A 46,050-nucleotide genomic window follows, 5' to 3' on the forward strand; every position below is an offset into this window, starting at 1 on the left:
CCCCGCCCTGACATCGGGCTGTCCTACGACAGGGTCGCCGTCACCGTCTCCATTCTCGATGAGCGCCTCGCCGATGAGTCCCCCGCTGGCGACTGGTCACTTGCCCGGCTTGTAGCGCCGCTCGATATGGCCCTCGAGATCTTCGGGATAGAAATAGACGGGCCGGAGGTTGCCGCTCGCGTAGCGTTCGGCCTGGTCTTTGAAGTGCGGCGAGTCGGGATGCCCGCTCTCGCCCCCCTCCCTTACCGCCCAGGCGCGCAGCCTCGGCCCAAACTCCACGATTGCCACAAAGGTGTTGCCGCTGGTGCCGTAGAAGCGCTTCGTTCCCGGCCGGCGCGCCGCTCCGAACGAGGCGAGGGAACCCCATGTCGCAGAGGTGAATGGCACCGGAGTGCTCGGCTTCGCGTCGTCGAACGTCTGAGAGATCGCGCCGTCGTTGCGCTGGAATCGGTTGATCTCGCCCCAGGGCACCTGCCAGCTGCCGAAATCTTCCGTCAGCCGGTCCACCGCCGCCTCGAGCGACGCGAGCCGCTGCACGTCGGTGGCGCGCGGCCCCGCACCCCAGAACACGGCCAGCGAAGTCGCAGTCGAATCTGCGCCCCAGCGATAGTCCCAGTCGCGCAGCAGGCCGATCGGGCCGGCGAGTTTCACCTTCTGCTGGTCACCCTCAGGCAGCCGGTCCCACGCCGCGACCAACTCCGGCACGAGCCGGGCGAAGGCGGGAAGGTAGGAATCGAAGGCGGCATCGCGCAACGTCTGCGGAGTGAAGTCGTTCCGCGCGGTCAACAGCTGGACGGCATGCGGCCCGCGCTCGTTCTCGCCGGCCCGGTCGAAATAGCGCGGATAGTCGGCGGCGTTGGGGCTGTCCGGGCCAGCGCAAGTCCAGGGCCAGTTGTTCGAGTTGTACGCCCAGCCACTCTGCGGATTCACTGCCTGCGGCATGCTCTCGAGGCTGTGCAGCCCTTGCCAGTCGGTCGCCGGATCGCTGCCGTCGACGGGTTGGCGATAGTCGAAGCGATTGTCACGGATCGGCATGAACTGGGGCATCAGGAAGGCGATCTCGCCCTTCGAGTCGGCGAACAGCGTGTTGTTCGAGCTGTTGGCCTTGAAGCCCGCCACCTCGATGTAATCCGCATAGTCCCGCGTCTTGGTACGCAGGAAGCTCTGTTGCAGCGCCTCGACGGGGGTGTTCATCAGCGCGAACGCGATCCACTTGCCGTCTGCCGCGCGCACGACTGGGCCGTGGTGCGTGGCGAAGGTGGTGAAGCTGCGCTGCGCCTGCCCGCCGTCGGCGGTGCGATAGGACAACGTAATCGTCTTCGTCGTCACCGGCCGCAGCGCGGCGCCGTAGCGGTAGGAGCGGCTGCCGTCCGCCCCGGCTACGATCGTTTCGGCAAACTCATCGACGTTGTCGACGCCACTCGATGTGTGCATCCAGCCGGTGTTCGCGTTGAAGCCCTGGTAGATGAAGAACTGCCCCCAGGTGGCGGCGCCGTAGGCATTGAGGCCTTCGCTGCTCGTCATATGCAGCTCGGAGCGGAAGAAGAAGCTGGTATGCGGGTTGATCAGCAGCAGCGCGTGGCCGTCCCGGGTGTGGCTTGGCGCGATCGCGATGCCGTTCGAGCCGGTGGGCTCGCGGAACAGCGGCTCGGGCTCCTCATCGGCCATCGCCACCCCGCTGTTGTCGTAGAAGGCCCTGAGCTGGGTGAGCGACACCCGCTCGATGTCGCCGCCGATGCTGCCTTCGGAGAAGCTCAGCGCCATCCACGGCTCGAACCGATCGATCACTTGTGGATGGACGTCGGGGTGGGTCGCGAGGTAGTAGTTCAGGCCGTCCGCCCAGGCCTGCATCAGCGTGCGCAGCCAGGCCGGGCTCCTTGCATAGTCCTGCTTCAGCGCATCGGGATCGATGTATAGCCGCTGGCGTAGGTCCTGCCAAATCGCGCTTTCGCCCTCGGCCTCGGCGAGGCGGCCGAGGCTCACCAGATAGTTGCGTTCGATCCGGTTGAAGTCGTCCTCAGCCTGGGCGTAAATCATCCCGAACACCGCATCGGCATCGGTCTTGCCCACCACGTGCGCGACGCCCCAGTCATCACGGGTGATCGTCACGTGCGCCGCGTGCCATTGCCAGCGGGCGGTGTCAGGCGCGTTCTTCGCCGCAGCGGCGGACGCGCCGCCGGATGGCAGCCCCGCCGCGACGGCCGCGACTCCAGCGGCCAGTCCGGCTGCTCCGCCCAGGACGCGGCGGCGGCTCACCCCTTCGTTCTGCGCGTGGTTCATGAGTTGGTCCACCTTTCTCGGGGATTCAACGGATCGTGCGGGGGCTTACGCGCTCTGCGGAGTGAGCGGGTCGCAGGGCCCGCACCGTTCGCTGGCGCTTGCGACGCGCATCGTCGTCTCCCGAACCGCTTGGTGATCAACCTGGTCTTAACTGCCTACCACTCGCTCTGCCGGGCTGCAATAGAGATCAACGGATATTTAGCGTGCGAGAGCGCGATTGCGGCCGAGAAAGGCCTGCCATAGCGGCTCCCTCCGGTTCCGGACGCAGTAGATCTGCGGCAGCGTCCGCCGACGGGCGTACACCACCGCGAAAGAGATCTTGTCCAGAACCGTAAACCGCCATTCACCGGGATGACTATCTACAATAGTCGTGGTTTTCCGTCCGTGGCTCGAACCACTGTCGCAACGAACCGGCGCTCCGGTCCTCCGCAAACGATTCGTGTCGGGGCGCACCATTGGCAGATCAGTGGTGGGCCGGCGCTTGCCGGCCCACCACTGATTCCTATTGTGGTGACGGTGCGCTACAGGGCGGTGCAGTCACCGCCCTTGGCACCGTTCACCGTGTTCGGCGCGCCGAAGTCCGTGACCGCCGCGCTGTTGCCAGCGCAGCTCAGCGGTCCGTTGACCCGGCTACCGACCAGGACGGGCCCGTAGGCGCCGGCCAGTCGGCTGAACCGGTCGTTGGCGGTCACCTGAACGTTGTCCGACAGGACCAGCGAGCCGTTGAAGGTGCTGCCGGCAATCGTCACGTCCCGGGAGGTTCCGGTGATCCGGGCGAGGCCGTTCACCGTGCTGCCGAACAACTGCACCGCCTGGGCTCCGGTCGCCGCCAACTCGCCGTCGATCGAGCTGTCACTGACCACCAGCGAAGCGCCGGGGCGCACCGATACCCCACCGGTCACCTGGGCGCCCTTGAGACAGGTCACCCCCTCGCTGACCACGACCCGCGGCTGCTGCCCGGTCAGCGTCCTCGTGCAGTCGGGCGAGGCGCCCGGCAGCACGGTGGCGCGGTAGGCGCTCGGCTCGCCGACGTTGCCGGCCGCGTCGATGGCGCGGTGCTCGACCAGGTGCGTGCCGAAGCCCGGCACGAACCCGCCGCCCGGGTGGTCGTCGGGCAGGGTCTGCTCGAACGCCGCCTTCGACAGGCCGCCGGTGCCGAGGTTGCCGTACGTCAGCGCCTTGATGTCCGTGCCCGAGTGGCGGAACTGGAACGGCGACTCGGGCATCGGCTGTTCGGGGAAGCCGAAGTAGTTGAACCAGCCGTCCTTGTCCAGCCGGAGCTGGCCGACGACGTAGCGGTCCTCGGCATAGCCGGTGCGGTCGTCCTGCGGGTCCAGCCACATGTCCCAACCGTTGAAGTACACCGGGTGCTCCATGCCGTCGGCGAGCCGGGTCAGCGGCTCCGACAGGGTGCGCGGCGCCGTCGGCAGCGCGTTGTCGACGGTCCAGTCGATCCGGTCGGAGACGCCACCCGGGTCGGCCGGGTCGGTCACCGTCGCGGCCAGCTTGTAGGTGCCCGTCGCCAGGTTCAGCGCGCCGAGGTCGAGGTTACGGCTGTTGTGCGGGTTCGGCAGTGTCCTGCCGTCGAGCGACCAGGTCACGTCGAGGATCCGGTCGTTCGGGTGGTTGGTCCGTACGTAGACCACCTCGTCGCCGGCGACCGGCTGGTTATTCGGCGTGGAGCCGGTGATGGTCGCGGCTGGCGACGACGGTGCCACCTTGGTGTCACCCACCGTCCACTGCCGGGTCTGCACGAACCGGGCTCCGTTGTAGCCCGAGTTGGTGGCCGTGTTGCCGGTCGACGGGTTGCGGACCCAGTCGATGCCGTCCGGCCCCACCGGGTCACGCACCTCGACATGAACCACGGTCCCGGCGGGCAGGTCCAACGCGCCGAGGTCGAGGTCGCGGCTGTTGTGCGTGTCGAGCACGGTGCCGTTCGGGCCACCGATCCGCCAGGTCACCTGCAGCTCGTGGTAACGCGGCTGCCCGGTCTCGACCCACAGCACGCTGTCGGACGCCACCGTGTCCAGCGGGGTGTGCCGGACGTTCATCTGCCCGGAGTTACGCATCCCGGTCACCCGGGCGACCATGTGCTCAAGGCCGATCTGGTCGAAGTCGAACCCGATCCAACGCATCATCGAGTGCTGGCTGGGCCGGCGCTGGCCGCACGGATACGTGCCGCCGCCCTCGTGCACCCCGATCGTGCCGCCGGACAGGCTCTCCTCGCCGATCCAGCGCCACCACTTCTGCTGGTCCTCGACCATCTTCTGCGGATCGCTGTAGGTGGTGTGGTGGAAGCTGCTGGGCTCACCGCCGGTGTAACAGGGCCGCACCACGTCACGCGAGGAGTACGGGTACTCGTCCGCCAGCGTGCCGAGGGAGTGGCCGATCTCGTGCAACGAGATCAGCGGGCCCTGCGGGGAGCCGCCGGAGGTCGTCGCGTTGCTGCCGCCGATCCCGCCGTACGTGAACGTGTTGAAGATCGCCAACGTCTGCACGTTCTGCGCGGTGCGGGGGATGCCCAGCACCGGCGCCACGTACGTGTCGATGATCCGGTTTTGCGCCTGCGTGCCGGTCTCGCAGGGGTTGACCCCGGCCGGGTAGTAGGCGGCGTAGTCCGCACAGTTCATCGGCGCCCCGCCGTAGACGGTGCCGCGCGACAATGGGTCGCTGCAGCCGTTCTGGAAGATCATTCGCAGCGCGGTGTTCTTGGCGTTGATCGGACCCTCACGCTGGCCGGTGTCCCGGATCGTGCCGTCCGGGTGGCGTACCCGGCCGTCCGGGTCACACCTGACGCCGTAGTCGATCGAGGCGATCTCCACCGCGTACACGTTGATGTAGTCGCGGTAGGTACGGAACGGTTCCGTAGCCCACATGACGGCCAGGTTGCGGTCCACGTCCTTGAGGAAGAGCTCCTGCTGGTCCCACTGGTAGCCGTCACCGAGAATGATCAGATTCAGCCGCTCGGCCGCCGGGCCGGTGACCTGAATCGGATGCACCTTCGGGCTGGGCAACGGCATCGGCGGGCCGGCCGCCGGAGCGCCGCTCGCCGGACCGGTGCCGCTGAGCAAGCCGGCCACCAAGGCGAGCGCCGCGACGGTCGCGACCTTGAGTCTCACTGGCTGTCCACCTCACCTTCATCCATCGGCATTCCCTCCCATCACGGAAGCCAGTTCCGGCACCAGGCGGAAACCACCGGACACCTGGCGGAACCCCCGTGGGCGGCGGCCGCCCACCGTCGCGACGAACGGCGCCCACGGAAGCTCCCCTGCCACTTCGTCACCTGCCGACTCGCGATCTGGCAGCCGCCGACACAATGGACCCACGCTGTGCCGACGTGAGCACTCCAGCCGCCACCAGTTGGTCCGCCACCGTGTCGACGTGCGTCACGAACTCGCCGTGGTTCGACCAGTGCTCCCCGTCGAGGATGTGGTCGTTGATCGTGCAGTTGCCGGCCAGCGGCTGGTTGGGCACGCCGCTGTCGACGCCGCCGACCACCACCGTCGACCGGGTGTCGGTGGACGCGCAGATCGGCATGGCCAGGGGCCCGCCGACCACGGGCAGCCGCAGAGCCGCCGCGGCGAGGTCGACCTTGAGCACGGTGCCCGGAGCGGGGTGCAGGGTGAACTCGTGGTCGGTGGAGAAGACCATCAGGCCGATCCGGTAGCCGGCCGGGATGACCTGGTCGTCCGGCTGTAGCGGCACGGTCACGTCGACGAACTCTCCGGGCACCAGCGGCTCGCTGCGGGTGAGCGAGTGGCGGTTCCGCGGATCCGCCCAGCCACGGGTGATGATGCTCGTCGTGGTGCCCCGCGTGCTCGACTCGCAGCCCGATCCGCCGGTCCACGGCAGCCGCACCAGCGCCACCGACAGGTTGGCCGCAGGCTTGCTCGCGCTCATCCGGAGCGTCACCTCCGCCGTACCGGAGATGTGTACGGGCGCGGTAAGCTCCGGCGTCACGTAGAGCAGCCGATGCTCGGACACGGTGGTGGCCAGGGTGCCGGCGCTGCACGCGGTGTTGCCGGCATCGACCAGTGACTCGACGCCATTGCCGGGCCGCGCCAGCGAGGTCAGTTCACCGGTGGTGTTACCGCCGGGCTTCAGCACCATGGTGACCGGCGACGCGGCCGGGTTGGGGTAGTCGGCGTACGGGGTGAGCTGGCTGGCCCCGCTCTCGTTACGCACCACCCAGGCCCGCGCGTCGTTCTCGACACCGTTCTGCACCCCGTACAGATAGCGGGTGAACCACCGGTTGCGCATGTCCAGTGGCGGGGCGCCCCCGTGCCCGCCCTGGTGGTAGTACGCCTGCACCGGCGTGCCCTGCGCCTTCAGCGCCTCGAGGATCCGCACGCTGTGCTCCGGCACCACGTTCCAGTCGTTGAACCCGTGCGCCATCAGGGTGGCGGCCTTGACGTTACCGACCGCGTGCAGATAGTCCCGACCGGCCCAGAAATCGTTGTAGTCGCCGTTCGCCCGATCCTGGTAGCGGTTCATCTCACCGACCCGGATCGTGTCGATGCAGTACGTCCGGCGACCCGGATAGCCGCTGTTGATGTAGTCGAACAGGTAATCTATGTCCTCACCGACCCAGCCGCCGGGATTCCGCACCAGGCCGTTGGAGCGGTAGTAGTGGTAGTACGAGGTGTTGGGCGCGATCGGGATGATCGCCTCAAGGCCGTCGACCCCGGTGGTCGCGGCGGCGAGCGGCAGGGTGCCGTTGTACGACGTACCGGTCATGCCGACCTTGCCGGTCGCCCAACTGGTCGCCGGGACCTCCTGATCCCCGTTGACGCTGGTGTAGCCCTTCGCGCGACCATTCAGCCAGTCGATCACCGCCTTCGGCGCCAGCGACTCGTTGGGCCCGCCGACCGTCGGACAGCCCTGCGACAGTCCGGTGCCTGGGGAGTCGGAGTGCACCACGGCGAATCCGCGCGGCACCCAGGTGCTGACCTCGCTCGTGGACACCGAGGTACGGCCCGGCTGGTGGACGATCGGTGGTGGCGAGACCCGAGCCGGCGGCTGCTCACCGAGTTCGTGTCGCACGTTCCAGAAGTACTGCGCCTGGCTGGAAGCCGTGCCCGCGTAGTAGGGGCTGGTCTCGTAGATGACCGGCACCTTCAACCCCTGGGCGGTCTGCCCGGGGCGGGTGACGTCCACGTGCATGCGGTCGACGTTGCCATCGCCGTCGGAGTCGAACTCGGTTTCCACCCACAACTGCTGCCGGATCCAGCCGCTGGAGTTCGCGAACTCCGGGACGATCTGGGCCTGGCCGTCCACAAAGATCGGCCCCACCTCGTCCGGGCTGGCCACCGCCGGGCTGGCGAACCCTAGAGTAAGAGCCAGCGCCGCCGCGCAGGACGCAGCCGTGAGGCCGGCAGTCCGCTGGCGCACCTTTCGTCGCACCATCGCAAGTCCCTTTCCGTTTTCGGCCGGCGGCCCCAAATGGCAGCACACCGCCGGCCACGGTCGGCGATGCAACCGGCTCGTGCCGTTCCCTTGCCGGGACCTCCGCTCCGGCATCGCCGGAACCGAAGGCCGTCTGCCGGCAGGCGGTCATCTCAGCCGGCCTCATTCACCGATGTCTCTGTCGGCCACCTGACCGTAGCGGCCGACTCGGAGGGTGAGCACCAGACACCTGACGGAACTTCGATGGTGTTCCGGCCACCCAACGTCGCAACGCACCGTCGAGCCGGCCGGCACCTGCCCGGTGCCAGCCAGTCCCGGCGTGATGCCCGCCGCCCACCTGTGGCGTTGCGAGGATCAGTTGGCCCGCGCAGGCCCCCCACCAGATGGTGGGGAGTCGCTCGCCTTAGCGGCGATGATCCACAACGGCGCCTCGGAAACCCGGTGAACGTTAGTGGACACCGCACTGTTCACGGACGTATCTCCCGCACATACTGCTGATAGAGCCGCCGCACGGGTTCCGGTGACACAGGGAGGCACCCATACCGGCAGGCGCAGTGCTGGCCATCGCCGCCGGAGCGGATGCACCGTTCATCGTCCCCGGCGGATGAGATCGGAACACCGCGGACCGGTCACCGTCGACTGATCGTCGGGTCCCGTCAGGCGCACCGGGATCGGTGCGGGCTACGCGGAGGTGATCATGTATTCAGCGGCGAAGGTCCGCATCGTTCTGGTGGCCGGGGCTCTCGGCCTTGCCATGGTCGCCTGTCAGTCCTCGCACGCCCCCACGCCCGGGCCGTCCGCCCCTGATGCGGCACGCTCAATCTGGTCTGCGCCCGCTGGGTCGGGTAGCGGACGGGTGGCATCGCCGTCCACATGGACCGCGCCGCCGCCCACGGAGGCCCCGGGCACGTCACCCGCTCCGGTACCGTCCGTGCCGGCGCCGACCAGGTCGGCCGGCCTGACCAGGCGGCAACTGGCCGGGCAGCGGATCATCTACTCCTACCCCGGGTTGACACCGCCGGCGAGCCTGTTGCGGATCATCCGCGCCGGTGAGGCCGCCGGGGTGATCTTCTTCGGGGAAAACATCGCCGGCACCGCCCAGATCAGCTCGGTGATCGCCCAGTTGCGGCGAGCCCAGGCGCAAAGCCCGGTCCACGTGCCGCTGCTGCTGATGGTCGACCAGGAGGGTGGCCTGATCCGGCGGCTGCCGGGGGCGCCCGCGCTGTCGGAGAAGCGGATCGGCCAGTCCGCCGATCCGGTGGCCGCGGCGGCCGCGGCGGGCACCGGCGCCGGCCGCACCCTCGCCGCAGTGGGCATGAACGTCAACCTCGCCCCGGTTCTCGACGTCTACTCCACTGCGGGCAACTTCATCGACCAGTACCAGCGCTCCTACAGCGCGAACCCCGACACCGTCGCGTCTTTGGGGCGCGCGTTCATCACCGCCCAGCAGCGCACCGGCGTGGCCGCCACCGCCAAGCACTTCCCCGGACTGGGATCGGCGGCAACGGCCCAGAACACAGACACCCGGCCGGTCGCCCTGTCCCAGTCGCTGGCCACGTTGCGCGGCACCGACGAGTTCCCGTACTCAGTCGCCGTCGCCATCGGCGTCGACCTCGTCATGGTGTCCTGGGCCATCTACCCGGCGCTGGACCCGGACCGCCCAGCCGGCCTGTCGCCGACAGTGGTCAAGCAGGAACTGCGCGGCCGCATCGGGTTCACCGGGGTGACCGTCACCGACGCCCTGGAAGCCGGTGCGCTGGCTCACTACGGCAGCACCGGCCAGCGCGCGGTCGCCGCCGCAACCGCCGGAATGGACCTCATCCTGTGCTCCGCCCGTGACGTCAGCCAAGGCGAAGCCGCCACCGCCGCCCTGGTCAACGCCCAGACCTGGGGCCAGCTCGATGCCGCCGGCTTCATCGCCGCGGCGGATCGGATCGCCGATCTGCGGGCCCGTCTCCACTGACCGTCTAGTGAGGCAGCCGTCCGACGCGGCTCCACCCGCCCGAACCGGCCCGCGAACGATCCGAGCACCCCAAGTCAGACGTCGCAGGGCCAGCCCAAGGCGGCGGACCGACCATCATCACCCAGGACGTCGCCGACGCCCTCGGCACCGACCTCGGGCAGGCGGTCGCCAATGCCGCCACCCAAAACCTGCTCAAGCAGGCGCCGTAGGCCATCGACGCCATCGGCGAGGCCTTCCGGTTCACCGCCGGCGAACGGTGGCTGATGCTCGCGGCACGGGTCGGCGCCGGGCTGCTGTAGGCATCGGCGAGCCCGACGACATCGCCGAGGCGGTGCTGTTCCTGGCATCCGACGCTTCGTCCTGGATCACCGGCGTCACCCTCGACGTGACCGGCGGGCGGGTGATCGCATGACCACCACTAACGCAACCCAGCGCCGCCGCCACCAAAGCGGGCCACCGCTCGGCGTCCTCGCCGTCGTGTTCACGGCCCTGTTCATCGCCAGCCTCGTCCTCGGCACCCTGCTCGCCAGCGGCAAGCCCTACCCGTCGCCGTTCGGCCCCGCAGCCGACATCCTGGCGTACTTCCGCGATCATCAGCGCGCGGTGCAGGTCAGCGCGGCGCTGCAGTTCGCCGCCGCCATCCCGCTGGCCATCTACACCGCGACCGCGTCCGCGCGCCTGCACCAACTCGGCGTCCGGGCACCCGGCGCGACCATCGCGCTCATCGGCGGGACTCTCTCCGCCGGCTTCCTCGCCCTCTGCGGCCTGCTCGGCTGGGTCACCTCCCAACCCGAGGTGCTCGACGAACCGGCCCTCGTGCGCGCTCTGCAATACCTCACCTTCGCCACCGGCGGCGTCGGGCACGTGGTGCCGCTGGGTCTGCTGATCGCCGGCGTGGCCGTGCCCGGCCTGCTCGCCCGGCTACTGCCACGCTGGCTTGCCTGGTCAGGCCTGATCATCGCCGCCGTCGCCGAAATCGCCACCCTGAGCCTGCTCATCGACAACGCAGCCATCCTCCTACCGATCGCCCGCTTCACCGGCCTCGCCTGGCTGATAACCGCAGGCTTCCGACTACCCCGGCAACGACCATCCAGAGCCGAGAACGTCAGAAACTGAAACGTGCCGGATTTTGGAAAGGCCCGGCGGCGGCCAGCCTGGCCGCCGCCGGGCCCGTCCTCGCCTTGGCCTTCGGCAATGCCCGCAGGGCAGCATCCTGGCCGCGGCAGATGGTTCCGACGGGCGGATGGGTGCGAGGGCCAAGTCAGCCCTGGCGAGAGTGGTCTCCTGGCGGGAACGGGACCGTCGACATCGAACCTCACCGGTTCCCACATTGCGCGATGTCAATTCGTGATCAACAATCGGACGTCAATGAAGATCCGCTCGTGTGCGGCCGCCGCCTCCGGATCAGTCAGATCCGTGCCCTGAATGAACCACCCGTGCAGCAAGCCAGGTTCGCAGCGATACCCCACGCGTACGGCGGCATCAGCCAGACGGCGGGCGTAGCTGGCACCCTCGTCGCATAGCCAGTCGTGTTCGGCGGCCACCACGAGAGCGGCCGGCAGGCCGGCCAGGTCGGGGTGATGCAAAGGGCTCGCCGCGCGACGATCAATCGGATCAGGCACCCACTGGGCAACGAACCAACTCAGCATTTCGGCGTCCAGCCCATAGCCGATGCCCTTCTCGGACACGCTGGGCCGGGACAGCAGGAGATCGGTGTTGGGGCAGATCAGGATCTGCACCGCGGGCAGCGGATCCCCTTGATCCCGCAGCCGCATACAGGCCATGGCGGCGAGGTAACCACCCGGGCTGTCCCCCGCTACCGCCGTGGGCCTGGCCCAGCGCACCACGTCGACGAACCAGCCAGCCCGGTTCGCCCGGTCACAGCGTTCAGCGTCCGCCCGCAGCGCGCCGGCGGAGCGCCAACACCAGGCCGAAGATCGCGGCGAGGACCACCAGGGCGGCTCCCACCGGCGGAACCCACTGCCGGGCGCCCTTGCCGGTCTTCGGGGCAGACTGCCGTACTGTCCCGTCGGGCTGGGTGCTGTTCTGCGTCCCGGCCGGGTCACCGCTCACCGCCACGGCCGGAGAATCGGCAGCGTTCGTTGTCGGCTTCTTGACCGCCACGTCAACGGTGGATTTCGCCGTGGTGGGCTCGGTAGCCGAAACAGTGACCTTCCACTGTCCGGGGGTCAGTCGAAGATCGGCGTGGTAGAAGCCGATGCCTTCGGCGGCGGACATGATTCGGGTGGGGCCGAGCTTCTGCCCGCCGGGCCCGACCGCTACTGCGGTCATCGCGACGCTCTGCGCCACCGGGTGGTTGTCCTTCCTCCAGGTGACCACGACATCGATTCCACCCGCACCGTCACCAGCGACCTCCAGCCGGATGCCTCCGCCGTGGGCGAACGCCCCGACGGGGGGCAGCAGGATGAGTGCGAGGGCAGCCGCGCAAGCCAGTAGTAGTGCACGTCCCGACCTGGCCGCGGCGGTTCGGTTCCGGGATGCTGTCATCGCTGATGGCTCCCTTCAGGCTCTGGGTCAGCGCTGAACGCCCCGGTGCCAGATCCAGTTGGCAGGAAGACGTGCGCGTGCCCGTAACCGGCATCGATGTTGAGCACGTCAAGTTGGGTGGCCCCCACGGCCCACGCCCGGATCGCGAGGTTGCGCTGCTCTCGCGCGAGGTCGAGCAGCCGGGCCCGGAGGGCACCCTCGGTGCGCAGGGCCGAGTTGTACGCTTCGACGGCCGCCACCAGCTGGTCGAGGGCCATCGCGAAGCTCTCCCGGGCGATGTTGGTCGCGGTCGCGCCCGACGGCGGGTCGTCGTACTCCCGGGCGACCTGCTGCGCCACCTCCCGCCAGCCTGCTGCCGTGCTGGCCGGGGCAAGCGCAGGAGCCTCGTCGGGATTGATCGGGAGAGCGGTGGCCAAACCCTCCAGCACAGGGTTGAGCCGCTGCGCCGACGAGCGGGCCGCCGCGGTCAGTTCGATGATCTGGACGGCGTCTCGCGCCGCGTCAGCGGCGCGCAACTCGTTGACCTTGCGCTGCGACGGGTCTGGGCGGGCGACGAGCACAGCGACGGCGGCTGCCACCAGGGCGCCGAGGGCGAACGCCACCAGGATTCCGACGGTTCGGCTCGTCGTGGATCGAGTGCCGGCTGGGGCCGGGTGGCGGGTCTGTGCGTTCGCCACCCGGCTACGGCCCGTCGCCCCTCCCGGCTTGCGGGAGGGGACAGCGGAGTTCTTTCGTTGCGACATCAGCTACTCAGTCGATCGATCAGGGCCTCGGCGTCGCGCACCAGGATCTTTCGGGTGGGGTCGTCGGCCACCTGCTTCGTCGCGAACGACCTGAACTGCTGGAGTACGGCCTTCGCCTCTGCGGTGTCGCCGGCGTCCTCCTCGGCCTTCGCCTCGTTGAGCTGGGACAGCAGCGCCGCGGCCGTCCCCTTGGAGATGGTGCCCGAGCCGTTGAACCGGTGGATGAGCTGCTTCAGGTCGTCGTACGAGGTGGTGACCTGGAAACGGGTCGTCTCGGTCGTACGGTTCCCGGCGGAGTCGGTGGCCGTAACGATGAGCGTGTGCTCACCGAGCGGTAGCGCCCACAGTGACAGCGTTCCGGCCTCGATCGCCGTGCCGTCGAGGGTTGCCGAGATGGCGGCGACCCCCGAACCCGCGTCGATGGCGGTCCAGCCGATGGTCGGCTGGCCGCTGTCACCGTACGACTGGCCGTTGGCGATTCCGCTGACGCTCACCGACGGCGCAGCGCTGTCGATCTTGAACGTCTTCGTCGCCGCCACCTCGATGTTGCCCGCCGTGTCCGTCGAGCGGTACGCCAGCTCGTGCGTCCCGTCGCCGGTGATGATGACCGGGCCGGTGTAGGCCGTCCACGCGCCGCTGTCGAGCCGGTACTCCGTCGTCGCGGCACCCGACGTGGTGTCGGTGGCCGTCAACGTCACCGCGATGTCGCCGCGGTGCCAACCGGCGGCGTCGGCTGCCTCGTGGGTGGCCGTCGTCGCCGGCGCGGTCGCGTCCCGCTTGATCGTGATGGTGCCGACCGGCGACGTGTTGCCGGCCTTGTCGGTCGCGCGGTACTGGACGGTGTGCTCACCATCGGTTTCGATGGCCACCGCATCGGTCGCTACGGCCCAGTCTGCGTTGTCCAGCTTGTACTCGACCTTGTCGACGCCGGAGCCGCCCTTCTGGTCGACCGCCATGATCTTGATCTTCGGTGAGGAGACGTACCATCCGCTGTTCCCGTCCGGCACGGCGGGCTCCAGGGTGGCCGTCACGGTCGGCGGCGTCCGATCGGTGAGGTGGAAGTAGTCGAACTTCGCCGTCTTGGATGCCTGCTGGTCGGCGCCGAAGGCGAACAGGCCCGCCTTGGCGGAGGCGAGGGCGCCGTTCGGGACACCCGTACCGAGCTCGGTCCAGGTCGTGCCGTTGCTCGAGTAGTAGCCGCGGAAGGTGTTGCCCGCCTTGGTGACCCGCAGCCACCACACGCCGGCGCTGAGGTTGTTGGCGGCCGGTTGCGGTTGCTGCACCATGCCGCCGACCTCACTGCGCAGCTCGATTCGGCGGGCGACGGCCGCGCCGGGCTGGTTGTCGGTGATGTAGTCGAACTTCACGTAGTTGTCGTCGTCCCGGTAGAAGATCAGTCCGGCCTGCTGGTACCGCTCGTTGAGGTCGCTGCCATCGACCTTGGTCTCGATGGTCCAGTCACCGTCTGGGGCGGTCTGCAGGATGAAGTTCTTCGGGCTGGTGTTGGAGGTCCCGTAGATGTCGCCCTTCTCGGTGTCGATCTCGAGGTTGCCGCCCGAGACGCGGTACGTGGACGGGTTCGGCCGGACGACGGCGTCCCACCGGCACGCGTCGAGTTGGCTGCCGCCGAACTCGTCGTTCGGGCTCGGGCGGGTGACCGTGTCATCCGGGGTGAGGTGGAACCAGTCGAACGCCGCGTCGAGCACCGGACGCGAGCCCGTCCCGGACAGCGAGATGAGGCCGATGTGCGGGCTGTTCATGCCCGCCAGCGACTTCGTCTGCGCCATCGCGGTGAAGGTCACGCCGTCCGCGGAGTAGGCAGCGTTGAGGTTGCTGCCGTCACTGGTGAAGCGGACGTAGACGGTGTCGGGGTAGCTGGCGCCGAGGTTGGCGGTGTTGCTCGCCGCGACCTCGTTCGGCTGGCCGTTCTCCTCCCGGATGAACTGGAAGATGCGCGCGTTGGCATCGTCCGTGCTGGTGTTGCGGCCCTCGAGCACCATCTTGGCGTAGTTGTCGTCGTCACCGTAGATCACCAATCCGGCTTGCTGGTACGCCCGCCTGGCCGGCAGGTTCAGCTTCGCGGTCGCGGTGAACGGACCTGACGGGAGCGGCTGCAGCACGATGTTCGGGGTCGTGTTGACGGTGGCGCCGTAGATGTCGGTGTTGCTGGTCGGGATAATCAGCTTGCCGTCGCTGACCCGCAGGTCCTGGTTCTCCCGAACCACCTTTGTCCACCGGCTCCGGTCCAGTTCCGAACCCAGGAAGTCGTCGGAACGGCCGGCGAGGCACAGGCTCAGGGCCGGGTCCACCTTGATGCTCACGGACTTCATCGTTGCCGCGCCGCGCGCGTCCGTCACCGTCACTGTCGCTTTGTAGGTGCCAGGCGCGGTGTAGGTGTAGGTGGCGTTCTGCGTGGTGGGCTTCGGCGCACCCGCCACTCCGAAGTCCCATGCGTAGGTGAGCGGCACGTCCCCATCGGGGTCGGTCGCCGTGGTCGTGAAGCTGACGCTCAGCGGAGCCGTCCCGGACGTGGGCATCGCCGTCACGTCGACCATCGGCCGCTGGTTGTCCGTCACGCCGCGGCCGACGTAGTCGACCCAGTTCACGTTGAGCAGCCCACCGCCGTCCGAACTTCCGGCCGGGCGGCGGATCACGAAGTAGATCGTGCCGGTCTCGGCCGGAACGGCGGACAGCGGCAGCGCGTAGTCCTGATAGGTCTGCCAACCGCCCGTGTTCGGCACTGCCACCGACCCGAGCAGCGGACCGTCGTCGGCGCCCCAACGCGCCTCGACCGTGCCGCCCTGAGCGCTGGCCGCAGCCGCCCGCACATTGAGCGAGGTCACGTTGGTGAGGTTCACCGGATCGAAGGCGAGCCAGTCACCGTCCTCGATGAAGCCGACGTTCTGGTACCCACCCTGGGTGTCACCGGTGTCCTCCACCTGGACACCGGGCGTGCCCCCGCCCTTGCCGTCCGCGGCACGGCCGGTCGCGGTGAAGTACTCCGCCTGCTGGCGCTTGGGGGCGAGAACGATGGTGTCGCGCCCGGTCAGGGCACTGATACCCGGACCGCCCATGTCGGTGTAGGTGGCTTCGATCACCCAGAACAGGTTCGCGTCGGCGCCATGACCACCGTCGACCAGGGTCTGGATCGTGCCCGCGCAGCCGTTCTGCTGGTCAAGTGGGTGCGCGTGCGCGTCGTGGCCCAGCGAGGACTGCACCGTCACCCGCGCACAGTCGATCGCACCGTCCTCCGGATCGGTGACGGTGACGGAGTACTTCACCTGGTCGCCGAACTCGAAGAACCCGCCGTTCGGGGGCAGGTTGATCTTCACCGTCGGCGCGGTGTTACCCACGGTGAGCTGCACGTTGGCGACCCCGGTCTTGCCGTTCGGGTTGGTCACCGTGAGCTTGGCGGTGTAGTCACCGTTGGCGGTGTACGTGTGCTCGGGGTTCGCCTCGGTGGACTGGCCGCCGTCACCGAACTCCCAGGCGTAGGTCAGCGCACCCCCGTCCGGGTCGCGCGTACCGTCGCTGGAGAACTGCACGGTCAGCGGTGCATGCCCCGAGATCGGTGTGGCCGAGGCACGGGCGATCGGTGACCGGGTTCCCTTGAGGTAGTCGATCCGGTAGATGCCCGAGTCGGCATTGTCGCCGCCGAAGCCCGAACCCCACTCGACCAGGTACATGGCCCCATCCGGACCGAAGGTCAAGTCCATCGGCCGTTTGAAGCCCATGCCGACCAGCAACTGGTTGATGTCGACCAGCTTGCCGTCGCTGTCCAGTTGCATGGTGAACATCTTGTTCGAGTTCCACTCGCCGAACAGCGCCTTCCCGTCGAAGTACGCGGGCCACTTGCGCTCGGAGGACAGGTCGGGGTTGTAGTGGTAGACCGGGCCGGCCATGGGTGCCCCACCCCCGCCGATCTCAGGGAACGCCGGGTCTCCGGCGTAGTGGTAGTACACGTCCGCGGCGATCGCCGCGGGCAGGTTGGTCAGGCCCGTGTTGTTCGGTGAGCTGTTGACCGGCGCGGCGCAGTCGAAGGCCGGCCCGGACACGCCGGTCGCGAAGTCGTAGTCCTTGTACGGCTTGTTGTTGCCGATGCAGTACGGCCAGCCGTAGTTGCCGGCCTGCTTGAGGACGTTCCACTCGACCGTGTTCTCGGGACCGCGGTTCGGGTTCGCCGATCCCGCGTCCGGCCCGTAGTCCGCGACGAGCACCCGTCCCGTGGCCCGGTCGACGTCGATCCGGAACGGGTTGCGGAAGCCCATGGCGTAGATCTCGGGCTTCGTCTTGTCGGTGCCCGCCGCGAAGAGGTTCCCCGCCGGGATGGTGTACGTCCCGTCGGTCTCCGGGTGGATGCGCAGAATCTTGCCGCGCAGGTCGTTGGTGTTGCCCGACGTCCGCTGCGCGTCCCAGGACGACCGGCCGGTACGCTCGTCGATCGGTGCGTATCCGTCCGAGGCGAACGGGTTCGTGTTGTCGCCGGTGGAGATGACGAGGTTACCGGCGCCGTCGAAGACCAGGTCCCCGCCATGATGGCAGCACTCGGCGCGCTGGACGGGCACGTCCAGGACCTTCTTCTCGGTCGTCGGGTCGAGGATGTCGCCGTTGATGGTGAAGCGGCTCAGCCGGTCGACGTTCTCCCCGCTCGGCGAATAGTAGAGGTACACCCAGTTGTTCTCGTCGAACTTCGGGTCGAGGGCCAGGCCGAGCAGCCCGCTCTCGTTGGCGGTGAACACGTCGAGGTGGCCGGACCGCACGGTCTGCCGGGTGTCCGGCTTGATGACCTTCACGTCACCGAGCCGGTCGTTGTAGAAGACCCGGCCGTCCTTGGCGACATTGAGGGACATCGGGTTCGACGTGTTGTCGTCGAGCGTGACCTTCTCGAAGCTCGAGGTCAGCGTGGCCGAGCAGTCCGCTTTGACTGCGCCGGCCGCGGTCTGCAGACCCCCGAGGAGCAGCTTGAGGAACTCCGGTTCGGTGTAGGACTGCTCGGTGTGGCCGAGGCCGGTGTACCACGAGCGTCCGCCGTCGTAGTCCTGGCACCACGTGATCGGGTGCTCGGCGCCCATCGCCCCCGCCCCCGGGCTGTACGACTTCTCGTCCATCGAGGTGAGAACGTGAACCTTGCCGCGCGGGTTGGTGCGGTAGTTGTACCACTCGTCGTACCGCGTCCACCGCAGCGGCAGTTCCTTCGTCGACGGGTGGGCCGGATCCTCCACCTTGACGGTGGCGTCCTGTTGGGCGGGGTGGGAGTTGAAGTAGGCCCCGACGAGGTTGCCGTACCACGCCCAGTCGTACTCGGTGTCGGACGCGGCGTGGACACCGGCGTAGCCGCCACCGGCCTGCACGTAGCGTTCGAACGCCGCCTGCTGGTCGGCATTGAGCACGTCGCCGGTCGTCGACAGCCAGACGACGACGTCGTAGTTGGCGAGGTTCTCATCGGTGAACTGGGTCGAGTCCTCGGTGGTGTCGACGGCGAAGTTGTTCTCCTGCCCCAGTTTCTGGATCGCCGCGATGCCGTTCGGGATGGAACTGTGCCGGAAGCCAGCGGTCTTCGAGAAGACGAGGGCCCGGAAAGCCGGCTCCGCCGTCGCGGTGCTGCTGCCTGCCGCAGCGGCCGGGCCGGCCAACACGGCCCAGCTGGTGGGGACGGCCAGCACCGTAGCCAGGACGGCCGCCCGGAGACGGCGCCATGATCGTGCCACGAGTACTCCTTCGGTCGCGCCGCGCCGTTCGCGGCTAGGGGTGCCGGTTCGTACGAGTGGTGCCGCCGGGCCAGGGCCGGCCCGACGGCGACCGCGCGAAACTGCCGTCGACAACAGGTACGAGCAAACGGGCGTCTTGACCTCCGACGCGGTCGAGCGGTCTCCGGTCGAAGAGATTGTTCTCGATGCCAAGGAATTATGTCAACGGACTCGACAGAAGTGGCCGGAGTTGATGGTCAGTACGGCCTGTCCGTCCACACTGGGCTGCACGGCCGCTGATTGCGCGGCCAGGGCCGTTCGGTGATGGTTTCGGCGTTTCGGATGGGAATGGCGTTGACCTTGACCAGCGCCGGCCTCGTCGGCGGGCGCCATCTGGTCGAACCCGCAGCCGGCTGGCATGTCCGAAAGATCGCTCCCCGCGCGGGCCACCAAAGCCGACAAGGGTGAGGCATTGGGTCTTTCCGTCTCGTCGCCAGGCTGGATCCCGCCCAAGACATCGGGCAGAGTCCACCTCTTTACGTCAAGAGCCCGAACATAAATACCTCCTCAGGGTTGATGAGGGTGGTGATACGACAAATTGGCTTCTGCCACAGGCCGTTGCCGGCGGATTCCTCGGGCCGCATGGTCGCCGGGTTCACTGCCCACATCCAAGCGGTCCGGCAAGTGCCGCGTTTGCCACGCACCTCGCACAAGCCTCGGTGGCGTCGCCGAGACGTGACGCTCCCCTACTCGGCGTTGAGATCGTGGAGCGGCGCGTACTCGTCGAGCGCCACCAGCGCCACCCCGACGGCGGCCGCGCCGTGGGCAATCCGGGCGGTGTCGACTTCCAGCCGCCGGTCGCGGATGGACAGCTTCTGCCGGGCCAGGGCCGCGCGAGCCGGCCCGAGCAGATACTCGCCCAGATCGGCAAGCTCGCCACCGATGACGATCCGCCGCGGGTCGAGCAGGGGCACCACCATCCCGAGTGCCCGGCCGAGCAGTTCCCCACTCCAGTTCACCACCGCGATGGCGGCGGAATCCCGCCGGTCCAGCGCCGAGACGAGGCTGCCCACGTCGACCACGTCCGGGGCGACGGCACGGGCGCGGGCCAGCATCGCATTGACGGTGAGATACTGCTCAAGACAGCCTTGGCCGCCGCACCAGCAGGGTGGACCGATCGGATCAACGCTGACGTGCCCGATCTCGCCGGCGGTGCCCGAGGCACCGCGAGCGAGCGCGCCGTTGATCACCACGCCGCCGCCAACACGGTGGGACAGGGCGACGTACACCAAATCGGCACGGGCTGACAGCTCGACCGCACGCAGCTCCGCCACGGCGGCGAGCCGGATGTTGTGGTCCCAGATCACGGGTACGCCGAGCGCCGCCCGCAGACGATCGACGACACCGGCGACAACCGAATCACCAGCCGGGTCTCCGGAGTCGATCTCCGGATCGGGGTGGTGCCCCCAGAGCCCAAGCCCCGCCGCCGCAAGCCCGTCGAGTTCCAGCTTGTGTGCGGCTGTGACGCTCTGGAGCAGTGCGAGAGCGGTGTCCATCCGTGCCGGCAGTCCACGGTCGGCCACGACCGGTTCGGTGACATGGGCGAGCACGGAACGCCCGATGTCGGCCACCGCGACGCTGATGTGACCACGACCCAGCTCAACCCCGACCGCCGACGCGGCACGCGGGTTGAGCCGGATGAGCGTGGTCGGCCGTCCCCGATTCGACGCCGGTCGCTGGGCGTCGTCGACCACGGCACGACGCCGGACAAGATCGGCGACGATGGCCGACATCGTGGTCCGGGAGAGTCCGGTGGCATCCTCCAGCTCTCGCCGAGAGCAGGGGCCGCGCTCGACCAGGATGGTCAGCACCCGCAGTTCGTGCTTCCGCCGCAGTTTGCGGAGCACCCCGTCGTTGCTCACCGAGCCGATCCCCCGTCTCCAGGCTGACTTGGTCATTCCGCCGCTCGGGGGCAGGAGAAGCCGCGCCTGCGCCCGGCCACGACTACACCAGAGCTCGCGGCAAGATTACTCGGCGTCTCGCTACAGGTTCCGGCGAGAACACCATCAGCCCACCTGGCCCTGCCGGTACCGCACGGCTCGCCGCAGTCGACACCATTCCCCAAGATCTTCTGCTCCTGTACCGACGGTGGGATCGACTTGCCCGGCATCGACAACGGCCTCTTCCTGCACACCGCCTCCCACGTAGCGCGCTTCCGCGAGACACGGCAGCTCCGGCACATCCGCGGCCGACGTCACGCAGATGCCCCGAACCCAACCTCAGGGCAAGCACAACGTGGTGAAGAAGATCGAGCGTGCCGCCGGGGTCGACGTGCCGTGAGGAGAAGGGCACATGCCTATGCGCTGTTCTCGACAGTTGAGGGCATTGTGGAGGTCGTGGTAGGCACGGTGGCACGTAGACGGATCTCGCGCCCGTGCCACCTGGAGCGCAGCCACCGGTCGTGGCTGGCGACCACGACGGCGCCGGGGCTGCCGCCGAGGGCGCCCTCCAGCTCGTCGCAGAGTTTGGGCGAGAGGTGGTTGGTGGGCTCGTCGAGCAGCAGCAGATCGGGTGGGTCGGCCACCAACAGGGCCAGGGCGAGCCGGCGTCCCTGGCCGACCGACAGCTCGCCGACCGGCCGACGCGCGTCGTGGGCGGTGAGCAGGCCGAGGTCGTCCAGCGGTACGGCGTCGGCGCGCACATTGCCCAGGACGTCGGCGAAGGTTTCCTCGGCGGTGCGCTCGGGCCGATCGAACACCGTGTCCTGTGCCAGTACGCCGATGCGCAGACCGGGGCGGTGCCGGACGTGATCGCCCAGGTCCAGCCGGCCGGCGAGGACGGCGAGGAGCGTGGATTTGCCCGCACCGTTGGCGCCGGTGACCAGCAGCCGGTCGCTGGCGGTGAGGTCGAGATGGTCGAGGGTGAGTCGGCCGGGTATCCGCACGTGACGCAGGCTGATGAGGGTCCCGTCGGCGGTGGCGGTGGCGAGCGCGGTGGCGCGGAACCGCAGCGGTTCGGGTGGTGCCGGGACGGCGGTGCGTTCGAGGTCGTCGAGCCGGCGGCCGGCGGCGCGTACCCGTCGGGCGATCTGGTTCTGCACCCGGCCGGCGGTGTGGCCGTAGCCCATCTTCTCGTTGTCGCGCCGGTCCCGGCCCGGCGCGACCTCGTGCGCGGTCACCGCGACCTGCCGGCGCAGCTCGGCCAGTTCCTCCTGCTGTTCGGCGTGGCGTCGCTGCCAGCGCTCCCGCTCGTTGCGTTGGTGAGCCAGATAGTCGCGGTAGGTGCCGCCGAAGCGGACCGGGCCGGCGACAGCGGGGTCGAGGTCGATCAGGTCGGTGCACACCGCGTCGAGGAAGGCCCGGTCGTGGCTGGCTACGACGACGGCTCCGGGCAGGTCCCGCAACTGCTGTTCGAGAAAGGCCGCCGCGGCGTCGTCGAGGTGGTTGGTGGGTTCGTCGAGCAGCAGTGCCGAGGGCCGGCGGATGAGCAGGGCGGCGAGCGCGAGCCGGCCGCGCTGGCCGCCGGAGAGCGCGGCGAGCGCCCGTCCCGGTGCCATCTCGCCGAGACCGAGTGCCGCGAGGACCATGTCGGCGCGTCGTTCGGCGTTCCAGGCGTCGATGTCCTCGGCACGGTCGAGCAGATCGCCGTAGGCGGCGAGCAGCCGGTCGTGGTCGGCTGTGTCGTCGGCGGTGCGGGCGAGCTGATCGGCGAGCCGGTCAAGGTCGGTGAGGACGGCACGGGCCTCGCGCAGGGCGTCGTCGCGCACGTCCGCCACGGTCGCGGTCGGGTCGTAGGGGGCTTCCTGGGGCAGGTATCCGAGGTCTGGTGGCCGTACAACGGCACCGGCGTCCGGTTCGTCCGCACCGGCGAGCAGGCGGAGCAGGGTGGATTTGCCGGTGCCGTTCTCGCCGATCAGGCCGATCCGGCGGCCGGGGGCCGCGGTAAGCGACACCCCGTCCAGCACGCGCCGGCTGCCGAGGGTACGGACGAGGTCGTGAGCGAGGAGTGCCTCGGGCATGGAGGGGTCACCTTCGGGGTACCCCGGGCCACCAGCCGGCACGGCCGGTGGCCCGGAGGGGGCGGAGTCGGTGGTCAGGCGCGGTCGGGTGCGGGGATTTCGCGCAGGTGGCCGCCGTCGAGGCGGAGCCACCGCTGCACACCGATGTCGGTGAGGAACCGTTCGTCGTGGCTGACCACCACGAACGCACCCCGGTACGCGGTGAGGGCGCTGGCCAGCTGGCCCACGCTGACCAGGTCGAGGTTGTTGGTGGGCTCGTCGAGCAGCAGCAGGTGGGGTGCCGGCTGGGCGTAGAGGACGCAGGCGAGGGTGGCGCGCAGCCGTTCGCCGCCGGAGAGCACGCCGACCGGGAGGTGGGCCCGGGCGCCGCGGAACAGGAACCGGGCGAGCAGGTTCATCCGTTCGGCCTGCGGCCGATCGGGGGCGTACGCGGCGAAGTTCTCCGCAACCGTCCGGTCGAGATCCAGCAAATCCAGGCGTTGCGACAGGTACGCGACACGGCCGTCGGCGCGGTGCACCTGCCCGGCGTCCGGGTCGAGGTCACCCTGCAACAGGCGCAGCAGAGTGGACTTGCCGGCGCCGTTGGGGCCGGTCAGCGCGATCCGCTCCGGTCCCCGGATGGTCAGGTCGACGCCGTCGCCGGCGAAGACGGCCCGGTCGCCGTGGTGGACCTGCATACGCTCGCCGGCGACCACGGTGCGGCCGGCGGGAACGGCGGTGTCGGGCAGGTCCAGGGTCAGGGCCTGGTCGTCGCGCAGCGTCCGACTGGCCTCGTCGAGCCGGGTCTGGGCCTCGCTGACCCGGTTGGCGTGCGCCTGCTGCGCCCGGCCGGCCGACTCCTGGGCGCTGCGCTTGAGCCCACCGGCGACGATGCGGGCCAGGCCGGCGTTGCCGAGGTTGCGTGCGGCGTTGCTGGCGCGGCGGTCGGCCCGCTCCCGGGCCTGCTGCATCTCCCGCTTCTCCCGCTTCACGTCCTGCTCGGCGCTGCGCACGGTCCGCTCCGCCGCCTCGCGTGCCACGCGCGCCGCCTCCTCGTACGCGGTGAAGTTCCCGCCGAACAGGCGCATCTCACCACGGTGGAGCTCGGCGATACGGTCCATCCGGTCCAACAGGACCCGGTCATGGCTGACCACCAGCAGACACCCCGACCAGCCCTCCAGCACCTCGTACAGCCGGTGCCGTGCGTCGATGTCGAGGTTGTTGGTCGGCTCGTCCAGCAGCAGCACGTCCGGACGCCTGAGCAGCTGCGCCGCCAGGCCGAGGGACACCACCTGCCCGCCACTGAGAGTGTGCAGGCGCCGCTCCAACGCCACGTCGCCGAGCCCCAGCCGGTCGAGTTCGGCCCGGCTGCGCTCCTCCACGTCCCAGTCGTCCCCGACGGCCGTGAAGTGCTCCTCCGCCGCGTCACCCGCCTCGATGGCACGCAGTGCCGCGAGCGCCGCGTCGATCCCGAGGACCTCCGCGACGGTCAGGTCACCGGCCAAGGGCAGGTTCTGCGGCAGGTAGCCGAGAACACCCTCGACCGTCACGCCGCCACCGGTCGGGGTGAGGTCGCCCGCGATCAGACGGAGCAGGGTCGTCTTGCCCGCGCCGTTGGGCGCGACGAGGCCCGTGCGGCCGGGCGGCACGGTAAAGGACAGATCCCGGAAGACCGGAGTGTCGTCCGGCCAGGAAAAGGACAGGTTCGTACAAACAATGCAGACGTCAGACATCGGGAGACACCCTCGAAGGAGAACCGGGGGACGCGACAAACGCCCCGGTCGGGCAGACAGGTCTACGACAAGACAGGCCATCGCCGGCACAGGCCGGCAGGCGGCCGGGGCCGCTCACCCCGAGATGTCGTCGTCCCCCGTCACCATGATCCGCTCCTCACACGCTCATCGCGGTCTCCGCCGCGGTACCAGCCTAACAACTTCCTGAGTGCCACCGGCACGCAACCGCCTCGCGCCCAAGGGTGACCGATGGGCTCAGTTCTCCATGATCGGCGACCGGCCCTGCCGAACGCGAAGGGGAACGGGCCGGGGAGTACGCCGCGGTGCGGCTGTTCGCGGACCGCGCCGCCGACGTGGCGCCGGGGTTCGCGGTGAACGCCGGCACGGTCGCGGCGGTGCTGCGCATCTGTCGTACGCTCGACGGCCTGCCACCGCACCGCGGCACGGCCTCATACGGCGGAGAGGCGGGGTGCCCCGCGCACCCGGCCTCTCCCCTCCCGGCTGGGCACGTGGCGGATCGGCGGCGGGCCGGCCCGGACAGCAAAGGTGAAGCGTCCACCTGCCCATCACGCGCAGCGGGATCGCGTCGGGGTAGCGGTGGCACGGTGCGGGTTCCGCCCACACGACCGATGAGTTCCGCCTCGCCGCGTGGTCTGCATGGTGGCAATGTCCCTTCCGCGCCTGCGGAAGGCCCGAGATGGAATGCCAAGGAGCGTGCACACCGTGAACCAGGAGAACGTGATTGCCACCCTGACTGTCGCCGTTCCCGCCGCCAGGGTGTTCACGGTGCTGGCGGACCCGACGACCCATTCTGCGATCGACGGCACCGGCTGGGTTCAGGAACCTGTCGACCGGGCGCCACTGACCGAGGTGGGGCAGGTTTTCCGGATGGACATGTACCACGCCAACCATCCAGACGGTGACTACCAGGTGGTCAACAAAGTGCAGGTGCTCGACCCGCCGCGCGCCATCGGCTGGCTGACGGGGCAGGACAAGGGCGACGGTGACCTGGAGTTCGGCGGCTGGATCTGGCGTTACGACCTTGCGCCGCTCGGTCCATCCGAGACTGAGGTCACGCTCACCTACGACTGGTCGGCGGTGCCGCAGTTCATCCGCGAGCGCGGCATCCAGTTCCCGCCGTTCGGCCCTGAACATCTCGCCAACTCGCTGCGCCACCTGGCCGAGCTTGCCGCGCCGGCGCCCCGGCCGTCTTCACCATCCGCAGATACGACCGCAGATTAGTGTTCGAGCCGTTGACACGGCGGATCTCGAACTGCATCCACGGCGAGAACTTCTGCGGATCTTTACGGTGCGGTGAGCGGGGCCGACAGTCCGTCGGTGGAGGAACGGGGGGTCAGCCGGCTCGTGGTCGGGACCAGCGCCGGGAAGCCGAGGTTGGCCAGGCGGCCCCGAACCTGGTTCTCGGCTTGGCAGTCGGTGGTGCAGGTGGTCGGCGGGTTGGCCACCTCGGTGGCGTCCTCGCCGGTGACCATGCCCATCCGGCCCCCGCTGGCGACGTCCCAGACACTCATCGCGCCGCAGTGATCCTGCGTCTCGGCGAGACCGAGGGTGTTGGTGAAGTCGGGCCCGCAGGAGGTCTGCCGGATCCGGGTGGCGACCTGAGCGCTGTCGCGGAGGATGAGTTTCGGTGCGGCGTCGCTGGCGATGTTGACCCGCGGCGTGACGCGCACGCAGAAGGTAGACGCCGGCCCGGTCTGCACGTCCTGGCATTCGGAGCCGAGGAACTCGCCGAGGTGGGCCCGGAAGTTCGAGTTGTCGAAATAGAAGACGTCATCGGCGAGCTGATGCACGATCCGGGTACGCGTGCCGTCGCCCCGGCGTGGCTCCATCTGGAAGATCCCGCCCTGAGCGCAGTCCTTGGCCTGGATCTTCATGCTCAAGCCGTTGGTGCCGGTGCGGGTGATCGTCATGTCCTCATCCCTGAGTTCCAGGCTGATGGCGCTGGTCAAGGTGAGGCCTCGGTGGTCGGGAACCTTGCCGGCGTACACCGGTGTGGGTCGCCCGCCCGTCATGTCCCCTTCGTTCCGGGCGCCGGTGAAGGTGTAGTTGTAGACCGCGAAGGTGGTCGGGTCGATCTCGAACCGGGTGTACTTGCCCTGCACGAGGAACCGGCTGGCCGGTGCGGGAACGGTCCCCCTGAAGCGGATGTCACTGCCGGTCTTGCCGAGCACCGTGTAGCTGCCGTCGCAGAACCTGGAACTGGCGGCCTGGGCGGCCGGCGGACCGACCGGCGACACGAGCGGGATCAGGATGCCGACCGCAGCGGCTGCGGCAGATGGTCCGAGCCGTGTCCGGTCTCGCGATAAACGCATGAGGAATGCCTTCCTTCGCCCGGGGCGGCCTACCTGTCCGCGCTTTCCGCTGGCAGAGGCCGCCTTCGATCGCGCCACGGTCCCGCGATCGTCGCTAACGCCGGGCTAGGCGAGCTTGAAGGCCAGGTTAAGGGCCGGAGGTGGGCGACCCGCGCTCCGCCTAGTTGGCGCCGTGGATCTTCGCCAGTTCGACAGCGAACTCAGCGTCGGTGAGCGCGCCACGCTGGTACTGCCGCGTCAACGCGTGGATGTCGCGCCGCTGGTCAGGGGTTAGGGCATCGCGGGCCGGGCATGTCCGGCTGACTCCGGCGGACGGACCCGTCGCCCGGGCACCGGCGGCGGAGGGCTGCGCCAGGCGACCGATGGACGCGGTCTGCTGGCGACGCTGCGCGTCGCGGTGGCATGCCTGCAGAGTTGCCAGGATCTCGTCATAGTGTTCCGGCCAGGTTGCCAGCCGACCCAGTTCGGGCCTGAAGGTGAACGGTCGGAAGAGGTCGCCGCGCTGCAGCGGGATCTGTATCAACACTCCGTCGGTTTGTTCGATGATGATCGCGGCACGGCCCATGTCCAGGCCCGCCATGCTGGCCGTGCCGCTGTGGATGTCCGATACCGACGCCCACGCCACTGTGGTCGTACGCAGAAGGGGCCGGGACCGGATGCCGCCGTCACTGACGTAGACCCCGAGCATCGCCCGCCGCGCCGTGACAGCGACGGCACCGGCCAGCCACGCCCCGGCGAGGATCGCCCACGGCGTCGGCATCCCCCCGCGCGAACATGATCACGATGAACGTAGCGAAACCAACTGCCTGGACCAGCCCCAGCACCGCGAATCCGGTCGCGATGTCGAGCGAGTACGGGCGCTGCCACCTACCCATGCCGCCATAGTGACCACCGGCGTCCAACCGCTGGCGCGGGTTGCCCCGGTCGGCAGGATCCACAGGCTACCGATGACCGGCGACCGGGTGTTGGTGGCCAACGACAAGACCTTCCGAGGCAACGACAGCCGGAATCGCCGGCGGGCCCGACCACACCCAGCTGATCTCACGACTGACGGGTGGTGTAACGAGTATCGCTGGACCAGTACTAGATCTGATAAAGTACTAGCCATGTTTGAGAGCAGCGGGAGTGACGCCGCCCTTCTCGGTGACGCCTTCGCCGCCGACCTGCTACGCGGACACACCGACACGATCGTGCTGGGGATCCTGCGCCGCGGTGACAGCTACGGCTTCGAGATCTTCAAGACGATCCGCGACGCGACCGGCGGGGCGTACGAGATCAAGGAAGCGACGCTGTACGCGAGCTACCGGCGCCTGGTCAAGGACGGACTCGTCGAGGCCTACTGGGGCGACGAGACCAAGGGCGGGCGGCGGAAGTACTACCGCATCACCGACGCCGGCCACGCCGTCTACCGCCGCAATGTCGCGGCATGGGTGGTCACGCGCGACCTCATCGACTCTCTGCTCGACCTCCGCGATTAACCCACCCCGGCAACCGGCCACCGGAAAGGCATCATCATGACCGCCTCGAACGGCACCACGCGCGGCTCCGCGACAGACATTCACCGCCTCCTCGACCAGGCCTTCGCCGGCGTCGAGATGACCACCGAACTCCAGGACCTGAAGGAGGAGATCCGGGCCAACCTGGTGGCCCGGGTGGCCGACTTCGAACGCGCCGGGCTCTCCCCGACCGACGCGACCGGCCGCGCGATGGCCGAGTTGGGCGACGTCCGATCGCTGATCGACGAGATGGAGACCGGGCCCGACTCGCCCGCCGCCGCGTGGGCACGTCACCGGGTCCGACCCAGGCCCGGATTCCTGGTACGCACAGTCGTCCTCGCGGCGATCGCGGTCGTCGCACTCGCCGTCCTCGTTCTGGCCGCGGTCGACGTCGCGGTGCCCGAGCCGGCGCAGCTCGCCGCGATCGTTGCCGTGGCGCTGCCCGTCGGCATCATCGTGGCCGACGCGCTGCGACAGGAGACCACCACCAACTACCCGATGCGCAGCTCCCGCGCCGCTGGGTACGGGGCCGCCACGGCTGTCGCCCTGGCCGGCGTCGGCTCCATCTGGCGGTACCTGAGCGAGACCGAGTTGTCCTGGCTGATCGGCGGTGCACTCGCCATCGTGGCCTCAGCCGTGGCGTTCACGTACCTCGGTGCCACGCAGACCAACCGCCACAAGCCGTGGGTGCTCCAACAACACGCATCCCACCACGACGTCGGCGACCGTTTCACGAACGACCCAGCCGCGGCCGCCCGGTTCGGCCTGTACACCCTCACACTCTGGCTGATCGCCATCGCGGCGTTCGCGGTGCTGGGCTTCACCATCGGCTGGGCATGGTCGTGGCTCGCCCTGGTCGGCGGCTTTGCGGCGATGATGCTCATGCTGGCGCGCATGCTGTTCGCGCCCCGGGACTGACCCGGCCCAACGGGCCAGGCGCTGCCGATCCGACGGACGAATTGCCCGACGTCGACTAGGCCGGTGGAGATTCCACGTACGCTGGGCGGGTGGCGATCGGAACCGGACGTTTGCGGTTCGGCGCGGACAACGGGCGCATGCTGCTGCGAACCGGCCGCACGGGCATCGGCTCGACCGTCGGACACGACCTGACCATCGAGGTTACCGACTGGTCGGTGGAGCTGGACGTTCCCGACACCGGGCCCGCCGACGCCACGGCGACGGCCCGCATCGAACTGACATCGCTGGCCGTGCGGGAGGGCACCGGTGGCGCGCGACCGCTGTCCGACAAGGACCGCGGCGAGATCGAGAACAATGCCCGGCGGACGCTGGACGTCGGTCGTCACCCGACGGCGACCTTCGAGTCCACCCGCGTGGTCACCCGCGACGACCATGTCACGATCAGCGGAATGCTCACTCTGCACGGGGTCACCGCTCCCATCGACGTCGAGGTGCGCGAGGTGACGCCGGGCCGGTACCGGGCCACCACGGTGGTGACCCAGTCGTCGTACGGAATCAAGCCGTACTCCGGGCTTTTCGGTGCGCTCAAGGTCCGGGACGACGTGGCGGTGAAGATCGAGGTCGGCCTCGGAGGCTGACCTGCGACCAGCCCGTCCAGTCGGCAGCGGCGTACCCGCATCCGACGCGGGTACACCTGCTCCTGCCTCGGCTGTGCGTGTTACGAGCCGGGGCGCCGCCCGCCGCCGGCGCCGACCGGTTCGATCGCCTGCGAGAACTCCTTCGGGAGCTGGGCAATCGTGTTCTCGAACTCGTCGCGGGAAACGGCCTCCCGTAGCGTGGTGAGCACCGCGCGGACCGCGGCGTCGGCGAGCGCACGGTCGACGTCCGGGCGATCCGCCACCCGCTGCACGAAGTCGTCGAACCCGAGCGACGACTTGACCTGTTCCTGTCTGAGCGGCTTGCGCAGGCAGCTGTCAAGCCCATCGGGAAGCTGGTAGGCAAGGTTCTCGGCCTGGCCGGCGCTGATCCGATCTGCCAATGTCTCCAACGTCGCGCCGGTGATCGTCGCCGCCTGATCGGTCGACACCTTTGCCCGTGTGGCCACGGCGTTGATGAAATCCTCGTATTCCACCTGATTCTCCCTCCGGCCGGATCCTCGTCGAACCGCTGCCGACGCAGCACATCGCTCCGCCGAGCGAACGACTACCTCGACAGCCTGCTGGGACGAGGGGTGACCCCGCCTCATCCCCATCGGGCGAATCACCAAGGCGCCCCGGCGGCGGTATCCTCGATATTCCAGTGGAACAGGACGAGCAGGCGATGTGTGGCAAGGCTGCACCAGCGCGGCTACGAGGTCAGCCGCAATCGAGATCGCCGTGCGGGAGTGGGTCAGGCAGGCTGAGCTCGACGCGGGTGCCCGCAGTAACAGGTTGACCAGTGATAAGCGGTGTGCCCGCTCCTGTGGTCGCAAGAAGCGCACCATGATCTCGCCGGAACCACTCTCGCGGACCGATGGTCGAACTGTTCCCGCTGCAGAACGAGTTCGCCGCTCGTCACACCCTGCAACACCCGGCCGGCGGCAAATGAGTGCGGACAGCGCCAACTTCGGTGACCCCGAACCGGCGTGAGTGCAACTAACGGCGGTTGATCTTCGCAACCAACCGGGGACGATCAGCAGGTGCGTGAGCACCGCTGCGCCCTCCGGCTCGAAGTAGTCAGGTGTCTCGTCTGCCATCACCGCTCCCCTGGGTAGAAGCATCGGTTATGCGGGTGGCGGGCGGCGAACCGCGGGTGCCGCAACGAACGGCGGACCATACTGGCACGGTGGAGGAGGAGGACCTCGTCGAACTACTGGCCTCGACCGGAGTCACCTGCCGGTTGTTGGTCGAGCAGACGCAGGGCCCATACCACCGAGCTGTGCATCCCGAGCGTCGGGAGATCACCGAGGACCGCGATGGCCTCCCGCTGCGCCTCGGGCTACGCCTACTGGCGGCGGACGCCACCACTCCCCTCGCGGACGTCCTCGTCGAGGTCTGGCAGGCCGACCACGTGGGCCGATACTCCGGCTTCCAGCCATTCGAAGCGAGGCCGGGACAGGTGGTCACCTCGGAGTCGGTGCCGCACGATGTGATCGCCGCCGGTGAGACGTATCTGCGGGGCAGCCAGCGCACCGACGAGCGCGGGATGTGCGCGTTCAACACGATCTACCCGGGCTGGTACGCCAGCCGCACCGTGCACATCCACCTCATCGCGCACCTCGGCGACTGCTTGGTGACCACGCAGCTCTACTTTCCCGACACGGTCACCGACGAGGTTTTCAGTCGCCCGCCCTATCGAGGCCGGCCGCAGCGCGACACCACCAACGCCACTGACAGCATCTTCGCCGACGGCGGTGAGCAGATGATCCTGGACCTGCAAGGGGACCCGACGACCGGCTACACCGGGGTCCTCTGCGTCGTCCTCGACCGGCAAGCACGACCTGCCTCGGCTGCGGGTCCTTCGGCGGAAAGCGACGGTTGATCGTGGCCAGCACGGAGCAGATCAGGGCCACCATCGAGGCTCACCTCGCCGCCGTCGGCGCCGCCGACGCTACCGCACTGGCAGATCTCTACACACCGGATGCCCGTCTGCATGACCCCGCTGGCGGATCCCCAGTCACCGGCCGAACGGCCATCGAGCAGCACTTTGCCGGCGTACTCACCGAGCAACGGGCAATAGAACTCGTTATGGTGGCGATCGCCGACCACCACGCCGCGTTCCACTTCCGCGCCACACCAGCCGACGGCCCCACCAGAGAGGTCATCGACACCATGACCTTCGACGACCAGGCCATGATCACCTCAATGCAGGCGTACGCGAGCTAACACCAACCCCGGTCGGAGTGACCTGCGTGACCTGCCGTCCGGCTACATGCGAGGAATCGCTCCACCGAGGCCGCGAATGCTGAGGGGTCGTCCACCCAGGGAAATGCCCAGCCCGTGGCTGCGCCACCAGCTCGGCATTGCACAGGAGCGCAGCCTGTCTGCCAGCTGGCGTACCGCTGTGCAGGTCGGCCAGATGCCATACACGCCGACCAAATCAGCACGGGCGCCGGGAGCGCCGCGAGCCGCACCGGCAGCGCCGGATCCGGTTCGAAGCCGCCGTAGAAGCCGTCCGTGGCGGGCTGGGCAGAACTGATCCGGCTCGGCGGCCGCCTGCGCCCGTGCTGCGGCATTCCACTCGCTTGGCTGGCATCCGCGGATCGGGAAAGATCGACCGCGAGGTGACTCACGTGCGGACTCGACTGCGGCAGCTCTCAGGGATTGGGCGACGTGGCAGCGATATTCGCCCGTGTCGCCATGTCGGCGAGGAGTGAGTCCACCACTACTTCCTCGAGCAACGCGATTCCGTGTGTGCGCACCGCCGCAGCCAAGCGCGGGTCCCAGGGCGTGTTATCGACTCGACCGACTGGTGGGCCGGCGGCCGGAACGGCGCCTAGGTAGTCCTCGGCGTGGAGCAGCCATGGTTGGGCGTTCGTCTTGCTCATCACGTGGGCGGCGATCCGGAGGCCGTCCCCGTCGAAGTCTCCGTGATACCGCAGCTGGGCGCCGGTGGCGGCGATCCCGCATAGCAGCATGATCGCGGCTGTGCTGGGCCAGCCTGCGGTACAGACCAGGGGTGGGCAGGCGACGCCGAAGCGATGGAGGGCAAGGGCCACGACCGACGGGTTCTCGACGACGAAGACCGGCCCGCGTAGCTGGCCGACGGGATGGTGGCGGAGCTGGGCGAGGGTGACCAGGGCTGCTTGGCCGGCGTCGGCCCAGGTGTGTAGGCCTTGCGCGAGTGGGCCGTCGCCGGCGGGTCGTAGCCCGGCGACCAGGACGTTGGTGGACAGTTCGTCGCAGGCGACGCCGGAGCGTTCCCACAGTTGTCGGCGGCTTTCTGCGTCGGTGGGTGGCTCTTCGTTGTGCAGGGTCGCGAGGGCCCGCAGGGTCAGTTTGCCGAGTCGGCTGTTGTCGTCGAGGGCGTGCGAGTCGCCGGTGAGCTGGGCGGCCAGCATTGGCAGGGGTTCGCCGGCTGCGGGTAGTGCGGCTAGGATCGCGAATGCCTGTTCCAGCAGGTGGCGGGTGGTGGAGGTGTCACCTGCGGCGAGGCCGCCCGCGCGGGTGCGGTCGAGCCAGGTGAGTAGGGCAGGCTCTGCGACGACGGCGGGGTGTTCCCGTGCCCATTGCCACAGGTCGGCGCGTTCGGTGGCGCGTTGGCGGCGTTCCCTGGCCCGGTTGGTGATCAGACCGCCGATCGCCTCCACTACGCCTCTGGTGTCCAGTCCGGTGGCGGCTCGCAGAAGCGCGTCGAGTGTTCGAAGGGGGACGGTCATCTCCGGGTTGGGGGTGTGGGCGAGGCCGAGGAGGTCTGCCAGTGCGGCCCGCTCATCCGGTTGCAGTCCGCGCAGCGATAGCCGGGTTACTGGGCCGTCGGTGGCTTCGAACCGGCGTCGCGCCTCGGCCCAGAGTGGTGCGAGTTCCGGGCGGTCGAATCGGGTGGCGCTCATCGGTCGTCGGCGAGGATGTCGTGGCCGGTCCAGACGAAGCGGGCGGTGGTGACGGCGTCGTCGCCGTCTTCTGTGCCGGCGATCAGTTGGTGGATGGCGATGCCGTCGACTTCGGCGTAGGTGCACCATTCTTGGTCGGAGGTGAGCAGGAGGTCGAGGTCGAGGGCTTTCAGTACGCCCATCAGCTGGCCGCGGTTGGTCTGGTCGACGCCGACGAAGACTTCGTCGAGGAGGATCAGCCGGGGTGCGGAGGGTGCGGCCTGGTAGTGGGCTCCGGCGGCGGCGAACAGTGGTAGGTGCAGCACGATGGCTTTCTCACCGCCGGATTTGGCGCCGTGTTGGCGGCGGGTGACGGGTGACCAGTCGCCGGTGGTGGAGCGGATCTGGACGATGAATCGGTGCCATTGTCGGTAGTCGAGGGCTTCGCTGAGTTGCTGTTCCCAGCCGTCGGTGGAGCTGGTGTTGCGGATGTCGTCGATGCGGGCGCGGAAGAAGTCGTGCAGGGCGGTGCGTTGGGTGTCGGTCAGGAGCGCGGGGTCTTGCAGGAGAAGTTCGCGGGCTTGCCGTAGGCGGGGGTCGAGGTCGGTGTTGACTTCCCAGATCAGTCGGACGCCGAGGCCGGACGCGGTGCGTACTTGTTCGAGTTGGGTGCTGGTGTCGCGGACGAGGTCGGCGGCTTGGCGGATGCGTAGGGCGACGTGGCGGCGAGTGTCACCGGTGAGGGTGCGGTCGAACAGTTGCCGTTCTTCTTCGGTGAGGTGGGCGCGCATGTCGTCGCGTTCGGCTTCGAGCCGGTGTACGAGGGCGGTGGGGGTGGTCGGCAGGCCGTCGACGGTGGCGGTGACGACCTGCACGTCGCACTGCTCGTCGGGGGTCATGGACAGGTCGGCGTATCCGGCCAGGGAGGCGGTGATGACGTGTAGGACGTTGCCCAGTTCGCCTTCGTCCTGGCGGAGGTGGCGGGGGCCGTGGGCGAGGTTGCCGATTTCGTCGGCGAGCTGGCGCGCGGTGTGCAGGGTTGCGGTGACGGCGCCGACGCTGGACAGGTCGGTGGTGAGGGCCGCGTCGGGGCCGAGGAGGTCGGCGAGTCGGGTCAGCTGGGCGGTTGCGGTGTCGCGGGTAGTGCTGGCGTGGTCGCGGTCCTGTTCGGCTCGTTCGGCGCGGGCGTTGAGGTCGTGCAGTTGGCCGATGAGGGTGTCGTGGCGGGGGCGCAAGGCGTGCAGCTCGCGTTTGAGGTTTTCCATGTGGTTGCGCAGCTGGTGCACCTGGTCGAGGACTGCCCGATACTCGACACCGACGGTGCGTTCCACCGCCTCGAGCCGGGCTGCGAGACCGGCGGCGGTCTCCTCTGCGGTCTCGGCGCGGATTGCTTCTTCTTCGGCGAGGGTGGCAGCGCGGTCGGCCGTGTCGCGGGCGTCGTCGCGCCGCGCTGCGGTGTTTTCCTCACGGTCGCGGTCGGTCAGCCAGCCGTCGGCTGCTTGCCGCAGGGTTCGCAGCGCGCTGGTGAGGTGGTCAAGGTCCGCGGCAGCGGTGGGGAGGCCGTGGCGGGAGCCGACGAGGGTCAGTTCCCGCAGCGCGGCGCGAGCCGCGGCGTCCGCGGAGGCTAATTCGTGGCTGGCCTCGTCGAGGAGGTCTTGTGTGCTGGCGAGTTTCAGCTCGGCGCGGCTGACCTGTTCGGCCGCGTGTGCGACCAGGCGGTGGTCGGGTCGCGCCGCGAGTTCGGTCTGCAGGGTGTCACGGCGCTGGGTCAGGTGTCGGGTGATTTCGCTGATCTGGGCGCGTTCGCTGTCGAGGTCCGCGATCTGGTTGGTCAGCTCGTCGATCTGCCGGCGTCGGTTGCGTTCCCGGGCTGCTGCGCCGAGGTATTCGACGTCGGGTTTGCTGGCGTTGCCGTAGAGCGGGCCGAGTCGCCAGCTGCCGTCGGCGCCGATTGCGGCGACGTGGTGGGGTGGGGTCGGTCCGAACGCCACGCTGGCGAGCGTGGCGGCGACCAGCGGTGCTGGTACGGGTGCCCGCTCGTCGGGGGCGAGAATGGCGAGCAGGGATTCGTGGGGTGCGGGTAGGGCGGTGGCGGCAGCGAGGTAGGTGTCGTGGCCGCGACGGTCCGAGGTCACCGACCCGTCGGGCCAGATCCAGGCGTCGAGCAGGCCGGACGCCTCGAGGGCGGCTTCCACGGCGGTCTGTACTGGGGGTGGTACGTCGCCGCGCCAGTCGACCAGGCGCCAGAGGGGACCACCGGGCCGCTCCTGGCGGGGTGCGCTGCGCCGCCGCGGCGGTGTCGGCTCGGGGGTTGTGGTGGTGGACAGTTCTGTCAGCCGCGCCGCGAGGGGTTGTCGCCGTTGGCGCAGTTCGGTGTCGCGGGTCTGCTGTGCGGCCTGGGCTGCGGCGAGTTGTTCGCGGACGGTGGCTGCCAGTTCGCTGAGCAGGGTACCGAGGGTGGTTTCGTCGTCTGCCAGGTCCGCGAGTTCGCCTGCCCGGTCGGTGAGGGGCAGCACCTCGCATGCCGATGCCCATCCGGTGACGCGGTCACGTAGGGCGGCCACCTCGTCGTCGTAGGTGCGGGTGAGCTGTCGCAGTGTGGTGTTGGCGGCGTCGCGTTCGCGGGTTCGTCGTTCTCGCCTGTCCTGGGCCTGGGCGCGGTCGGTGACTGCCCGCTGGTGGACGGTTAACGCGGCGCTGACTGCGGCGATCTCTTCCTCACGACCGCGGACGATGCCTCGCAGGAGGTGCCGGGCCCGCTCGGTGGTGTCGGCGGCGAGGGGTTCGATCAGGGTGGCCATTCCGGCGGCGAGTGCCGCGGAGGTGGTGTCCCGCCAGGATCTGCTGGTCTGGGCGGCCGTGGTGGCGACCTCATCGCCGAGGCGCGCGGCGTTTTCGGCGGCGCGGGACGCGTCGGCGCGTCGGTTGTCCGCCGCCCTGCGGGCATCGGCGGCGGTTCGCTGGGCGGCGGCCGCCTCCCGCCGTAGATCGTCGAGCTGGCGGCCCTCTCGGTAGGCGTCGCTGTCGCGGAGCCCGCCGATGCGTTCCTCGGTGACGGTCTGTTCGCGTTCGTTGGCGGTGATGGCCGCGCTTACCTGCGCCAGCTCGTCGGCGGCGACGGCGTGGTCGTGGCGGCGTTGGCGGGCGTCGCGGGTGACGTTGTCCAGCTGGGTGGTCGCGGCGATGACATCGGCCGCGCCACGCCGCAGGGCACGCCGGGCGTAGCGCTGCTGGCGTTCGGCCAGCCGCCGGGCGGCGGTGACTTCCTCGTCGAGGCGGGCGAGGCGTTCGCGTCGCCGGTCAAGCTGCTCGAAGCCTTCGGCGATTTCGGCCAGGTCGGCGGCGTCCAGCGGCGGCAGGGCTTTCGAGAGCACTTCCGACAGGGCGTCGGGGTTGAGGTGCTCGGACAGCTTCGGGGTGCGCAGTTGCAGCAGCGTTGCGATGAGCGCCTCGTACTGCGTCTCGCTGAGCCCGCGGAACAGGGTTTCCCGCACGGCGCGCCGGTAGGACTCGGCGCCGGCGTGCACGCTGCTGCCCTGATCGCCGAGTGCCTGGTTCAGGTCTTGGCGGGTCAGGGGAACGTTGCCGTCCTTGACCAGGGACAGGCCGCCGGGCTCGCCCACGCGCAGCACGGTGGTGAAGTAGGTGGCGTCGACGGTGCGGGTGTTGGTCGATGCTGCCAGCCGCGCGCCGCAGGTGAACCATTGATCGTCGCCGCCGTGCCCGAACTCCAGCCACACGTAGCCCACTCGGGTGGTGTGCGGGTAGCCGTCGCCCATGAGGTTCCAGTGCATGGTGCGCTCGGACCCGCCGAACGTGGACAGCCGTGCTGGGCGCAGGTTCGCATCCAGCAGGTATGGCAGCAGCAGCTCCAAAGCTTTGGACTTGCCGGTGCCGTTGGGTCCGCGCAGCAGCAGCCGGCCGTGGTGGAAGGTGAACACTTCGTCGTAGTAGCGCCAGATGTTGAGGACACCGGCGCGGGTGGGCTGCCACCGGTCGGCGCGCAAGTCGGGGTTGCGCGCGCCGACGGCCGGCAGGGTCAGGAGGGTCACCGGCGGCTCCTTTGTGCGGGCGTGACGACGGTGGGTTGGCTGACCGCGTAGCGGGCGGCGGCGGGAAGTGCCCGGACAATCCCGCCGTCGTGGTCGATGAGCCCGAACCGGGCAAGCAGCGCGAGGGCTTCACCAGCCAAACGGTCGGGTCCGCCGTCGGAGCGGTAGGTTCGTGCCCACCCGGGTACGGCCGTGAACCGGTCGGTGAGCTGCCGGATCAGCTGCTCCTCGCCAACGGGGTCGGGGTGGGCGGCGAGGATGGTGTCGAGCAGTAGCAGCGCCGCCTGCCCGGCGACGCTGCCGCCGGCGGGGAACTTCTCGTCGGTCGCGAGGGCGTCCGGGTCGGCGGTCAACATGCCTTCGGCGCGTTCTTCGAGGATCATGCCGGCGTCGGCGACCGCGGTACGCAGCATCCGACGACCGGTGATGCTGTTCGCGTAGGCGCGTTGCGCGTCCGACAGGTCAGCGAAGTAGACCACCGGGTCGTCGAGAAGTTTGCGGACGATGGAGTGGCGCAGCCACCGGTTGCGCTGCTCGTCGGACACGTCAGCGGCGGGGTCGTCGGCGCCGCCGTAGCGCGGCTCGTGGACCAGGGCGCCGATGTCGCCGTCGGGCAGCCGCGACGGGGCCTGCCGGGCGGCGAGGAGCCGGACGAGTCGGCCGCTGTCGACCCGGTAGAGCACTTTGGCGTCGGTCTGCTGCAGGTAGGCGTCGGTGCTGCCGTCCACGGCGGTGAGCACACCCAACTCCTCCAACATCAGCAGCGCATCGACGTAGGCGCGGCGGTCGTCGTGCCGGGAGCTGTCGAAACCGGCGATGTCGGGCTCGGCGGCGGACGCGTGGGCGAGCCGTTCCGCGATGATGCCGATCGTGGTCACCGGCCCGCCGAGCAGTTCGGCGGCCACCAAGCAGAGCAGGGTGTAGCGGCGCCGGTCGAACGGGGTGCGCGCGCCGCGGGGGCGGCGCGCGGGCCTGTCGACCGGTGGGCGGGGTGAGGTCTTCATCAGCCGCGCGTACCCGGCGCGGGGTTCGACGATCAGCCGCCAGCCGGTGTGGGTGTCGAACCAGGTGACCAGCTCGGCGCGGTGCCTGACCACGAGGGCGAAATCGGTGCCGGTGTCGCGGGTGAGCAGGGGGCGGGCCAGGAGCGCGCGGATCGCTTGGGCCCGCTGCGTCGCCCGTTCCCGGTCGAGTTCGCTGCGCAGGTCACTCACGTGCAGGCCCCTCCGGCAGCCGTCCGAGTCGGCGCGCCGCACCTGGTCATGCGCTCGCCTCCGCGCCCGCCCGGCCGATGGTGGCGGATCCTGGCGGGCTCGCTTCCCTGATCGATACCAGCAGGTCCGGGGCGGACAGCACACCGTGCGGTGTGCGCAGCACGGCCCGCCCAGCGGCGTCGACGTCGGTGAGGGTCACGACCAGGCGGCCGTCAGCGGTCGCCGCCTGCCGCACACCGTCACGCTGCGGGGCGGACAGCGCCCGCGACAGCAGCTCCAACAACCGGGCGAAGCTACCCGGGTCAAGCTGCGCGAACGCTGACAGCCGCACCGGCCCGGGGGTGGCCAGCTGCGCCCACGCCCGTTCCAACTCCGCCCGCTGCGCGACCACCCGCTCGCGGCGCAGCCGGCGCACGTCGGCGGTGTCGCGGACGCGGGCGGTGCGGGCGACCTTGTCCACCTGGCCGATGGTGCGCAGCAGCGGCGACACCGGTACCGCCGGGGCGTCCCACCACGAGACGGTGGCCGGCACGGCGGTCGGGTCATCGGGGGTGAGGTGGGTGTGCCGAGCGGGCCACAGCCCGAACGCGGCCGACCACAGCTCGTGGGCGGTGTCGTCGGAGTCGCTGGTGGCGAACCAGCGGGCCAGGGCACGGAAGTCGGCGGCGGTGCTGGTGCCGCGCCGCCGGCTGTCGGTCAGCCGCTCCAAGGCCCGCATCAGCGCGACGATCGCCCGTCGCGCCACGTCGGCGAGCTGGTCGATGCGCGGGCTGGCGCCGTCGGCGGGTTGGAACCACGCGCACAGCCCATCCCACCGGGCGGCCCGCTGCTCCAGCCAGCGGGGTGCGGGGTCGTCGCCGCCGGGCAGGGCCGGCAGGTCAGCGCCGCGCAGGGCGCGGTGGTGCAGGATGGTGACACCGCGCTGTTGGATGCGGGTCACCGCGGCACCGATCGTGTGCCGGCGGGCGTCGAGGTTGGTGACGAACTCCGACAAATAGGCGATGGTGGCCTGCTTGACCTCGGCGAACGTGGCCGGGTCGGTACCCTCGGCGCGCAGGAGCCGCTGCAGTTGGCCGTTGAACTGTTTCGTGCTGGCCCGCAGGCCGGCGAGGTGTCCCTCCAGTTCCATCAGCGCGGCGTACACGCGCCGGTCGGGGCTGGCGTCGGCGGCGAGGAGGTCGTGCAGCTCACCGAGCCGGTCGAGGATCGCGTCCAGGACGGCGGTCTGCAGGGCGCCCGTCGAGGACAGATGCTGCACCGCATGCAGCACCCCCTCGTAGGCCGCCTCCCCCTTACGGCTGAGCGAGTAGTGCAGGTTACGCCGCTCGTACTCGGCCGCCGACGCGTAGTGGGCGGTGTGGTTCTGCGTCCGCTCGATCAGCCCGTACTTGTGCAACGCCCCGAGCGTGTAGTCCAGAGAACTGTCGGTGACCGGCTCGTACCAGCCGACACCCGGCAGCGCAGCGACGATCTCGTCGAAGGTCAGCGCGGCGACCAGCCGCTCGTGGGCGTCACCGAAGACCTGCATGACCGCGGTGTGCAGGTCGGCTCGGTCGGTGGTGGTGAAGGCGAACATGTCCGGTGGGATCTGGCGGAACGCCGACCGCGAGCGGGGAACTTCTACCATGCTGCCCTCCCTTCTGCTCGCGGTTGCGGACGTTTCAGGCTACCGGGCTGGCCCCGGCACCCGGCGGTAGTGCGGCGGCCGGGTGCGGCATGGGCCGGTCTGTGCCGGCGAGGGACGCCTGAGCTGCTGCTGGCACAGCTGCCCTGGTCGGTCCCACACCTGCCACGTTGATCAACCTGCTTCGACGGGTCGCTTGTTGACGGGCGATTCATACTTCACTAGGCTCGAATGTATGAGTCGGCGTGTGACGATCTCCGTCCCCGATGACGTGGCAGAACAGCTGGACCAGCTGCCCGCCCGCCAGGTTTCGGCGTACGTCACCGAGGCGCTGCGCCGGCGCCGGGTATCAGACGACATGCGCACCGCGCTGCGGACCGCAGGCCACCCCGAGTTCCCATACGACCCGATCCGCGCCGCACAGCGACTGGCCACCCGCCAGGTCACGCCGGAGGCCCGCGAGGCGGCCATCGCCCGAATCGCACAACTGCTGGGCCGCCCCGCCGACGAGTTGCGCTCGGAACTGGACCGGCGCTCGGCCGCGTGAGCAGGCCGTACTGGGTGCTCGACACCGGGGCGCTGCTGGCATATGTGCACGGAGTCCCCGCCGTCGGGGAGGCTCTGGTCGAGGTGGCCGACGCCGAGGGGACCGTCGCGCTGCCACTGGCCTGCCTGCTCGAGGCATACACCCTGCTAGAGCCAGACGAGCATGAGCTGCTGCGGATGCTGCGCCGCAGCCCAGCCGTACGTGCCGTCCTGCCCGCGCTGGAGCTCGACAGCGACGACGAGGCCCCGACCATCGGCAGCATGGCCCGGCACACCGGTCGACTCGGCGCCGGTCACGCCGCCTGGGTAGCGCTGATCAACCAGGCGGGCGTCATCACCTCGCGGCCCGACCAAATCCGGGTTGTCCTCGGCGACGACTGGGAGGTCCTAGAGGTCTGACCTCAACGGGGCTCCCCTCCAGGACGGACCGCAGCGACGGTCCGTCGGACGACTGGTCGCAGAGGCCGGACAGTTGTGTAACGCAGGCCCTTGCACGACTTTGCCCTGCTAAAACGGGTCATCGCAGGTGGAAGCAGGTGCTGTTGAACGCCGTTCAGCGCCGTTGACCGCCGCTCAGCCCCGTTCAGGCGCTCTGCTGCTCCCTACGCCTCCACTGATCCCGCCCTGCCACTGGCACTGCCGCGGCCCGCCACACGAAGGCTTCGGTGCTCGGCGTGAGGCCGGCGCTACTGCACGGTTCCGGTGGCAGCAGCGCCGGCACGTCCGGCGCCAATGATTCAGAGTGTCACCAGATGATGGCGGCGACCACCGCACTGACGACCAGTCCCGTGACTACGGGCAGGAACAGCTTTCGGGCGAGGTCCACCACGGACACCCCGCAGAATGTGGCGACGGCGATCAGCGACGACCAGATGACCAGAGTGCCCCCTCCGGTCCACGACGCGCCGTTCTGCGCGATGGCGGCAAGCGTGGCGGTGTCGACCCCGGCGTGGGGGCTGAGGGCCTCCGACAGCGAGCCGGTGAGCGGCAATCCGGCCCACCCCGATCCGTCGAGCCCGACCGTCATGCCGGCCAGCAGGACGGCGAGCAAGATGATGATCGGGTTGTTCGGAATGTGCTGCTCCACGCTGCGGATCGCGTCGAACAGAAATCCCGGCGCCGTCGTGCCCTCGGCCAGTCCCATGATGCGACCGGAGAAGTCCGAGATACCGATGAACACGAACCCGGCGATCGGAATGACGACGCCCATCGCCTTGAAGGCGAAGGATAGGCCCTCGACGACGTGCTCCGCGCAGCTCTCAAAGGCGCGGACCCCGTCGCTGGTGAGGGCAACCGCGAGGAGCAGCAGTGCCGCCAGGCCACCGACCAGCGGCGCGCCGGCGCCGTCGTCGACCGTCACCAGGTCGGTGAACCGACCGAGCAGCATGTAGACGAGCAGCGCACCAAAGGAGACGGGCACACCGACGGCGAACAGCTTCGCCCGCCAACCCCGGCCGCGTTCGTCGGTCGCGGCGTCGTCGAGCACGGCGTCGACGGGCGCCGCGCCTGGCTCCGCCAGCGCCTCCCGGGGTGGCTCCCTTGTCGCCAGCGCATGGCTGAGCTGATCGGAGGTGCCGCCCCCGGTGCTGGCCGCGGCTACGCCTGCCGGGGCGAGTTCGGCGCCGTGGGCGATGCTCGTGAGCATCTCGTCGCTGCGCTCGGCGGCCCCGGCCGGGGTGGGACGGCGGCGGCGCACGGTCAGCACGTAGCTCATCACCAGCGCGACGAGGCCGACGACCCACGACAGGATCAGGGCCCGGTCGGCGATCAGATCGGCAGACACGTTCGCGCCGCTTGCCGAGAGGCCGGGCGCGACGCCGATGACGTAGTCGGAGGCGAGTGCCATGCCCTGTCCGGCGATCGCGATCGCGATGGCCCCACCCATCGGGGACAGTCCCGCCCGGATGGCGGCCGGAAGCAGGATGGCCGCGATCAGCGCGAGAGTCGGCGTCGGCCAGAAGAACAGCGCGAAGACGTACGTGACGACGAACAGGACGACGTATGCGATCGGCCCGTTCACCATCAGCCGGCGGAACGGCGCCACCATGCGGTGCTCGGCGCCGATGGCTCGCAACGCGGCGAGCATCGCGGTGACGAGCGCGATGATGAGGAAGATGTTGAACAGCTCCGAGGCGGCCACCAGGCTGGCTCGGAACACCGATGCCACTCCCCCGGGGATGCTGCCGGTGAACGTCGCGGCGGTGAGGAACGTCGCGGCGATGGCAGGAACGACGACGTTTTTCCGGGCGACCATGACGATGATCAGGGAAGCCAGACCTGCCAGGTACACCCAGTGCGCTGGCGTCATTTCCATGGTTGTCTCCTAGCTTGCTTGCTCGGAGTGGCTGAGGGGTGTGGCCGCGACCGTCGTCGCGGCGGCGCGAGCGCGTACGGCCGCGGCGCGTGGCAGCAGGTGTTCCTGCGCCATCAACCGCCCGTACTCGCGCAGCGCGCCGGTGCCCACGCTGTTGATCGGGATCGAGACGACCCGGTCCCGGAACAGAACGACGTCGATGTTCGGCAGCAGGGCAGACAGTCCGAACGCCAGCGGAAGTCCGTTCTCGAAGATCTCCGAGGCGTGGGTGCTGCCCACCAGTACGTTGAGTCCGCGCGCGGCCGCGCTCGCCACCACAGGCGAGTCCTGGGCGGCCGCGCTGATGCTGAAGATGACCGTCGAGATGGCCGGGTGCTCCGCGAGCAGCTGGGCGAGCTGCTTCTCGTTGAATCCGGTGTGCGGAAAGGCGTGCAGGACGACCTCGCCGAGCGGGGCCTCGGGATCACCCGAGAGCACACGCATTCCCGGGGCCGTGGCGCTGTCCACCAGGTCGGCGCACTGGCGGAGGGCCCGTTCGCCGTCGAGGATGCGCCGGTCCAGGGACCGCTCCAGGCCGGCGTCGAGGCGGGCGAGAACGTCACCGATGGTGGTGACGCCCGGCAGCGGCCGGCCGACCATGACCACCAGCCCGTGTATCCCGTCGTAGGCAGGGTCGACGTAGAAGGGCCGATGGCCGTGGAGGTAGGCCATGCCGGGGTGCAGTCCATGGAAGGCCTCATGGCATTCCAGCACCGCGACACCGTAGAGGGAGAGATAGTCGGCGAGGGCCACCCCGCCGGAACTCGCTGCGTCCGCGATCGGGTGGTGTGCCACGATCGCGTCCACGCCGCTCGCGTACGCGAGTTCGATGTGATGCTCGGTGATGGTCATCGCGACGGCGAGTCGCCGCACCGGTTTGTCGGGCTCGCCCCACACCAGGCCGGGTCGCTCGGTCACCGCCTTGCCGGGAATTCCCGAGTCCTTCCTGATCACCCACGGGTTGTCGCCCCCTTCGGCGGCGGTGACCCGGCCGCCGGTCAACCCGTCGAGGGCCGCGACCACGTCGGCCACCGTCGGACAGGTCTCCGGCAACGCCTCGTTGCTCACGTGTCTGGTCCGCCTTTCCGCTGACGTCAGTGCCACAGGCACTGGATCTGGTGGCGGCGGAAGCACAAAGGCTGCCACCGCTCGGACTCGGCGGCGTGCGCACAGGCGCGCAGACCGCCAACCGCCATCGGCGACAGCTGTCGGGCTCTTCGGGACGGAAGTTCCCTAGACCGTTCGTCGGTTGAATCACGACGTCCTCGTCGGCCCGTACCCGTGGGACAGCGCTTCAGAGGTGTGTGTTATATACAGGCGTCCACCGTAGGGTGTCAAGATCTCGACCGGCCCGTCCGGCGCTCACTAGAGTCGCGCCATGGATCGCTCAGGCAGCACACCGCCGCGGACTTCCGGAGAGCTCAAGCAGGAGATTCTGCGCGTCTACAACGCCGTGAACCAGGGCATTGCCGGCGTCGGTGTGAGCCGGCAGCGAGTCGACCTCCTGGAGGACCGCATCCTCATCCTCGCCCAGCACCAGCGCGTCAAGGCGCTCGCGGCACTGGATTCCGCCCATCGCGACATCACCCGTGAGGTGGATGTCGCGCTGCTGGACGAGGGCAAGCGGCGGCTCGCCCAGGAGTTCAAAGAGAAGATCGGACTTGCGGTACGCGTGGTCCTCAAGGATTACGACCCGAGCACGGAGATCGCCGCGACCGTCGTGGTCCTCGACGCCCCGTTGGTTCTCACCGAGTCGCGACGCCACGCCTAGCGGCGAGCACGGTTCGATCACGAGGTCGTCGTCGACGTGCCGGGGGCGGGGGCGACAACGGCACGTCGACGACGACGAGGAATTGCTACGGCTGCCCGCCGAGTCCCAGTTCCGCGACGTGCTTCGCGAATGCCTCCAACGCCGCCGCGCCGACGGCCTTGTCTTGCTCACCGTTGCCGCCGCTGACCCCGACGGCGCCGACGATCTGGCCGTCGTACTCGATGGGGAAACCACCCACGAAGATCGCGAACTTTCCGGGGTACATGTGGCTGATCCCGAACGCCTCGTTGCCCGGCAGCGCCGGGCCGTTCGGCGGTTCGTTGAACTTGTGGGTGGCCCGCTCGTGTCCGGCCGCGGTGAACGCCTTGGCCATGGCAATCTCGACCCCGGTGAGGCGGGCACCGGGCAACCGGTGCAGTGCGAGCACATGGCCTCCGTCGTCGCAGACGCAGATCGTCTGCTTCACTCCGATCTCCTCTGCCTTCGCGCGAGCTGCGGCGAGCATGGGGAGCGCGTCGTCGAGCGTGATTCGGTAGATCCTGTGCACCTTGCCTCCTCTGCCCTACCAGCGGGCGGTCCGTGCGACCAGCCTGCCCGGGCACGGAGAGCGCCAACAATGGCTAGACTGCCGCGTTACGACGGGGGAAGCTTGTGCAACCTGTCCAAGGAGTTGTCATGGCTGACCCAGCGGGAGTACTTGTTCAGGACGGCCCGCCCGACGACGCGGAGCCGCAGCAACTGACGGTGGGTCGGCTGCTGCAGGAACGCCTGCTGCGCCCAGCGCGGCTGGCGGCCCCGGCCGAGACGCTCGGCACCGCCGTCACCTGGTGCCTGCCATGGGACGAGGTCCAGGCCACTGTCGGCCCCCTGCCCGGAGTTGTCGTCCATGCCCGGGCCGACCAGGTGCGGCTGGCGG

General features: G+C 69.3%; 33 protein-coding genes and 1 pseudogene. 14 read left to right on the plus strand and 20 right to left on the minus strand.

The window, feature by feature from the left end; genetic code table 11:
* Positions 1–96: 96 nt before the first annotated feature.
* The 3 genes from ONA70_RS09820 to ONA70_RS09830 all read right to left on the minus strand — a co-directional run bounded on the left by ONA70_RS09820 (position 97) and on the right by ONA70_RS09830 (position 7,686).
* A complete protein-coding gene (locus ONA70_RS09820) occupies positions 97–2,280 on the minus strand; it encodes a penicillin acylase family protein (RefSeq protein ID WP_265006045.1) in 2,184 nt (727 codons plus the stop codon).
* Between the two features lie 521 nt (positions 2,281–2,801).
* On the minus strand, positions 2,802–5,399 hold the full coding sequence (locus ONA70_RS09825) for a M64 family metallopeptidase (protein WP_265006046.1): 2,598 nt from the start codon (positions 5,397–5,399) through the stop codon (positions 2,802–2,804).
* A 160-nt stretch (positions 5,400–5,559) separates the two neighbouring features.
* Positions 5,560–7,686, minus strand: a complete 2,127-nt coding sequence (locus ONA70_RS09830) for a Xaa-Pro dipeptidyl-peptidase (protein ID WP_265006047.1) — start codon at positions 7,684–7,686, stop codon at positions 5,560–5,562.
* A 931-nt stretch (positions 7,687–8,617) separates the two neighbouring features.
* Here ONA70_RS09830 and ONA70_RS09835 point away from each other — a divergent pair.
* The 4 genes and pseudogenes from ONA70_RS09835 to ONA70_RS09850 all read left to right on the plus strand — a co-directional run bounded on the left by ONA70_RS09835 (position 8,618) and on the right by ONA70_RS09850 (position 10,765).
* Positions 8,618–9,649 (plus strand): glycoside hydrolase family 3 N-terminal domain-containing protein, encoded by a 1,032-nt coding sequence (locus ONA70_RS09835; RefSeq protein ID WP_265006048.1) that lies wholly within the window; start codon positions 8,618–8,620, stop codon positions 9,647–9,649.
* Positions 9,650–9,759: 110 nt separating this feature from the next.
* Positions 9,760–9,945 (plus strand): annotated as a pseudogene (locus ONA70_RS09840) (conjugal transfer protein TraC); the annotation flags it as partial.
* Positions 9,906–10,061 (plus strand): SDR family oxidoreductase, encoded by a 156-nt coding sequence (locus ONA70_RS09845; protein WP_319956634.1) that lies wholly within the window; start codon positions 9,906–9,908, stop codon positions 10,059–10,061. The pseudogene ONA70_RS09840 and the gene ONA70_RS09845, both read left to right, overlap by 40 nt.
* Positions 10,058–10,765, plus strand: coding sequence for a hypothetical protein (locus tag ONA70_RS09850; RefSeq protein ID WP_265006049.1), 708 nt, complete (start codon positions 10,058–10,060; stop codon positions 10,763–10,765). The genes ONA70_RS09845 and ONA70_RS09850 overlap by 4 nt, the downstream gene beginning before the upstream one ends.
* Positions 10,766–10,989: 224 nt before the next feature.
* Here ONA70_RS09850 and ONA70_RS09855 read toward each other — a convergent pair whose 3' ends face one another.
* From ONA70_RS09855 to abc-f, 7 genes are all read right to left on the minus strand, one after another.
* Positions 10,990–11,496: an alpha/beta hydrolase fold domain-containing protein gene (locus tag ONA70_RS09855; RefSeq protein WP_319956636.1), complete on the minus strand. Its 507-nt coding sequence runs from the start codon at positions 11,494–11,496 to the stop codon at positions 10,990–10,992.
* Between the two features lie 40 nt (positions 11,497–11,536).
* Complete coding sequence (locus ONA70_RS09860) at positions 11,537–11,989, minus strand: hypothetical protein (protein ID WP_265006050.1); 453 nt, start codon at positions 11,987–11,989, stop codon at positions 11,537–11,539.
* A gap of 164 nt (positions 11,990–12,153) precedes the next feature.
* Positions 12,154–12,759 carry a hypothetical protein gene (locus tag ONA70_RS09865; protein WP_265006051.1) on the minus strand — a complete coding sequence of 202 codons (606 nt, stop codon included), beginning with the start codon at positions 12,757–12,759 and terminating at the stop codon, positions 12,154–12,156.
* 140 nt (positions 12,760–12,899) lie between these two features.
* A complete protein-coding gene (locus ONA70_RS09870; RefSeq protein ID WP_265006052.1) occupies positions 12,900–18,608 on the minus strand; it encodes a ThuA domain-containing protein in 5,709 nt (1,902 codons plus the stop codon).
* Between the two features lie 725 nt (positions 18,609–19,333).
* A complete protein-coding gene (locus ONA70_RS09875) occupies positions 19,334–20,545 on the minus strand; it encodes an ROK family transcriptional regulator (protein WP_319956639.1) in 1,212 nt (403 codons plus the stop codon).
* 398 nt (positions 20,546–20,943) lie between these two features.
* On the minus strand, positions 20,944–22,605 hold the full coding sequence (locus ONA70_RS09880; RefSeq protein WP_265006053.1) for an ABC-F family ATP-binding cassette domain-containing protein: 1,662 nt from the start codon (positions 22,603–22,605) through the stop codon (positions 20,944–20,946).
* A gap of 74 nt (positions 22,606–22,679) precedes the next feature.
* The gene (abc-f, locus tag ONA70_RS09885) at positions 22,680–24,317 is read right to left on the minus strand and encodes a ribosomal protection-like ABC-F family protein (protein WP_265006054.1); all 1,638 of its coding nucleotides are present in this window, start codon (positions 24,315–24,317) and stop codon (positions 22,680–22,682) included.
* 723 nt (positions 24,318–25,040) lie between these two features.
* Here abc-f and ONA70_RS09890 point away from each other — a divergent pair.
* On the plus strand, positions 25,041–25,559 hold the full coding sequence (locus ONA70_RS09890) for an SRPBCC family protein (RefSeq protein ID WP_265006055.1): 519 nt from the start codon (positions 25,041–25,043) through the stop codon (positions 25,557–25,559).
* A gap of 62 nt (positions 25,560–25,621) precedes the next feature.
* Here the strand turns inward: ONA70_RS09890 and ONA70_RS09895 are convergent, their stop codons facing one another.
* Together ONA70_RS09895 and ONA70_RS09900 are read right to left on the minus strand one after the other, a co-directional pair.
* A complete protein-coding gene (locus ONA70_RS09895; protein WP_265006056.1) occupies positions 25,622–26,728 on the minus strand; it encodes a hypothetical protein in 1,107 nt (368 codons plus the stop codon).
* Positions 26,729–26,810: 82 nt separating this feature from the next.
* Positions 26,811–27,410 carry a hypothetical protein gene (locus tag ONA70_RS09900; protein ID WP_265006057.1) on the minus strand — a complete coding sequence of 200 codons (600 nt, stop codon included), beginning with the start codon at positions 27,408–27,410 and terminating at the stop codon, positions 26,811–26,813.
* A gap of 346 nt (positions 27,411–27,756) precedes the next feature.
* Between ONA70_RS09900 and ONA70_RS09905 the strand changes: the two genes are divergently transcribed.
* The 3 genes from ONA70_RS09905 (at position 27,757) to ONA70_RS09915 (ending at position 29,702) form a co-directional block, all read left to right on the plus strand.
* On the plus strand, positions 27,757–28,128 hold the full coding sequence (locus ONA70_RS09905) for a PadR family transcriptional regulator (protein WP_265006058.1): 372 nt from the start codon (positions 27,757–27,759) through the stop codon (positions 28,126–28,128).
* A gap of 36 nt (positions 28,129–28,164) precedes the next feature.
* Complete coding sequence (locus ONA70_RS09910) at positions 28,165–29,064, plus strand: permease prefix domain 1-containing protein (RefSeq protein ID WP_265006059.1); 900 nt, start codon at positions 28,165–28,167, stop codon at positions 29,062–29,064.
* Between the two features lie 89 nt (positions 29,065–29,153).
* Positions 29,154–29,702, plus strand: a complete 549-nt coding sequence (locus tag ONA70_RS09915) for a YceI family protein (protein WP_265006060.1) — start codon at positions 29,154–29,156, stop codon at positions 29,700–29,702.
* Positions 29,703–29,782: 80 nt separating this feature from the next.
* Here ONA70_RS09915 and ONA70_RS09920 read toward each other — a convergent pair whose 3' ends face one another.
* Positions 29,783–30,196 (minus strand): DUF2267 domain-containing protein, encoded by a 414-nt coding sequence (locus ONA70_RS09920; RefSeq protein WP_265006061.1) that lies wholly within the window; start codon positions 30,194–30,196, stop codon positions 29,783–29,785.
* Between the two features lie 692 nt (positions 30,197–30,888).
* Between ONA70_RS09920 and ONA70_RS09925 the strand changes: the two genes are divergently transcribed.
* Both ONA70_RS09925 and ONA70_RS09930 read left to right on the plus strand, forming a co-directional pair.
* Positions 30,889–31,584, plus strand: coding sequence for a dioxygenase family protein (locus tag ONA70_RS09925; protein WP_265006062.1), 696 nt, complete (start codon positions 30,889–30,891; stop codon positions 31,582–31,584).
* A gap of 2 nt (positions 31,585–31,586) precedes the next feature.
* Complete coding sequence (locus ONA70_RS09930; protein ID WP_265006063.1) at positions 31,587–31,928, plus strand: nuclear transport factor 2 family protein; 342 nt, start codon at positions 31,587–31,589, stop codon at positions 31,926–31,928.
* A 431-nt stretch (positions 31,929–32,359) separates the two neighbouring features.
* On the opposite strand, the gene ONA70_RS09935 is transcribed toward ONA70_RS09930, so the two are convergent.
* The 4 genes from ONA70_RS09935 to ONA70_RS09950 are packed head-to-tail and all read right to left on the minus strand — an operon-like array spanning position 32,360 to position 40,467.
* Entirely contained in the window at positions 32,360–33,595 is a 1,236-nt protein-coding gene (locus ONA70_RS09935; protein ID WP_265006064.1) for a TIGR02679 family protein, read from the minus strand.
* Positions 33,592–37,626, minus strand: coding sequence for a TIGR02680 family protein (locus ONA70_RS09940; protein ID WP_265006065.1), 4,035 nt, complete (start codon positions 37,624–37,626; stop codon positions 33,592–33,594). The genes ONA70_RS09935 and ONA70_RS09940 overlap by 4 nt, the downstream gene beginning before the upstream one ends.
* Positions 37,623–38,840 carry a TIGR02678 family protein gene (locus ONA70_RS09945; RefSeq protein WP_265006066.1) on the minus strand — a complete coding sequence of 406 codons (1,218 nt, stop codon included), beginning with the start codon at positions 38,838–38,840 and terminating at the stop codon, positions 37,623–37,625. Before ONA70_RS09945 ends, ONA70_RS09940 begins: the two co-directional genes overlap by 4 nt.
* A 46-nt stretch (positions 38,841–38,886) precedes the next feature.
* Positions 38,887–40,467, minus strand: coding sequence for a TIGR02677 family protein (locus ONA70_RS09950; protein ID WP_265006067.1), 1,581 nt, complete (start codon positions 40,465–40,467; stop codon positions 38,887–38,889).
* Between the two features lie 232 nt (positions 40,468–40,699).
* On the opposite strand from ONA70_RS09950, the gene ONA70_RS09955 reads away from it, so the two are divergent.
* Positions 40,700–41,011 carry a hypothetical protein gene (locus ONA70_RS09955; protein WP_265006068.1) on the plus strand — a complete coding sequence of 104 codons (312 nt, stop codon included), beginning with the start codon at positions 40,700–40,702 and terminating at the stop codon, positions 41,009–41,011.
* Positions 41,008–41,409, plus strand: coding sequence for a hypothetical protein (locus tag ONA70_RS09960; RefSeq protein WP_265006069.1), 402 nt, complete (start codon positions 41,008–41,010; stop codon positions 41,407–41,409). Before ONA70_RS09955 ends, ONA70_RS09960 begins: the two co-directional genes overlap by 4 nt.
* 346 nt (positions 41,410–41,755) lie before the next feature.
* On the opposite strand, the gene ONA70_RS09965 is transcribed toward ONA70_RS09960, so the two are convergent.
* Positions 41,756–43,324, minus strand: coding sequence for a hypothetical protein (locus ONA70_RS09965; protein ID WP_265006070.1), 1,569 nt, complete (start codon positions 43,322–43,324; stop codon positions 41,756–41,758).
* A gap of 9 nt (positions 43,325–43,333) precedes the next feature.
* Positions 43,334–44,431 carry a Nif3-like dinuclear metal center hexameric protein gene (locus ONA70_RS09970; RefSeq protein WP_265006071.1) on the minus strand — a complete coding sequence of 366 codons (1,098 nt, stop codon included), beginning with the start codon at positions 44,429–44,431 and terminating at the stop codon, positions 43,334–43,336.
* 310 nt (positions 44,432–44,741) lie between these two features.
* Between ONA70_RS09970 and ONA70_RS09975 the strand changes: the two genes are divergently transcribed.
* Positions 44,742–45,134, plus strand: coding sequence for a DUF2294 domain-containing protein (locus ONA70_RS09975; protein ID WP_265006072.1), 393 nt, complete (start codon positions 44,742–44,744; stop codon positions 45,132–45,134).
* Between the two features lie 85 nt (positions 45,135–45,219).
* On the opposite strand, the gene ONA70_RS09980 is transcribed toward ONA70_RS09975, so the two are convergent.
* Positions 45,220–45,681, minus strand: coding sequence for a GlcG/HbpS family heme-binding protein (locus ONA70_RS09980; protein WP_265006073.1), 462 nt, complete (start codon positions 45,679–45,681; stop codon positions 45,220–45,222).
* Between the two features lie 128 nt (positions 45,682–45,809).
* Between ONA70_RS09980 and ONA70_RS09985 the strand changes: the two genes are divergently transcribed.
* On the plus strand, positions 45,810–46,050 hold a 241-nt coding region (locus ONA70_RS09985; RefSeq protein ID WP_265006074.1), incomplete at its 3' end, for a hypothetical protein.

Source organism: Micromonospora yasonensis, assembly GCF_026013475.1.
Taxonomy (GTDB): domain Bacteria; phylum Actinomycetota; class Actinomycetes; order Mycobacteriales; family Micromonosporaceae; genus Micromonospora; species Micromonospora yasonensis.

Excerpts from the sequence above, each read along its gene's own strand:
- ONA70_RS09965 (WP_265006070.1), bottom strand. The coding sequence starts at position 43,324 with ATGGAAATGACGCCAGCGCACTGGGTGTACCTGGCAGGTCTGGCTTCC.
- ONA70_RS09820 (WP_265006045.1), bottom strand. The coding sequence starts at position 2,280 with ATGAACCACGCGCAGAACGAAGGGGTGAGCCGCCGCCGCGTCCTGGGC.
- ONA70_RS09975 (WP_265006072.1), top strand. The coding sequence starts at position 44,742 with ATGGATCGCTCAGGCAGCACACCGCCGCGGACTTCCGGAGAGCTCAAG.
- ONA70_RS09875 (WP_319956639.1), bottom strand. The coding sequence starts at position 20,545 with ATGACCAAGTCAGCCTGGAGACGGGGGATCGGCTCGGTGAGCAACGAC.
- ONA70_RS09935 (WP_265006064.1), bottom strand. The coding sequence starts at position 33,595 with ATGAGCGCCACCCGATTCGACCGCCCGGAACTCGCACCACTCTGGGCC.
- ONA70_RS09910 (WP_265006059.1), top strand. The coding sequence starts at position 28,165 with ATGACCGCCTCGAACGGCACCACGCGCGGCTCCGCGACAGACATTCAC.
- ONA70_RS09905 (WP_265006058.1), top strand. The coding sequence starts at position 27,757 with ATGTTTGAGAGCAGCGGGAGTGACGCCGCCCTTCTCGGTGACGCCTTC.
- ONA70_RS09880 (WP_265006053.1), bottom strand. The coding sequence starts at position 22,605 with ATGCCCGAGGCACTCCTCGCTCACGACCTCGTCCGTACCCTCGGCAGC.
- ONA70_RS09830 (WP_265006047.1), bottom strand. The coding sequence starts at position 7,686 with ATGGTGCGACGAAAGGTGCGCCAGCGGACTGCCGGCCTCACGGCTGCG.
- abc-f (WP_265006054.1), bottom strand. The coding sequence starts at position 24,317 with ATGTCTGACGTCTGCATTGTTTGTACGAACCTGTCCTTTTCCTGGCCG.
- ONA70_RS09900 (WP_265006057.1), bottom strand. The coding sequence starts at position 27,410 with ATGCCGACGCCGTGGGCGATCCTCGCCGGGGCGTGGCTGGCCGGTGCC.
- ONA70_RS09955 (WP_265006068.1), top strand. The coding sequence starts at position 40,700 with ATGAGTCGGCGTGTGACGATCTCCGTCCCCGATGACGTGGCAGAACAG.
- ONA70_RS09950 (WP_265006067.1), bottom strand. The coding sequence starts at position 40,467 with ATGGTAGAAGTTCCCCGCTCGCGGTCGGCGTTCCGCCAGATCCCACCG.
- ONA70_RS09850 (WP_265006049.1), top strand. The coding sequence starts at position 10,058 with ATGACCACCACTAACGCAACCCAGCGCCGCCGCCACCAAAGCGGGCCA.